Source organism: Paralimibaculum aggregatum (assembly GCF_030270585.1).
Classification (GTDB): Bacteria; Pseudomonadota; Alphaproteobacteria; order Rhodobacterales; family Rhodobacteraceae; genus Thermohalobaculum; species Thermohalobaculum aggregatum.
On the sequence record NZ_BSYI01000045.1, the window covers coordinates 1 to 43,708 of the forward strand.

Sequence of the window (43,708 nt, forward strand, 5' to 3'; positions counted from 1 at the left end):
CGCCCGCCGCCGAGCCGCCGGCCCCGGCGCAGCTCTTTGCCGAGCGGCCGGAGACGGTCGACGACCTGCAGAAGATCAAGGGCATCGGGCCGAAGATGGCGGCGGTGCTCAACGAGCGCGGCGTCTACCAGTATGCCCAGCTTGCCGCCTTCACCGCCGAGGACCTGCGCTGGCTCGATGCCGCCACCGGCAGCTTTCCCGGCCGCGCCGAGCGCGACGACTGGGTGGGCCAGGCCAGGGCGCTTCTCGCGGCGGGCTGATCCGCGCCGCCGCGTCCCCCGGACGCCTCAGTTGCGGGGGATGCGGGCGACGCCTTCGAGCCGCTCCCGGGTGCGGTAGTAGATCTCGAGCCCGCGCAGGAACCACGGATTGCCGCCATAGAGCGGCTGCGCGCGGAACCGGGCCGCATCGAAGCCGGTGCTGCCGCGCACCGCGCCGCCCTGGTCGGGGCCGAGCAGCCGCTCCGCGAGCCGCATCCCGAGATAGGGCGCCATCGCCACGCCCGAGCCGTTGTAGCCGCAGGCATGCCAGACGCCGTCGATCTGGCCGATATGGGGCACCCCGTCGAAGCTGAAGGCGACGTTCCCGGTCCAGCTGTGGGTCAGCCGCAGGTCGCCGAGCTCGGGATAGACGCTCAGCATCTGGTCGCGCAGCCGCGCGGCGGCGACCCGCGGCGGCAGCGGCAGCAGCGAGGCCCGCCCGCCCCAGAGGATGCGCTCGCCCCAGGGGCAGGGGCGGTAGTAGGAATGCGCCGCCCGCGTGTCGACATGGGCATGGCCGCCGGGGAACAGGCTGCGCATGCGGTTCTCGCCGACCGGCTCGGTGGCGATGATGAAGGAGGGCACCGGGATCAGTCGCCGGGCAAAGCGGGCGAAGGCACGCCCGCCGCGCGCCGCGTAGCCATTGCCGGCCCAGACCAGCTCCCGCGCCGTCAGCGGGCCCTTCGCGGTGGCGAGCCGCCAGGCCCCGGGCGCGCCGGCGATCGCCGTCACCGCGGCATGGTCGATGACCTCCGCGCCGGCGTTCCGTGCCGCCTCCAGCAGCCCCTTGTGGAAGAGCGCCGGATGCAGCAGCCCGTGATTGGGAAAATAGAGCCCGCCGCGATAGAGTTCCGAGCCGATATGGGCGGCCTGCTCCGCCGCCGGCACCACCTCGACCTCCATGCCCAGCGCCGGGGCCTCGTCGCGCGCCCAGGCCGCGAGCCGCTCGAAATGCAGCGCCGAGCCGGCGCCGAGGAAGCGCCCGGTCTGCCGGTGCAGGGCATCGACCGGCAGGCGCCCGAGCAGCGCGCGGGTCCAGTTCAGCGAGGTCTGCGCCTCGCGCAGCATCGCCCGCGCCGGGCCCTCGCCATAGCGTTTCGCCAGCGGCGCGAGCCGGGCCTTGTGGCCCCAGCCGATCATGCCGCCGTTGCGCGTCGAGGCGCCGGCGCCCGGCGGGCCGGCCTCCAGCACCACCACCCGCCGCCCGGCCTCGGCGAGATGCAGCGCCGCCGAGAGCCCGGTGAAGCCGGCGCCGACGATCGCCACATCGGCCTCGGCCGGCGGCGCGCGCCCGCTCGGCGGCTCCGGCGGCGCCGCCGCGTGCCAGAACGGGGTCTCGGTCATCTCCGCGGCCCAGGCCGGGCCCGGTCCCGTGGCGGCGGCCCGCGGCGCGGTGCGGGCGGCGGTGGCTGTGGTCATGGCAGTCCTTCGGTGACGTCGTGGCCGTAGAGCCAGTCGAGCTGGGCGGCGGCGAGGCCCGGCGCCAGCCAGGTCAGCGCGGCGATCGGCGCCCAGGAGAACAGCCGGCCGATCTCGGTGCGCTTGTGGAACAGCATGCCGTTGGAGCGGCTCTGCGCCTGCACCCGGGTGACCCGGTCCCAGCGCGCCGCCTCGTAGGCGAGCAGCGCATCCGGCACCCTGGGATGCTCGCTGAGGGCGCGGACCAGCTCGGCGGCATCCTCCAGCGCCATCGCCGCGCCCTGCGCCATGAAGGGCAGCATGGCATGCGCCGCATCGCCGAGCAGCGCCACCGGCCCGTCGCACCAGCGCACCTGCTCGGCGCGCTCGAAGAGCCCCCAGACGAAGGGCCGCTCCACCGCCGCCAGCAGGGTCTGCACATCGTCGTGCCAGCCGGCGAAGCCGGCGCGCAGCCGGTCCGCCTCGCCGGCGCCGCTCCAGTCCTCCTCGACGCGCTCGGCGCGCTCCTCGACGGCGACGAAGTTCACCAGGCTGCGGCCGCGGAGGTAGTAGGTCACGAGATGGCGCCCCGGCCCGGCCCAGACGGTGGCCTCGGGCGCCACCAGCCCCTCGGGCACCCATTCCGCCGGGATCGTGCCGCGCCAGGCGATCTGGCCGGAGAAATGCGCGCTCTCGGGGCCGTTCAGCACCCGGCGCAGCGGCGAGCGCAGCCCGTCGGCGGCGATCAGCACCGCGCCGGTATGGATGCTGCCGTCCTCCAGCTTCAGCCGGGCGCCCTCGGGGCGCGTGCCGTAGCTCGCCACCGGCGCGCCGGTGTGCAGCTCGACCCCGGCCTCGCGCGCGGCATCGAGCAGCGCCGCGTGGAGATCGGCCCGGTGCACATGCAGATAGGGCGCGCCCCAGCGCGCCTCGGCCGCCTCGCCGAGCAGCACCCGGTAGATCGGCGCGCCGGTATGGCCGTCGCGCATGGTCGCCGCCCCCGGCTGCGCGGCGCCTTCGGCGATCCGGTCATAGAGGCCGAGCCAGCGCAGCACCTTGCAGGCATTGGGCGACATCTGCAGCCCCGCGCCGACCTCGCCGAAGCGCTCCGCCTTCTCGAAGAGCGCGACACTCCAGCCGCTGCGCGCAAGGGCCAGCGCGGCGGCCAGCCCGCCGATCCCGCCACCCGCCACCAGCGCCCGCCGTGCCTGGCCCTCGGCTTCCATCGCTGTTCCCCTTCTTCCGGCTTTCCCGGTCCGGTCCGGCCGCGGTCGGACAGCGGCCCGAACCGTTGGCGCGGCCCGGGCCGTTTCCGATGCAGGATGCCCGCGGCGTCCGGCCGGAGCAAGGGGGCTGGCCGGGGCTCAGTGGCGCGGGCGCAAGCGCCGCAGCATGGCGCGGGCAGCGGGTGCGGCAGTGTCGGGGGAGGGGGGGCGCGTCAGCCCTTGCGGCGACCGCCCGGAACCAGCCGGACGACGCGGCCGCGCGGCTCGGCCGGCGCGCCGGCATCGGGATCAGCCGCCGGATCGGCCGCCGGATCGGGCCGGGGCGGCTGCCGGCCGGGCGCCGGCGCCGCATGGGGAACCTGCCCGCCGCCGAGATCGGCCGCCTGCTCGGGCGGCAGCGGCGCGGACTGCGCCGGGTTCGCCTGCAGCGCGCCGGCCTGCCCGGCCTGGACAGCCCCCGCCTGCACGGCGCCTGCCTGGACCGGACCCGCCTGGATCGGCGCCGCGGCGGCGATCTGCACCGCCTCGATGCGGCCGGGCTCGGCGACATGGCGCGCCGGCTCGGGGCGGGCCGCCGCCTCGGCACCCGGCTCGGCCGGCCGGGCCCGCGGCGCGGCACCCTTGAGCAGCGACATCTCGACCACCGGGCTGTCGCCCCTGCGATGGCGCCCGCCGAGCCGCAGCCGGAGCCGCGCGCCGCCGTCGCCATCCACCGCCTGGTTGTCGCTGATCGCCATCTTCTCGTCGATCATGCGGCGCGCCAGCTCGAAGGCGTGGTCGATCATCACCCGCGTCTCGGTCACCGAGGGCCGCGCCATGATCTCGCGCCCGGTGAAGGCGGCCAGCCCGCCGGTGACGATGCCGGAGTTGTAGTCCTCCATCTCGCCGGGGGGGATCACGTGCCAGCGCAACCAGAAGGAGAGTGGCGCGGTGCCCTCCTTGAGCTGTTCCATCGCCGCGCCGAAGGTCCGCATCGGCACCGAGTTGCGCGCCGCCAGCCAGATCGCGCCGACCGGCTCGGAGAGCCGGGCGACCACCGAGGCGGTGGCGGTGACGGCGGCGGCGCGGTCGAAGATCGCGTCCGGGCCTTCCTCGCCCTCGATGCCGGCCTCGTGGACCTTGTAATAGGCGCGGTGATCGGTGAATTCGCCGAGCCCGCGCTCCCACATCACCGGGTTGACGTAGCGGCCCATCTCCAGCCTGTCGGCGAAGGGCTCGCCATGCAGCGAGACCCGCAGGCGCACGCCGTCGAGTTCGAATGCGACGGTCTCGGGAGGGGATCTTCGCAGCGCGCCCAGCAGGCCGGTGCTCGGCGGCGCGGCATGCATCATCCGCGGGTCCATGCGCACCGTCGCCCCGGTCTCCTCGACCAGCAGCCGCAGTTCCGTGATCATGTCGCCCGGATCGATCCGCAGCCTCTTGCGCAAGGGCAGAACGATTGCGAAACTCTGATCCACTGCTCACCTCTCAAAGGCCCGACACCGGAGCGCCGGAACCGCATGGAACCCAGCGCAATCGGGCGAGATCGCCACGGGCGGATATCCGCCGCGCTACCGAGACTACTGGACACGCACATAGCTTCGGCAGGCGCAGTCTTGCCGTAGAGACGCAAAGATCAACTTAAGGATGAAGCGCGCGGGGCGCTGAGTCAAGGCCGTGGCGATACTGTGGCGGCTTCCGGGCAACTGCCGGGCCTTGCCAGTGGCCGCCGCGGGGGCCAAATCTTCGTGAACGGATCGCAGGAGGGCCCGCCGATGCATCGCGCCGCGCATGACATGATCCCGGAAACCGCGCTCGACTGGCACCGGCAGGGGCGGCAGGCGGCGATCGCGACCGTGGTCGAGACCTGGGGCTCGGCGCCCCGCCCGGTGGGGGCGCAGCTCGCGATCTCCGGCGAGGCGGAACTGGCCGGCTCGGTCTCCGGCGGCTGCGTCGAGGGCGCGGTGGCGGCGGAGGCGCTCGAGGCGCTGTCCGACGGCACGGCGCGGCTGATGGAGTTCGGCGTCTCGGATGGCGATGCCTTCGCCGTGGGGCTGGCCTGCGGCGGCACCATCCGGGTGCTGGTGGAGCCGGTGGGCGCGGCGCTGCCGGAGGCGCTGCTGGCCGAGCTGGTGGCGGCCCGGGCGGCGCGCCGGGCGGTGGGGGTCGAGACCCGCCTCGCCGCCGACCCCGCCGGGCCGGTGACGCCGATGCCGGGCCTCGCGCATCGGCTGATCGGCTATGCGGACGCCCCGGCCCGCTTCGATGCCGACCGTTCGGGCTTCGACGCCGAGGCGCCCCGCCGCTTCATCGCGATCCACAATCCGCCGCTCCGCCTCGCCATCATCGGCGGCGCGCATATCGCCCAGCCGCTGGCGCTGATGGCGCGCGAGACCGGCTATGACGTCACGGTGATCGACCCGCGGGAGGCCTTCGCCTCGCCCGCCCGCTTCCCCGGCGAGCGGCTGATGCATGACTGGCCGGATGCCGCGCTGAAGGCGCACGGGCTCGACCTGCGCTGCGCCGTGGTGCTGCTCACCCATGACCCGAAGCTCGACGACCCGGCGCTGATGGTGGCGCTGCCGAGCCCGGCCTTCTATATCGGCGCGCTCGGCTCGACGCGGACCCATGCCAGGCGCCGCGAGCGGCTTGCGGCGGCCGGGCTGGCGCCGGAACTGATCGACCGCATCGACGCGCCGGTGGGGCTCGATATCGGCGCCCGCTCGCCGGCGGAGATCGCGGTGGCCACGCTGGCGCAGATGACCGAGCGGCTGCGCCGGCCGGAGACGCGGCCCGGCCGCACGCCGGTGCCGGGCGCGCCGGTGCCGGCATGAGGTTCGGTCCGGTCCCCCTCGCCGAGGCCGAGGGCGCGGTGCTGGCCCATTCGCTGGCGCTGCCGGGCGGCAAGCTCAAGAAGGGGCGCCGGCTTTCCGCGGCGGATCTTGCGCGGATCGCCGCGGCGGGGATCTCCGAGGTCGTTGCCGCAAGCCTCGATCCGGGGGATCTCGACGAGGACAGCGCCGCTGCCCGCATCGCCGGTGCCATCGCGCCCGATCCGGCGGCGCTGGGGCTCACGGTCTCCGCGCCCTTCACCGGGCGGGTCAATCTCTTCGCGGCGCGGCCGGGGCTGATCTCGGTGGATGCCGCGGCGGTGGACGCGCTCAACGCCATCGACCCCGCGATCACCCTGGCGACGCTGCCGGATGCCGCCCGCGTCACCGCCCGCCAGATGGTCGCGACGGTCAAGATCATCCCCTATGCGGCCCCCGCGGCGGCGGTGACGGCGGCCGAGGCGACGGCACGCGCGGCGCCGGGGCTGCTGCGCTGCGCCGGGCTGGCGCTGGCCAGCGCCGGGCTCGTGCTGACCCGCACGCCGGGCATGGCCGACAAGCTGGTGGAGAAGGGGGCCGAGGCGGTCGGCGACCGCCTCGCGGCGCTCGGCATGACTTTGGCGGGCAGGGCGGTGGTGGCGCACGAGACGGCGGCGGTGGCCGCGGCGCTGGCGGCGGCGCCGGGCGAGATGATCCTGCTGCTCACCGCCTCGGCGACCTCTGATCCGGCCGATGTCGGGCCCGCCGGGCTGGTGGCCGCGGGCGGGCGCCTGCTGCGCTTCGGCATGCCGGTGGATCCGGGGAACCTGCTGTTTCTCGGCAATCTGGGCGACGGGCGGGGTGCGGAGCGCCCGGTGCTCGGCCTGCCCGGCTGCGCGCGCTCGCCGAAGCTCAACGGGGCGGACTGGGTGCTGGAGCGCCTCGCCCATGGCCGCGCGGTGAGGCCGGCGGAAATCGCCCGGATGGGGGTGGGCGGGCTGCTCAAGGAGATCCCGTCGCGGCCGCAGCCGCGCGCCGGCGGCGCGGCGGCGGCCGGGCATCGCCAGAAGGTCTCGGCGCTGATCCTCGCGGCGGGCAGCGCGCGGCGCATGGGCGGGCGCGACAAGCTGCTCGAGCCGGTGGCCGGGCGGCCGCTGCTGGCGCAGGTCGCCGCGGCGGCGCTGGCGAGCGGCGCGGAGGAGACCGTGGCGGTGCTGCGCCCGGGCGACGGGCCGCGCGCGGCGGCGCTTGCCGGCCTCCCGCTGCGCCGGGTCGAGAACCCCCGTGCGGCGGACGGCATGGGCACCTCGCTCGCCGCCGGGCTCGCGGCGCTGGCGCCGGATGCCGATGCCGTGCTCGTGCTGCTCGCCGACATGCCGGAGGTGACCGCGGATGGGATCGACCGGCTGATCGCCGCCTTCGACCCGGAGGAGGGGCGCGAGATCGTCCGCGCCACCGCCGCCGACGGGACGCCGGGGCATCCGGTGCTGTTCGGCCGGCGCTTCTTCGAGGCGCTGGGCGGGCTCGGCGGCGACCGCGGCGCGCGCGAGCTCGTGGCGGAGCATCGCGACTTCGTCGTCGAGGTGGCGCTGCCGGGGCAGGCGGCGCTCACCGATCTCGACACGCCCGAGGCCTGGGCCGCCTGGCGCGCCGGCACCGGCTGAGCGCGGCACGCGCGACCGCAGCACCATGTTCGAATTGCGGGAAAGCCGGCGCTGCGGTACCATCCGGGCATGCGGACCCTTGCGCTCAGCCTCGCCCTCGCGGCGTTCTGCCTCTCGGCGCCGGCCGGCGCCGGCGAAAGGCTGGCGGGCGGCTACGTGCCGCCCAAGCCCAAGGAGGGCTACAGCTATCCCGAATGCTTCTGCACCGATTCGCAGGGCCGGCGGGTGGAGATCGGCCAGATGGCCTGCCTGCATATCGGCTCGCGGCAGGTGATGTCGCGCTGCGAGAAGGCGCGGAACCTGGTGATCTGGCGGCATCAGACCGAGGGCTGCGCGCCCGGCGTCTGAGCCGTCGTCTGAGCCGGCGCCTCAGTTCGCGCCGCGCACCCCGAGCGCCCCGAGCCAGCGCGAGACCCGCGCCGCATTCACCCCCATGTCGGAATAGCCGAAGCGCGCGCGCGACCAGAGCGCCAGCCCGGCGCCGCCGCCCACCGGCACCGCGCGGACCGAGATGTAGTCCGGAAAGCCGAAGACCGCCGAGCGCTGCACATAGGTGACATGGAGCGCCTCCGGGCTGCCCGCCACCACCGTCACCCGCGGCTCGGCCATCGCCACCCGGTGCAGCTGCGCGATCAGCGCCGCCGGGCTCTCCGCCGCCGGCGGGAAGACCGGGGCGAAGACCGCATCCACCGGCGCAGCCGCCAGCCCCTCCGGCGCCACGAGATGGTCGTTTGGCCGGCCGGTGCGCTCGCTGGCCAGCGGATCGGCATGCCAGCGCGCCGGATCGTGATCGACGGACCAGATCGCCATCCCCGCCCCCGCAAACAGGATCAGCGCCAGGCCCAGCGCCCAGCGCAGCCGCGCCGGAATGACCTCCAGCGCCGTCCGTCCCTCGGCATCGCGCCGCCAGGGCCATTTGTCGTGGAACAGCCGTCCCAATGCCGCCTCCTGTCCCGTGCCGCGATGCCGGGCCCAGCGGCGCGGCGCCTCCGGAGGCCGGTGGGGGAGCGTGACGCCGCAGCCCGGCGCAGCGGTTGCCGGGGTGGGTGGGGCCTCCGGAGGCGCCGCGGCGGCCGCCAGGAGGCGCGCCGCCCGGTCACTCCGCCGCGGTCTTCTCCGCGGCGCCCGTTTCCGCCGTCTCGGCCTCGATCTCGGCGGCCTTCTTCTCGACCTGCTCGACGATGTGGTCGACCATCTGCTCGTTGGTCATGGCATGGGACTTCTTGCCCGCGAGATAGACCATGCCGCGCCCGGCGCCGCCGCCGGTGAAGCCGACATCGGTCATCAGCGCCTCGCCGGGGCCGTTGACCACGCAGCCGATGATCGAGAGCGACATCGGCGTCTTGATGTGCTCCAGCCGGTCCTCGAGGATCTTCACCGTCTCGATCACGTCGAAGCCCTGCCGGGCGCAGGACGGGCAGGAGATGATGTTGACCCCGCGATGGCGCAGGCCGAGGGATTTCAGGATCTCGTAGCCCACCTTCACCTCCTCCACCGGATCGGCGGAGAGCGAGACGCGCAGCGTGTCGCCGATGCCCATCCAGAGCAGCTGGCCGAGGCCGATGGCGCTCTTGATGGTGCCGGAGGTCAGCCCGCCGGCCTCGGTGATGCCGAGATGGATCGGGCAGTCGGTCTGCTCGGCGAGCTGCTGGTAGGCGGCCGCGGCGAGGAAGACGTCGGAGGCCTTCACCGAGATCTTGAACTCGTGGAAGTCGTTGTCCTGCAGGATGCGGATATGGTCGAGCCCGCTCTCCACCATCGCATCGGGGCAGGGCTCGCCGTATTTCTCCAGCAGGTGCCGCTCGAGGCTGCCGGCATTGACGCCGATGCGGATCGAGCAGCCGTGGTCGCGCGCCGCCCGGATCACCTCGCGCACGCGGTCCGGGCTGCCGATGTTGCCCGGGTTGATGCGCAGGCAGGCGGCGCCGGCCCGGGCGCTCTCGATCCCGCGCTTGTAGTGGAAATGGATGTCGGCGACGATCGGCACCGGCGAGTGCTTGCAGATCTCCGGCATCGCCGCGCTCGAGTCCTCGTCCGGCACGCTGACGCGGACGATGTCGGCCCCGGCCTCGGCGCAGCGCTCGATCTGGCGCAGCGTCGCGGCGGCGTCGGAGGTCAGCGTGTTGGTCATGGTCTGCACGCTGATCGGGGCATCGCCGCCCACCGGCACGGAGCCCACCATGATCTTCCGGCTCTCGCGGCGGTAGATGTTGCGCCAGGGGCGGATGTGGTTGATCGCCATGAGGGCCCTCCCGGGATTGCGCGCGCGGCGGCTCTGCGCTCGCGCGGAAGGTAAGCTTCGCAGGCGCGAAAGTCGAGGGGGGCACCTGCACGGGAGCGGGCGGCGCGGCGCCCCGGCTGCCGCGCTCAGCCGGCATGCTCCCAGGGCAGCGGCAGCTCGCCCAGCACCCTGGCCACCGCCTCGCGCCCGCCCGGCCCGCCGGCGCGCACCACCAGCCCGCGGGTCTTGTCCTCGACGACCTCGACCGAGGCGTCGACACCGGCATCGGCCAGTGCCCCGGCATAGACCCGGTGGATCGCGCGTTTCCGCAGCGCCGGCTTGAACACCTTGCCGACCGCGGTCTTGGGCAGCTCGTCGACGATCTCGAGATGCTTCGGCACCGCGGCGCGCTCGGGGATGTGCTCGCGGGCATAGTCCAGCAGCTCGGCCTCGGTGATGCTGGCATCGTCGCGCAGCTCGACATAGGCGCAGGGCAGCTCGCCGGCCACCGCATCCGGCTGGCCGATGGCGCCGACGAAGGCGACCGCGCTGTGCCCCATCAGCGCCTCCTCGATCAGGCCGGGGTCGATGTTGTGCCCGCCGCGGATGATCAGGTCCTTCAGCCGCCCGGTGATCCAGAGATAGCCGTCGGCATCGAGCCGGCCCATGTCGCCGGTGCGCAGCAGGTGCCCGGGCCGGGTGAACAGGCCGAAATTGCGCGCTTCCTCGCGATAGCCGGGAAACACCGCCGGGTTGCCGATGCAGATCTCGCCGATCTCGTCGGTGCCGCATTCGCGGTTGACCTCGCCGTCCTGCTGGCAGTCGAGGATGCGGACATGGGTATAGGGGATCGGCAGGCCCACCGAGCCGATCTTGCGCTCGCCCTCCGGCGGGTTGATCGAGACCAGGCAGGTCGCCTCGGTCATGCCGTAGCCCTCGAGGATCTTCACCCCGCAGGTCCGCTCGAAGCGGCGGAACAGCTCGACCGGCAGCGGCGCCGAGCCGCAGATCGCGTATCTGAGGCTGGAGATGTCGTGCTTCACCTCGCGCTGCAGCAGCGCGGTGGCGGCGGTCGGCACCATCACCATGAAGCTGACGCGCCAGCGCTCGACCAGCGCCCAGAAATTGTCGAGCACACCCTCGCCGCGATAGCCCGCCGGCGTCGGCAGCACGAGATGCGCCCCGGCGGCCACGCAGGACATCAGGATCGGATAGGCGCCGAGCACGTGGAACAGCGGCAGCGGGCAGATCAGCACGTCGTCGGGCCGGATCACGTCCATCGTCGCGACCTTGCCGTTGTAGACCATGCCGCGCTGGCGGTGCCGGGCGATCTTCGGCATGCCGGTGGTGCCGCCGGTGTGGAAATTGGCGGCGACGCGGTCGGCCCCGCCGGTCTCGGCAAAGGTGAGCCGGTCGCCCGGCTGCTTCGCCATCTCCTCGTTGAGATTGGCCACCCGCTTGCCGTGGCGGATGTCGAGCCGCGGGCGCATGACGGGGATCAGCCAGGACAGTGGCGGCGACAGGTAGCGCTTGAGATCGACCTCGAGGATGGTCTGCAGCTCGGGCGCGAACATCGCCGCGGCATGGGCCTTCTCGGCGACGTCGCTCTTCGGGAAGGGGGCCAGCGTCACCAGGATCCTGGCCCCGGTCTCGCGCAGGATCGAAGCGATCTGCCCGACCTCGAGCAGCGGGTTGATCGGGCAGACCACCCCCGCCGTCACGCCGCCGAGCAGGGTGTAGACGGTCTCGTTGCTGTTGGGCAGGAGATAGGCGATGCCGTCCTCGGGCCCGGCGCCGAGCGCGCGGAAGAGGTTGGCCGCCCGCGTCACCTGCGCACCGAGCTCGGCCCAGGTGAGCGTCTCGGCGCGGTCCTTCGGCCCGGAGCGGATCTGGAAGCTCAGCGCCCTGGCCTCGCCGCGGGAGGCGGCCGTCTCGGCCAGCATCTCGTAGACGGTCTCGGTCTGCCAGCGCTCGGAGATCGGCACGGCTTCGATGGCGGCCTTCATCTCCCGCGTCGAGCAGGGGATCCGCGCGCTGGTCATGGTCGTTCTCCTCCCGGGTCGCGGCCTCTGCGGGCGCCGCGTTCATAGAGACATAAGGGAAAAGCCGCCCGCAATCACCAATTGCGGAGCGGAACATCGGCCCGATCTCCGGGAGCGGCTACTCCGCCGCCAGCCCCTCGGTGAACTGGAGCCGCGCGAGCCGGGCATAGAGCCCGTCCTCGGCCACCAGCGCGTCATGGGTGCCGGTGGCGACCACGCGGCCGCCCTCGAGCACCACGATGCGGTCAGCGCGCTTCACCGTGGCGAGCCGGTGCGCCACCACCAGCGTCGTGCGGCCGGCGGCGAGGCGCGCCACCGCGGCCTGCACCGCGCGCTCGCTCTCGGCATCGAGCGCCGAGGTCGCCTCGTCGAGCACCAGCACCGGCGCGTCGCGCAGGATCGCGCGGGCTATCGCGATGCGCTGCTTCTGCCCGCCCGAGAGCAGCACGCCGCGCTCGCCGAGCCAGCTGTCGTAGCCCTCCGGCAGGCCGGTGACGAAGTCGTGCGCGGCGGCGGCGCGGGCCGCCTCGATCACCTCCGCCTCGCTGGCCTCGGGCCGGCCGAAGAGGATGTTGGCGCGCACGCTGTCGGCGAAGATCACCGGCTCCTGCGGCACCAGCGCGAGGCGGGCGCGCAGGTCGCGGGTGGTCATCGCGTCGATCGGCACGCCGTCGAGGGTGATGCGCCCGGCCTGCGGGTCGTAGAAGCGCAGCAGGAGCTGGAGGATCGTGGTCTTGCCGGCGCCCGAGGGGCCGACCAGGGCCACCGTCTCGCCGGGCCGGATCTCGAAGCTCACCTCGTGCAGCGCCGGGGCGTCGGGGCGGCTCTGGTAGTGGAAGGAGACGTCCTCGAAGCGGATATGCCCGCGGGTCGGCGCCGCCGGGGGCAGCGGCTCGGCGGGCTCGCGGATCGGGTTCTCCATCTGCAGCAGCTCGACGATGCGCTCGGTGGCGCCGGCGGCGCGCTGCAGCTCGCCCCAGACTTCGGAGAGCGCGCCGACGGCCCCGGCGGTGAACACCGCATAGAGCACGAACTGCGCCATCTCGCCCTCGCTCATGGTGCCGGCCAGCACGTCGCGCGCGCCGATCCAGACCACCCCCACCACCATCGAGAACACGAGGAAGATCACGATCGCGGTCAGCGCCGAGCGCGCGACGATGCGCCCGCGATGGGCGGCGAAGGCCGCCTCGACCCGGCGCGCGAAGCCGGCCTGCGCCGGCGCCTCGTAGGTCATCGCCTGCACCGTGGGCGCGGCCTGCAGATACTCGCCGGCCAGCGCCGCGCTGTCGGCCACCAGATCCTGCGCCCGGCGCGAGAGCCGCCGCACCCGCCGCCCGAGCAGGATGATCGGCAGCACCGCCGCCGGCACGATCAGCAGCGCCATGCCGGTGAGCTTCGCCGAGGTGACCAGCATCATCGTGATGCCGCCCACCAGCAGCAGGATGTTGCGCAGCGCGATCGAGGCGGTGGAGCCGACGACCCCCTGGATCACCGTGGTGTCGGAGGTCAGCCGGGTCAGCACCTCGGCCGTCATCAGCTTCTCGTAGAAGCCGGGCGACATGCCGCTCACATGGTCGAAGAGCGCCCGGCGCAGATCGGCGATCACCCGCTCGCCGAGCAGCGTGACGAGGAAGAAGCGCGCCGCCGTGGCCAGCGCCAGCGCCACCGCGACGCCGATCAGCGCGAGGAAATAGCGGTCGATCAGCGCGGCGTTCTCCACCGAGAAGCCGTCGATCACCCGGCGGAAGGCCACCGGCAGCACCAGCGTGAAGCTCGCCGCCAGCAGCAGCGCGAAGACCACCCCCGCGATCAGCAGGCGATAGGGAGCGAGGAACGGCGCGAGCCCCCGCAGCGCCCCGATGCGCTTCGATTTCGCCCGCTTGTCCGGCGCTACGGCCTCGATCTCCGCCACGGCTTGTCCTTCCCGGTTGTCCCATCGGCGTTAGCAGCGCGGCGGACAGGAGGCAAGGCGACCCGCTGGCCGGCGCCCGGCCCATGCCGGCGCCGCGGGATTGCGGGCCGGTGCACGCACCCGCGCCCCGCCCGCGCCCGCCCGCGCCCGCTGCCCGGGGGACCGAAACCCGACACGGACTGTCGGCTTCACGACAGCATCGCCCGGCCCGGCGGTGCAGGGTGGCCGGCACTCGCGCCCGATTCCCCCCCAAGCCGCCGGCCCCATGCCCGTTCTCATCTCCTTTGCCGCCCTGTTCTTCTCGATCTTCCTGGTGCAGCTCGGCTCCGGCTCGCTCGGCCCGCTCGACGCGCTGGCCGGGGCGGCACGCGGCTTCACCACCGGCGAGATCGGCCTGATGGGCTCGGCCCATTTCGCGGGCTTCTTCGTCGGCTGCTGGCTGGCGCCGCGCCTGATCGGGCAGATCGGGCATTCCCGCGCCTTCGCCGCCGCCGCCGCGGTGGGCGCCATGGGCGCGCTGCTGCATCCGGTGTTCGAGGGGCCCTATTACTGGGCGGCGCTGCGCGTGCTCACCGGCGTCGCGATCGCCAGCGCCTACACGGTGGTCGAGAGCTGGATGCAGGCCAAGGTGGAGAACCGCAACCGCGGCCGGGTCTTCGGGGTCTTTCGCGTCGTCGATCTCGCCGGGCAGATCACCGCGCAGGCGCTGATCGCGGTGCTCGATCCGGCGAGCTACGCCGCCTACAACATCGTCGCCGCGTTCTGCTGCCTCTGCCTGCTGCCGCTGACGCTGACCCGCCGGATGCCGCCGCTCACCCCCAACGCGCCGCGGCTCCGGCCGCTCAAGGCCCTGAAGCTCTCGCCGACGGCCTGCCTCGGCATCGTGGTGGCGGGGCTGACGGGCGCCGCCTTCCGCATGGTCGGCCCGATTTATGCCGTCGAGGCGGGGCTCGACCCGACGGGCATCGCGCTCTTCCTCTCGGCGGCGGTGTTCGGCGGGATCGCGGCGCAGTACCCCGTCGGATGGCTCGCCGACAAGGTCGACCGGCGCGCCGTGCTGCTCGGGATCTCCGGCGTCGCGGTGCTCGCCTGCCTCGGGCTGATGGCCTGGATGGACCCCGGCGACCACAACAGCCTCTATCTCGGCGCCTTCGTCTTCGGGGTCACGGCCTATCCGGTCTATTCCGTCTCGGCGGCCTATGCCAACGACCGGGCACCGGCGGACTTCATCGTCGAGCTCAATGCCGCGCTGGTGTTCTTCTTCTCGGTCGGGGCCATCGTCAGTCCGCTGGCCAGCGCCGAGCTGATCACCGCCTACGGGCCGGCGGCGCTCTTCGGTTTCGCCGCCGCGGCGCATCTGGTGCTCTTCGCCTTCACGCTCTATAGGATGAGCCAGCGCTCGCCGGTCCGGCCCACCGCGCCCTACCGCTACATGCCCCGCACCTCGATGGTCCTCGCGCGGCTGTTCAAGCGCGATGGCGGGGAGAACGGCAATGGCAACGGCCGGCCGCATGCGGGGGCCGGAATGGGCGGCGGCGCCGATCAACAGGCCCCCGCGCCGCGGGTGGCGGATGCGGAGGAAACGCCCCGATGAAACTCTATCACTCCGACACCTCGCCCTATGTGCGCAAGGTGATGGTCGCGCTGCACCTGGCCGGCAAGGCCGAGGCGGTGGACCTGGTGCCCGGCAGCGGCACGCCGCTCGATCCCAACGAGGGGACCTGCTCGGCCAACCCGCTCGGCAAGGTGCCCTGCCTGGTCACCGATGACGGGCTGGCGCTGTTCGACAGCCGGGTGATCACCCGCCATCTCGACGCGACATTCGGCATCGGGCTCTATCCGGAGGGCGATGCGCTCTGGCCGGTGCTGGCGCGCGAGGCGCTGGCCGAGGGCATCCTCGATGCGGCGCTGCTGGTGGTCTACGAGGCGCGGCTCAGGCCGGCGGAGCTGCGCTTCAGCCCGTGGGTGCAGGGGCAGATGTCGAAGATCCACCGCGCGCTCGGGGTGCTCGAGGGCGAGGCCGGGCGCTTCGGCGAGGGCTTCGATGCCGGGCTCGTGGCGGTGGCCTGCGCGCTCGGCTATCTCGACCTGCGCTTCGCCGATCTCGGCTGGCGCGAAGGGCGCCCGGCGCTTGCCGGCTGGTACGAAGGCGTGGCGGAGCACCCCGCGCTGGTCGCGACCCGCCCGGCCTGACGGTGCAGGTGGCCCGGCCCTGACGGGGCCGGGCGGGGGCGCCGCGTCGGGCCCTGTGCCGATGGCGCCGTTCCGCCCGCGGCGCAGGGGCCGATGGCGCGCCGGTGGCCACGGGGCTGGGTTGCAACCGGCGCACCGGCGGCCACACGCGCCGCGGGCGGAACGGCTGCCGGAGGCGGAGCGCTGGCGCGGCGCCTCCTCGACCGGCCCGGCGCGGGCGGCCGCAGGCATCGGAGGACGGCAATGCCCTGGACCGAGATCCTCGCCGCATGGGCGGTCTTCGGCGCCAACATCCTCAGCCCCGGCCCCAATGTCTTCAACACCATCGCCATCTCGCTCGGTGCCGGGCGGCGGGCGGCGCTCGCCATCGTCGCGGCCATTGCCATCGGCGTCGCCTGCTGGGCCGCCGCCGCGCTCCTCGGGGCGGCCGTCGCGTTTCGCCGGCTGCCGCTGCTCGAGCCGCTGCTCGGCTGCCTCGGCGGTGCGCTGCTGCTGCGGTTCGCCTGGCGCTATCTGTGCCGCGCCCGCGCCTGGCAGGCCTCGGTCGGCCCGGCGCGCGAGATCAGCCCGCGCGAGGCCTTCCTCACCACCCTCGCGGTGCTGGCCACCAACCCGAAGGCGCTGACCACCTGGCTCGTGCTGATCTCGATCTTTCCGGCCGGCACGGCGTCGCCCGGCGCGATTGCCGTGATGATCGCCGGCTCGGTGGCGGTGGCGAGCCTCGGGCATCTCGCCTATGCGCTGGCCTTCTCCACCCGTGCCGCGGCCCGCGCCTATGCCCGGATCGGGCACTGGATCCTTGCCGGCGTGGCGCTGTTCTTCGCGAGCCTCGGGACGGGGCTGCTCTGGCGCAACCTGCCGCTGCTGGTCGGAGGCGCGGGGCAGGGGTGATCCAGGGGGCTCGCCCGCGGCCGGACGCGTGCTAGATAGCTGCCGGGAGAGGAGATGCCCGATGCGCCATGCCGACACCGCCTGCCGCCCGACCGACCCTGCACCGGGTGCGGCGGAGATCGGCGCCCGTGCCGCCCGGTTCCGCGTCCTGCTGCTGCCGCTCCTGCTCGCGGCGCTGGCCGCCTGCGCGGGGCCACCGCGCGAGGTGGGCACGCCGCGCGCCGCCATGGGCGATGGCGAGGAGGGCTGGATCGCCTTCGCCTCCACGACGCCCTACGACTTCCCGCAGATGATCGACGGCAGCGCGCCGGACGCGGTGATCCAGGGCCGGCTGCTGCTGCCCGAGGGCACCGGCCCGGTGCGCGGGGCGGTGATCCTCAGCCACGGCTCCGGCGGGCTCGGGCTGCGCCAGCGCCGGGTTGCCCGGCGCCTGCAGGATGCCGGCTACGCGGCCTTCGCGATCGACCATTTCGGCCCGCGCGGCGTGCGCTCGACCGCCCGCGATCAGATCCGCATGACCGCCCAGGCGATGCTCGCCGACGTGATGGCGGCACGGTTGCTGCTGGCCAGCCATCCGCGCATCCCGGCCGAGCGGATCGGCATGATCGGCTGGTCCAAGGGCGCGATCACCGCGGTGCTCGGCGCGGTCGACCGGCTGGCCGGCTATGCCGCGCGCGGCGGGCCGGAGCGCCTTGCCTTCGCCGCCGCCTTCTACCCCTTCTGCGGCTTTGACTTCACCGGTGAACGGCTCTCCGGCCCGCTGCTGATGCTGCTCGGCGAAGCCGACGACTGGACCCCTGCCGCACCCTGCCTGGCGCTGGCCGGGAACCTCGCCGCCGCGGGCGAGCCGGTCGAGGCCGTGGTGTTTCCGGAGGCGCCGCACGGGTTCGACGCCTTCATGCCGGTCACCGTGACGGTCGACAGGGCGATCACCGTGCGCGACGGCTCGGATCGCTGCCGCCTGCTCGCCGGCCCGGAGGGGCGCACCGAGACGCTCGACGGCGGGCACCGGCTCGACAGCCTCGAGGGGCGGCAGGCCTATCTCGCGGCGTGCGGCGAGCGGGGCGTGCGGTTCGGCGGAAACCGGGCGGCCCGGCGGGCGGCCTATGCGCATCTCTTCGATTTCCTGGACCGGGCGCTGCCGATGGTGTCGTCGCCGAGGGAAGGCTCAGGAGGCTGACGGAGCGCATCCGGCAGCGCCGGCCGGGCGCCGCGTCTGCCGCTGCGCCTCTGGAGCCCTCATGCACGCGGCGTGCTGCACGGGGTGCGCCGGTTGCAACCGGTCCCGGTGGCCACCGTCGGGTCGGCAGGAAACGCGCCGCGGGCGGCACGGCTGCCAGAGGCGGTCGGCGAGGCGCGGCGCCCCCTCGTGGCCGGTGGCCGGGTGCGCGTCAGCCGGTCTTCGGGCCGCCGGGGGCCGCGGGTCTCCCGGCGAGCCGGCGGAGCCCGTTGAGGCTGAGCCGCTTGCGCCAGGGGCGGGGGGCAACCGCAGCGTCCGGCGCGGGCGCGGGCGTGGGCGCGGGCCCGGAGGCGGGCGCCTGGGACATGCTCTCGGCCAGCGCCACCCTGGCCCGATTCTCTGCCAGGACGCTCCGGTGCAGCGTCAGGTCGGCGGCGAAGTAGCGCGCGACCAAGGCCCGGCTCTCGGCGTCGTAGAAGCTTGCCGGATCGATGCGCGACGGCTCGGCGATCTCCTCCGGCCAGAGCGTGGCGGCCTCCGGCACCAGCCGGTCCGGCACCGGCCGCGCCCGGTTGTGCGCGCCGATCGTCACCGTTTGCCCGAGCCGCCCGGAGAGATCGGCTGCCAGCAGGTCGAGATGCTCCATGGCATAGAGATGGGTGCAGGCGATCTCGGCGAAGCTGTGGATCTGCGGGCGCCAGTGAGGGTCCAGGCTTTCGGCCGGGCTGGCCAGCACATGCGCGAGAAAGTCGCGGAACCGCACGCCGCGGCCAAGGTCGGCGTCTTCCGGCGCGCAGCCCTGCACCGCCGCGACCACCGGCGCGGTGCTCAGCCCCTTGCGCTCGCGCCGGATGACGAACTTCTCCACATAGGCGCTGACCAGCCGGTCATGCGGGTCGCGCAGCACCGCGAAGCGCATCCAGCCGGGCTCCGCGAGAAAGCCTGCCGCCGCCGCCGCGTCGTGGTCCTTGAGCTGGAGCCCGGTCGCCTCGGTGTCGGTGACGGTGTGGACGTCGTGCAGGATCTCGGCCTTGCGCGCCGCCGGCAGGGGCGAGAGCTCCACCGTCAGCCGTTTCAGCGAGGTGCAGGCATTCTTGGCGATGGGCAGGTAGAGCAGGCGGTGCTGCGGCAGCGGCATGGCCTGCAGGCTCGGCCAGCGGCGGTGGAAGGGCAGGGCGCTCTCGGGCCGGGTGTCGGGCATTGCCGGGATCACCGCGGCGCGACGCCGAATAGGCGCCGGATGCCGTTGAGGCTGAGGCGCTTGCGGAGCTGCGCGAGGAGCGCGTCGTTGCGGTCCTGCGCGGCCCAGCGCGCGGCGATCTCGGCACGGGCCTTCGCGGCCTCGACCGCGGCGGTCTCTGCCGCCGCCTCGGCCCGCACTGCAGCTTCGGCCTCCGCCGCCTGGCGGGCCGCGCGCTCGGCCTCGGCGCGCTGCCGGGCCGCTTCGGCGCGGGCCGCGGCCTCGGCTGCCGCCGCGGCCTGGGCCTTCGCCGCCTCCGCGCCCTTCAGGCGGCGGCGCGCGATGCGCCGGTCCGGGTCCTGCGCCAGCGCCCGGCGATAGGCGGCGATGGCATCGTCCCAGCGGCCCTCGAGCTCGGCGATCTGGCCGGACTGCACGGCAAGGTCGTAGCCGAGCCGGAGCTCGCGCTCGCGCGCCTGGCGCCAGACCTCGACCATCACCTCGAGCGCATCCTCGTAGCCCGGGCTCGGCCGGTCCGCCGTTTCCGGATAGGCGCTGAAATCCTCCGTGAACAGGGTCTCGCGCTCGGGGAACCACGCGCGGCGGACCTCCTCGTTGGCGGCCTCGAAATGGCGGTAGAAGGCCTCCGCCTCGGCGCGCGACGGCTTCGGCCCGCTGCCGGGGAAGCCGTTGCCCACCCAGGCGCCGAGATCGCCGCGCATCGGGTTGCCCTTGAGCCCGATATAGGGCGGGTAATGCGCGTTCAGCCGGCGCAGCACCTCGCCGGCGGCGGGCTGCATCGACTCGTTTGCGTTCTTCACCGGGGTGTAGCCCGAGCCGAGGCCCCAGCGGATCCGGAAATCCTCGATGATCGAGCCCTCGGCCAGCTCCGACCGGTCGAAGATCCGCGGATGCACGTGCTCGCGGCCGAAGGCCTCGGCCCAGCGCGCCAGCATGTGGCCATAGAGCCAGCGGCCGGGCTCGTCGGACGGATCGGGCATGATGGTCTCCCGCGTGCCGCCGAACTTCAGCAGCGTCGAGTAGAGGCTGACCGCCACCTGATCCTGCCGCCGCAGATAGACCACCACCTCGATCTCCTCGAAGAGCGGCGCCAGCAGCCGCTTCAGCCGCGCCACCGAAGGCGGGCCGTTGAGCCGGCTGGAGAGGTGCTCGTTGGACATGATGAAGGTCTTGTCGGGATGCGCCGCCACCTCCTCCGCGGCCTCGCGCTCCATCCGGGCGCGGAAGGCGGCGAGGCCGGCCGCGTCCTCGATGCCGAGATCGATGCGCAGGTCGTCGAATTCCCGGTCCTCCTGGCCATAGGCGGCGAGGCGGATCTGGTTGGTGTTGCCGGCGAAGGCGGGATAGTGGAACCCGTTGGCGTTCAGCCGCTCGCGGTTGAGCTGGAAGAAGATCTGGAGGGTCGAGGTTCCGGTCTTCTCGGTCCCGATATGCAGGATGGCCTTGGGCATTGCGCTCCCCGTGCGTCGCGGTGCTGTCGCCCGGCCACGGGGCGCTTGTCAAGCCGGAGGCCGCGCGGCCCCGGCGATGCGGGCTCAGGCGAGGGCGTTGCAGAGCGCGTCCAGCCCCGCGATCAGCCGCGCATCGGTGGCGTCGCAGGCCGGCTCGTCCTGGTGCGCGCACTTGGCGATGACGACCTCCGCCTCGGGGTCGATCCAGAGCCATTGCCCGTGGATGCCGAGGCAGGCCAGCGCGCCGGAGGGCAGGCCGGTCTGGTACCATTTCGAGCGATAGCGTCCCGCGGGGAAGAGCTCGCGCAGGTCGCCCCTCGCCCAGGCCGCGCGGTCGCCCGCGGTGGCCATGTCGTCGAGCCACCAGCCCGGCAGCACCTGCCGCCCGCCGACCACGCCGCGCCGGCGCACCGCCTCGCCGAGCCGCGCGAGATCCCGCGGCCGGGCGCAGATGCCGCCCGCGGTGCGCGGCGCGCCGAACCGGTCCACCGTGATGTAGGCCGGCGCCTCCGCCCCGATCGGTCCCCAGAGCAGCGCCCCCATCAGGTCGGCGAAGCGCTGGCCCGAGGCGCGCTCGATCACCCAGCCGAGAAGATCGGAATTGGGCGAGACATAGTGGAACGCCGCGCCGTGGGGCTCGGTGCCCGGTTTCAGCGTGGTCAGGAAACCGCGCAGATCGGGCGCGGCGGCCGGGTCCGGCGCGGGGTTCCAGTTGGTCGAGATGCGATAGGCCGCATAGTCGCCATCGGCGTTCAGGTAGCTCTCGTCGAAGGCGGTGCTGACGGTCATGTCGAGGAGATGGCGCAGCGTCGCCCCCTCATAGGCCGAGCCGGCCAGCTCCGGGATCAGCGCGGTGAGCGGGGCCGACGGGTCGAGCAGCCCGCGATCGGCGAGCTGCCCCGCGACCAGCCCGGTGATGGATTTCGAGACCGAGAACAGCAGATGCGGCGCCAGCCCGTCATGGCCCGGCCCATGCCATTCCCAGAGCAGCCGCCCCCCCTGCAGCACGACGCAGGCCGAGCTCTGCGTCGCGGCGAGCAGGCCGGCGAAGGGGATCTCGCCGCCCGCGCCGTCCGGCACCGGCACGCGCGAGAGATCGGTCCAGTCCTCCTCCAGCGGGCGCGGGGTGCCGGCCGGGATCTCGGCGCTCGGCACGATCTCCCGGGTATGGGTGAAGCTCCAGGCGCTGAAGGGGGGCTGGCGCCAGTTGGCCAGCGTTGCCCGGGCCTCGGGCGGCGGCGGAAAGCCGGTCATCACCGATGGCCGGCCGGAGGGCGCGGCTGGGGTTGCAATCGGGGTCTCGGTCATGGCGCGCGCTCCCGGTCTCTGGCGGCCGCCTCCTGCGGGGAGGGCCGGGTCCGTGACCCTGCCCCGGAGGCGGCGGCGGTGGCAAGTGGGCGCGTTGCGGGGCCGTGATCGGTGTCGCGGCGGAACCGTTTGGCGCGGCCGCGGCCGCCGCCCTTCACAGCGCGCGCTTTCCATGTATCCTTTTATCCCTGCGTGGGGTCTGCCTGAGTAGATGAATGGTATGGATTATCGGTGGAGCGAGAACGGTTCAGCCGCCGGGCATGGGCACCGCATGCGCATCGAGAACCGCCGGCAATCGGGCGGAGAATGAGGGAAGAAACCGCATGACATTGTTGTCGAAAATCGGCGCGCTCGGGGTGCTCCTGGCCTGGGGTGGCCTGGCCGCTGCGCAATCAGCCGATGCCCCTGCGAAGGAAGAATTTGCCGACAAGGTAAGGGTTCTGGCCGAGACCGAGCTGCTGAGCTGGGTCGAGGACCCGATCATCATCGACGCGATTCGCGAGCAGAACATCCGCAACGAGGGCATGACCAACGAGGAGGTCGACCGGCTCGACAAGGCCTGGCGCGCCGAGCGCAAGACCTCGCACAAGCCGATGATCTGGGACCTGCTCGACCGGCTGCACTCGATCCTTCTGCGCGACCGGCGCGAGGGCTCGGACGGCGTGGTCACCGAGATCATCGTGATGGACCGCTACGGCCTCAACGCCGCGATCAGCGACGAGACCTCGGATTTCTACCAGGGCGACGAGGCCAAGTATCAGGAGACCTACCTGATCGGCTCCGACGCGGTGCATGTCGGCGATTACGAATACGACGACAGCACGCAGAAATGGCAGACCCAGGTCAGCCTGACGGTGAACGACCCGGAGAACGGCGAGCCGATCGGCGCGGTGACCTTCGGCATCGATCTCAGCGTCCTGAAGTAGCGGGCAGCGGTTCGGAGGCCGGCAGGCGGGGCGGTGCGGCCCGCGCCGCGGCGCCGGATCAGCCGTGCAGCGCGATCTCCGGCCAGGCGGGCGGGGCCTCGGCACCGGTGCGGCGATAGCGGCTGGTCATCACGTAGTCCTTGCGCGGGCCGGCCACCTCCCAGCGGCTGAGCCAGGCATCGCGGTGGAAGCGGTAGGAGACGCGGTAGCGGTCGTCGCCGCACTGGTGCTCGGCGCGGGGATCGTCGAGCACGAAGTCGTGGAAGGGCCGCCCGTCCTCGTATTGCACCTCGATCCGGCCGCGCTCGGGAAAGCGCCAGAGCGCGGTCCGGTCGGCATGGTAATCCTCGCCGCGGAAGCGCAGCACGCCGGATTCCACGCAGCGCAGCCCCGCGCCGTCGGGCGAGAAGACCGCGTCGCCCCAGAACTCTCCGATCACCCCCTCCTCGACATTCTCGATGATGCGGAACATCTGCCAGCGGCCGGCGAAATAGGCCGGTCCGACATCGGAAGCGTGATGGAGGTCGATCTCGCTCATCCGGCCCCTCTGCCACGGCGCCGCCCGGATCGCAAGGTTGCGCCGGCAGGGCGGGGCAAGCCCGCCAGCGCGCGAAACCGCCTGTCCCGGCCCTCTGCCGATCGGCAGGCGGCATGGTGCATCGGGCGGTATCCGCCGGCGACGGCGCGCGCATTTCCGGCCCCTGCCGGTGGCGCCGCAGGGGCAATCCGGTTCACGTTCGCGGCAGACCCGCATGGCGCAGGAGAACGCGAACTGCAGCCATGGCGCCGCACGCTCCGGATCCGCCCGGCGGGAGACGGCCTGCCCGGCGGCATCGCGCGCCGCTCATCCCTTCCGTTCCGCCCCCCCCGGCAACGCCGCTTCGGCAGGGCCGCGGCGCACCGGGCCCGGCGGAGCGTCCGCCTTGCGCAGGCGCCGATTGCGAGCCGGCCGGGCGGTCTCGTGGCAAGGCCCGCCGGCCCGGGGAGCGCGCCCCCGCCGCCTCCCCCACCCCTGCACCGTCGCGGCGGCCCGGAGGGCATCGCGGCCCACCCACGGGAGGCGGCGCGGCCGCGCTCCCCGGGCCGGCGCCGGCGCCCGCAGCGGCTGCCGCCCTTGCGCTCGGAGGTCGGCTCGGCTAACGCCCGGGCGATCCCTGCCGAAGGAGGCCGCCCGATGATCCCCCGCTATTCCCGTCCCGAGATGGCCGCCATCTGGTCGCCTGAGTCGAAATACCGGATCTGGTTCGAGATCGAGGCCCATGCCGCGGATGCGATGGCCGAGCTCGGCACCATCCCGAAGGAGGCGGCTGCCGCGGTCTGGCGCGCCAGGGACCTCGAGTTCGACATCGACCGCATCGACGCCATCGAGCGCGAGGTGAAGCATGACGTCATCGCCTTCCTGACCCATCTCGCCGAGCTGGTCGGCCCGGAGGCCCGCTTCGTGCACCAGGGGATGACCTCCTCGGACGTGCTCGACACCTGCCTCAACGTGCAGCTCACCCGCGCCGCCGACATCCTGATCGCCGACACCGACGCGCTGCTCGCGGCGCTGAAGACCCGCGCGATGGAGCACAGGGACACCCCCTGCATCGGCCGCTCCCACGGCATCCATGCCGAGCCGACCACCTTCGGGCTGAAGCTCGCCCAGGCCTATGCCGAGTTCGACCGGGCCCGGGCCCGCCTGGTGGCCGCCCGGGCCGAGATCGCCACCTGCGCGATCTCCGGCGCCGTCGGCACCTTCGCCAATATCGACCCGGCGGTGGAGGAGCATGTCGCGGCCAAGCTCGGCCTCGCGGTGGAGCCGGTCTCGACCCAGGTGATCCCGCGCGATCGCCACGCCGCCTTCTTCGCGGCGCTCGGCGTCGTGGCCTCCTCGGTGGAGCGGCTGGCGACCGAGATCCGGCACCTGCAGCGCACCGAGGTGCTCGAGGCGGAGGAGTATTTCTCCCCCGGCCAGAAGGGCTCCTCGGCGATGCCGCACAAGCGCAACCCGATCCTCACGGAAAACCTCACCGGGCTCGCGCGCATGGTCCGCGCCTATGCCCTGCCGGCGATGGAGAACGTGGCGCTCTGGCACGAGCGCGACATCTCGCACAGCTCGGTGGAGCGGATGATCGGGCCGGACGCCACGGTGACGCTCGATTTCGCGCTGGCCCGGCTCACCGGGGTCATCGAGAAGCTGGTGATCTATCCAGAGCGGATGCAGGCCAATCTCGACCGCACCCGCGGGCTCGTGCATTCGCAGCGGGTGCTGCTGGCGCTGACCCAGGCCGGGCTCTCGCGCGAGAACGCCTATCGCGCGGTGCAGCGCAACGCCATGAAGGTCTGGGAGCAGGGCGCGGATTTCCTCGCCGAGCTGAAGGCCGACGACGAGGTCGCCAGTGCGCTCGACGATGCCGCGCTCGAGGCGCTGTTCGATCTCGGCTACCACCTCAAGCGGGTGGACGTGATCTTTGCCCGGGTGTTCGGCGCGGGCTGACGGGGGTTGCCCGGTTCAGCCGCGCGGGTCGCGGCTGAGCCGCGCGGCGATGGCCCAGGCCAGCGGCAGCCCGCCGAGGAAGCCGACCGCCGCCGCCACCAGGATCGGCTGCAGCGTGTCGAACCCCGAGACCAGGGCGGCGATCATCAGCACGCCGGCCAGGGTCGGGCCGACGAGCGCGTAGATAATGGCGGCGAGGCGGTACATCCTGGGGTCCTCCGGCTGGGGCTGGGCACGCCGCCTAGCTATCGCCCCGGCTGGGGATTTCCTTGACCGAGCGCAAATGCTCCACATCTGATGAGCAGATGCCATGCTCCGGGAGCCGCCCCATGCCGACACGCCGCCATCTGCTCGCCCTGTCGCTCGCCGTCACCGCCGCCACCGCCGCCGTCGGTATCCTGCCGGCCGGTGCCGGCGGTTTCACCGCCCACGACTTCGCCTTTGCCGGGATCGACGGCGGGCTGCTGCCGCTGAAGCGCTTTGCCGGGCAGCCGGTGCTGGTGGTCAACACCGCCTCGCGCTGCGGCTTCACCTACCAGTATGACGGGCTGCAGGCGCTCTACGACCGCTACCGCGACCGCGGGCTGGTGGTGCTCGGCGTGCCGTCCGACGATTTCGGCGGCCAGGAGCTCGATACCGAGGCGGAGGTCAAGGAGTTCTGCGCGGTGAACTTCGCGATCGACTTCCCGATGACCGGAATCACCCCGGTGAAGGGCAGCGGCGCGCATCCCTTCTATTCCTGGGCGCGCCGCGAACTCGGGCCGGAGCAGGCGCCGCGCTGGAATTTCCACAAGTATCTCGTGGGGGCCGACGGGCGGTTGCTGGCGGCCTTCCCGACCGCCACCGAACCCACCGCCGCGGCGGTGACGGAGGCGGTGGAGACGGCGCTTGCCGGCGCCGGAATGGGGGCCGGAGACGGCACCTGAGCACGGCGCCGCCGCCAGCGCCGTTAACCTTCTGCTAACCCGGATTTGTCATTTTGACAAAAATTCTGGGGAGCCGATCACATGGCTATGGATGGTGCGATGGATGGCGCGATGGCGGGCGCTGGCAGCCCGGCCGCGCCCCTTGCAGGGCCCGCCGGCGCGGCGTTGCACCGCGGCGGGCTCGCCTATCTCGAACGGGTCGCGAAGATCGCCGCGCAGGGCTGTGCGGCGCCGATCGGCGTGGCCACGCTGCGCTCCGCCGACGGGGTGCAGGAGACCGGCACGGTCGGCCTCGGCGCGGAGGATGCCGCGCTGGCGGCGGAGCTGGCGGAGGCGGTGGCGGAGGCGCCCGGGCCCTTCCTGCTCTCCGAGCCCCGCGGCGGCGGCTGGTGGCGGCCCTCGCCGCGGATCGCGGTCGCCCTCGGGGTGCCGCTGCGCGAGGCGGACGGGCGCCCGGTCGGCTCGGTCTGCGTGATGGACCGGCAGCTGCGCCCGGATTTCGGCCTCGCCAAGGTCGATCTGCTGGGCGATCTCGGCATGCTGGCGATGCATGACCGGGCGATGGCCCAGCGGGTGGCAATCGATTCGCTCACCGGCGCCACCACGCGCGAGCACTTCTTCGAGCTGCTCGCCGGGGAGGTCAGGAGCGCCTGGCGCAGCGGTGCCCCGCTGGCGCTGCTGCTCGCCGATCTCGATCATTTCAAGCATGTCAACGACCGGCACGGCCATGCCGCCGGCGATGCCGTGCTGCACGGGCTGGTGGCGTGGATGCGCCGGCACCTGCGCCGCGACGACGCGATCGGCCGGCTCGGCGGCGAGGAGTTCGCGGTGCTGCTGCCGGGGCTCTGTCCGCAACAGGCGCTGGGCGCCGCGGACCGGTTGCGCCGGGCGGTGGCGGCCGAGCCGCTGCTCGCCGGCGAGGTCGCGGTGCCGGTGACGGTGAGCATCGGGCTGACCGCGCATCTGCCGCAGGCCGACGGCATCGAGGCGCTGCAGTCGATGCTGGCGCGGGCCGATCTCGCGCTCTACCGGGCCAAGACGGCGGGGCGAAACCGGGTCGAGGTGGAATATGGCGCGCGCCACCGCCCGCTCGGCCTGCGGCCTCATGCCGGCGCCGCGCGCGCGCTCAGCCGAGGCGCCGATGCAGCGCCATCTCGGCCTTGCGGATCGCCGGAAGCTCATCGGCCTTGCGCTCGAGGTTCCTGAGCTGCATCGCCATGCGCCGGTTGCCGGAGAAGCGCTCACGGTGACGGTCGAGGAAGCTCCAGTAGAGCGTGGTGAAGGGGCAGGCGCGCGCGCCGGTGGCGGCCCGGGGGTCGAACCTGCACTGCCCGCAGGCATCCGACATCCGGTCGATATAGGCACCCGAGGCGCAATAGGGCTTGGTGCCGACGAGCCCGCCATCGGCGTGCTGGCTCATGCCGAGGACATTGGGCAGGCTCACCCAGTCCACCGCGTCGAGATACATCTCCATGTGCCAGTCATGGACCCTGAGCGGATGCGCGCCCCACTGCATCGCGAAGAGGCCGAAGACCATCAGCCGCTGGATGTGATGGGCATAGCCCTGATCGAGGAGCTGCCGCCCGGCATCGGCGAGGCAGGCCATCTCGGTCTCCCCGGTCCAGAAGAAGCCGGGCAGCGCCGCCTCGGCGCCGAGCGCGTTGCGGCGCGCATAGCCCGGCATCTCGGCGCGGTAGATCTCGCGCACGAATTCCCGCCAGCCGAGGACCTGGCGCAGGAAGCCCTCCACCGCGTTGAGCGGTGCGGCGCCGGCTCCGTAGGCCTCCAGCGCCGCCTCGCAGACCTCCCGCGGCGAGATCAGCTTGAGGTTGAGGCTGGTCGAGAGCCGCGCGTGCCAGAGCGTTGCATGGCCGGTCGCGATGGCGTCCTGATGGTCGCCGAAGCGGGGCAGGCGCCGCTCGACGAAGTCCCGGAGATGCGCCAGCGCGGCGCGGCGGGTGACCGGCTCGGCGAAGCCCTGCGTGGAGCCGGGCGCGTCCGGAAATATGCGCTCCACCATGGCCATCACCGCGCGGGTGGTCGCGTCGGGCGCGCTCTCCGGGCGGCCGGGGGTCGTGCCGGGGCCGGCCCTGCCGAAGCTCTTGCGGTTCTCCCGGTCGTAGTTCCAGGCGCCGCCCTCGGGCGCGTCGCCCTGCATCAGCCAGCCGGTGTCGCGGCGCCGGGCACGGTAGAAATCCTCGAGGACGAAGCGCCTGCGGCCTGCGCTGAGCTCCGCGAAGCGGCCGGGGGGCGTGAGGAAATGGCCGTCGTCATGGATCACCAGCCCGGGGAAGCGCGATCGCAGGGCCTCCAGCACGCGGGCATCGCCCGGCTCGGTGACATGGATCTCCCCGGCCTCGTGGCGGGCGGCGCCCGCGGCAAGCGACGCCGCCGGGGCCTCGCCGTCGAGCGCGTGGTAGTGGACGGTGAAGCCGCGCGCCCGCAACGCCTCGGCGAAATGGCGCATGGCGGCGAAGAACAGCACGAGACGCTTCTTGTGCTGGCGCAGATAGGTCGCCTCCTCGCGTGCCTCGATCATCACGATGGCGTCGCGTGCCGGGTCGAGAGTGTCGAGCAGGCCGGCCGAGATGTCGAGCTGGTCTCCGAGGACGAGGGCAAGTCGGCGGGGCATGGCGGCTCCTTCTGCGGCTCAGGGGGACAAGCTAGGGCGGTGGAGTGCCCCGGGTAGCAGGCCTGGGCTCGCACCGGGCCGCGCCCTGCCGGGCGCCCCCCGCCTGCCGAGCGGGGCGCCGCGTCTGGCGTTCCGCCAGTGGCGCCCGGCCGCCCGCGGCGTGGGACATGCCGCACGCGCGTGGCGACGGGGTCCGTTGGCTAGGGGCACACCCTGCGGGTCGTGAAGCGCGAGGGGGATCGGCGGCGATGTGGTGTGAGCCGGTCTGCCCGGGGTAGGTGTCGGGCTCCGGGATGGGCAGACCGCGCTCGATGGAACGTCGATCTCAGGCTTGGGCCAGTATCGTTTTCGGCATGCGCTTGCAGGGGGGGCGGAGGCATTGGCGTTTCGTGTCTTTGGTTGTCCGCCGGGATGCGACGGGGCGTGTGGCGGAGCATCTGGCGCCGGAGACGGGGGGGCGGGGACATGCGCTTCCGGTGCACCGGAACGCATCGAGGGGCGCGGCGACGCGGTGAGCGGGCTTCGCGGAGGCGCGCGGCCGGACCTTGGTGAAGCGGTGCGAGCGGCTGGCCGCGCACGGGATCCGCGCGGCCGCAGAGCTTCCGGCGCCATGGCATCGAGCGGAAAACGGGCCGAGCGGGAGCGGCCGGATGCCTTGGGCGCGCGGCGTGCCTGGTTCACCTCGCGGCCCGGTGCCGGCCAGGCCCGATCCCGGGTAGCTCGGCCCGCCGCCCAGGCCGCGCCGCGATGCCGTCCACGCGGCCTGGGCGGCGAGCGACATGGCGCGCAGCCATGGGCGCTGTCCGCGGCTGCGGGCGGGTTCCCGGTGCAGCCATCGCGAGATCGCCACGCCTGTCGCCTGTCGCCGGTCTGCGGCCGGGCGGCTTGGCAGCGGCGATCTGCGCGTCGATGGTGCCGGACGCTCCGGTCGGCGGCGACCGGTTCGCGGCCGGTCTCCGCCATGTCCCGCGAAGAGTGCCGTCTGCGGGCTGAAGGCGCGGCTCCGCAGGGCGGCCGGGCGAAGGGGTGTCGGCCTCCGGCGCGCCACCTGTCGCAGCGCCGGTCCCGCCACGCCGGGCGACACCGCAAACCTCGCCAACGCCGCCGGCCTTGAAGCGGAGCGGTCGGTAAACGCTCCGGGGAATGTTCCGGCCGGCCTGGCGCGTATCCGGCAACGGTGAAGGGATCTCGACGATCGTACGGGGGACGCCGTCGGAGTGCCGGCGGCGCGGAAACTGCCGGTCAGGTGCCGGGCCATGGGCGCCGCCAACAGGCTGGGATGCCGGGCCGGTCGCCGAGGACGAGCGGCGGAACCTTCGGCGCCCTGGAATGGGCCTGGCCGGGGCAATCGGCCCGGGAACCGGGCGATGGGACATGGGCCCCCGTTGGCGGAGGGGGCGTCGCGTCTCGCGTCCCGCTCCCGGCAACCGCTCGTCCGCGGCGGGGGGCGATATCGCGCCCGTGGCCGCGAAGCCGCGGCGGCCGGCGCTGAAAGGCTGGGGCGGGCGCCGCGGGCCCATCGTGGGACTGCCGGGCCGTTCGTGCTGGGGCGGTCGCGAGGGGAGGAGATACCTCGTGGTCCGGCGCGGGGCGGGCGGATCCCGGGGGGCCGCCTGGGTCGGCCCCGGCAGGCACCGGCCCGGGGACCGCCGTCGATGCCAGGGGCATGCCAGGCGGACCAAGACAGGCGGCGGCGGGTCCGGATGCGGTTGGGACATCCGCAAGCGGGGCCGCAGCGCCTTCATCCCCCGTCCGCACCCGTCCACCATGGCCGTATCGGGGATGTCGGCGCCCGGCTGCGCGAAGCTCTCGTTCCGCCGCTAACGCGGGAAGGGTCGTCGAGCTTCGAGGTCAGGATGCAGGCCGGCAGGCCGGAACCCGCCATGCTGCCCGGGATCGGCCGGTTCGATGCCGGCTCCCGCGCCATCGTCTCGCAGCGGCGGCAGGCCGTCTTCATCCGGGCGATCCCGATCACCATGAGCCGGGCGGCGATCAGGTCGAGGGCTCGCTCATGTCCTGGCCAGTGATGCCCGGGGCGCCGCCGCTATCGGGGCAGGTCTCGCCGGGGTCCAGCCCGCGGCGCTCGCGCGGTGTGCCCTCCGTGACACGGGAACGACGCTGCGGCCTTGTCTGCTCCGGGGCGTCGGAAGCGGTGTGGTGCGCGTCCTCGCTCTCGTCGGTCGGGCTGTCGTCGCCCTCGGCAACCGCCACCTGCAGATCCTCGAGCGCCAGCCCGAGCTGCGCGATCTCGCGCTCGACTGTCTCCGAGTGCGCTCCGAAGGCTTGGCTGCACAGCCTGGCGACCCTCACGCGCAGCGTCGCCGACATCCTCTTGTTGTCCGTCCGCGGGGCGACGGCAACGACCTTCGGAACCGTGCGATCATCGGGCAGTTCGGTGGGTGCGCTTGACTTGTTCTGATCCATTTCGAGCGCCGCTCGCCCGCCACGAAAGCACGCGAGATCAGTGAGATGGGGTAGCCTACCCGGGCCGGCGGTGCTTTTCGGTTCGGGCGGCGCCAGTCGCTCTTCAGCGCGGCTCTCGGATCTGTGGCGGGTCAGCGCCTCAACCCACAGCATGGCGAGCTGCGTCGAGGTCAGCCGGGCCGCTCTGTCGTCTAGTGAGGGCCGGGAAACCGGCCCCGCTCGAGCGCCTTGAAGTAGAGGCAAAGACACTGACCATCACAGTGGAGCGGCTTTCGCCTGACATCGCTGCGGTCCCTGAACGCGAACACCACACCGCTGCTCGGCTGCTGGCGCAGCATGTCCTGAGTCAGCCCGGCCAGCCCGGCGATGCCCTTCCTCATATCCGTCGCGCCGCAGGCGAGATACCTCCGTACCCCGGTGCCTGGCCCGATCCTGCCGCGGCCGCGCTGGATGCGTCCGTCCCTCGACACGATCTCGCCATCCCGCCATCGCAAGCGGGCGACCCGCCCGCGCCAGGTGCCTCCGGCGAAGGAAAGGCCGTGTCTCCAGAACGGGGTCATGGCACCTTGCGGCGAGATTCCCACCGCGGTCGGAAGATGTGCTGGGGTGTCGGATCGTGTCTGCGGGCAATCTCCGCGGCCGCGCCATCCATTCCGATCTCGGTCAGGATCGACAGAAACTGGTCGTCCGACTGACGCTGCCAACGATCATCTCGTGTCACATGTCCGCTCTCCGCCCGATACGATGTCGCTTCCGACGGCAATGACGATGGAGCACAAGTCACGCCTTTGCACAGGGCAGACAGCGCCATTCGGGCGGCTACGCCGCGCCGCCGGCTCGGCCTCGGGCACGCAAGGCGGTCGTCCGCCGAGCCGGGCGGCATCCCTCCCGCGACGCCGGGGCCGGGACGGCTGCTCTCGCAGTCCTCGGGGAAGCCTTCCGTCACCTGCGGGGCCCCTGATCGGCCGTAGCCGGGTCGGGCTCGGCAGGGCGTCATCCGGCTCCGCGGCCGCGTCGCAGCGCTTCGGCGCATTCGCCGCGCCGCGCACGTCATCGTGGCGCTTGGTCTGCGGTTCTGTCAGGTGCTGCGGTTCGCGGCGAGCTACCAGTCGTCGAGGCGGCCAGGAAGCCGCCGCTTCCCATCCCTAACCACTCCGGGAGGGATCCGGCGGTGCCCGCGCGCGCGATGCATCGTCAAGGCCCGCTTCGCGGCCCTCTCGGGCGAACGCCGAACACCGGAACCGCTCACCCGATCTCCAGCAGCTCTCCTGGACATGAAAGCCCCGACAGGCCGGGCGTGGCCGAGCCTGCGCGCGATCGGGCCGGCTCGGCGCACCCGCGAGGCCGGTACGGCCCCGCAGGCCGAACCCCGGTCAGCCGAGCAGCCGTTCCAGCGTCTCCAGCCTGTCTGCCTCGCGCGGCGGCTTGTCCCAGCGCAGCCGATGGATCCGCGGGAAGCGCATGGCGAGGCCCGACTTGTGCCGGCCCGAGCGTTGCAGGCCCTCGAACGCGATCTCCAGCACCAGCCCGGCCTCCGGCTCGGCCCGCACCGCGCGCACCGGACCGAAGCGCTCCACGGTGTTGTCGCGGACGAAACGGTCGATCCGGCGCAGCTCCTCGTCGGTGAAGCCGAAATAGGCCTTGCCGACGGGCACCAGCGTGCCCGCTGCCGTCCAGACGCCGAAGGTGTAGTCGGAATAGAAGGACGACCGCCTGCCGTGGCCGCGCTGGGCATACATCAGCACCGCGTCGATGAGGTGCGGGTCCTTCTTCCACTTGAACCATGGCCCCTTCGGCCGGCCCGGCACATAGGGCGCGTCGCGGCGCTTCAGCATCACCCCCTCGATGGCGTCATGCGGCGGCGCGGCGAGGAGGCGGGCGACCTCGTCCCAGGCCGCGAAGGGCACCGCGGCGGAAAGGTCGAAGCGCGCCGGGTCGAGCCCGGTCACCAGCGCCGCGAGCCGCGCGCGCCGAGCGGTGAAGGGCAGGCGGCGCAGATCCTCCTGGCCTTCGGCAAGCAGGTCATAGGCGCGCAGGAACACCGGGTGCCGCGCCATCAGCGCCGCCGAGACGGTCTTGCGGTTGAGCCGCTGCTGCAGCTCGGCGAAGCTGCCGACCCGCTCGGGGCTGCCGGGCGCGGCCTCGGCGCGCATCACGAGGAGCTCGCCGTCGATCGCGCCCTCGAAATCCATCGCTTCGATGAGGTCGGGGAAGGCGCGGGAGATGTCGTCGCCGCTGCGCGAGTAGAGCCGGCGGGTGCCGCGCTCGGCGGTGACCTGGACGCGGATACCGTCCCATTTCCACTCGGCGGCGTAGTCGGCGGGGGCGAGCCGGTCGAGATCGCCCGGCTCGACCGGATTGGCCAGCATCACCGGGCGGAACAGCGCGGCCGCCTGCGGCTCGGGCCGGGGGGCACGTCCCTCGAGCCAGGCGAAGAGCGCGGCATAGGGCGGTGCGAGCCCGTGCCAGATCTCCTCGATCTCGGTCACCTCGACCCCGCCCCAGCCCGCGAGCGCCTGCTTGGCGAGCCGCGCCGAGACGCCGACGCGGAGCCCGCCGGTCACCAGCTTGATCAGCGCGAAGCGGGCGGGTGCGTCGAGCGCGTCGAGATGGGCGGCGATGCAGGCCGGCGCCTCGGCGCGGGAGAGCCGGGAGAGCCGCGCCACCACCGCGCCGAGGCGGATATCGGGGGGCGGGCCGGCGCCGGGCGCGGGCTCCCAGATCAGCGCCACCGTCTCCGCGAGATCGCCGACATAATCGTAGGAGAGCGCAAACAGCTCGGGATCGGTGCGCTCGGCGACCAGCGCGCGCAGCATCGCGGGCTTCACGCCGGGAAGCTCCAGGTCGCGGGTGATCGCGGCCAGGGCATGGCCCCGGTCCGGGTCCGGCGCATCGGAGAAATAGTCCGCCAGCAGCCGCAGCTTGGCATTGCGCGCAGGGGTCAGCGTCAGCCGGTCGAGCAGGGCGGCGAAACGCTGCATCACTCGGCCTCGTCTTCGTAGCCGACGAGGCTGAGCGGCCGCGCCGGGATGCCGGCGAGCCCGCACCAGCGCACCAGCGCCTCCTCGCGGCCATGGGTGACCCAGACCTCCTGCGGCGCGAGCTGGGCGATGGTGTCGGTGAGCCCCGGCCAGTCGGCATGGTCGGAGAGCACCAGCGGCAGCTCCACCCCGCGCTGCCGGGCCCGGGCGCGGACCTGCATCCAGCCGCTGGCGAAGGCGATCAGCGGGTCGGGGAAGCGCTGCGCCCATTTCGCGGCGAAGGCGGAGGGCGGCCCGAGCACCACGGCGCCGGCGAAGGCGCCCTTGGTCCCGCGGTCCACCGTGGCGCTCTCGAGCGGGCCGAGGGCGATGCCGCGGCTCTCGTAATAGGCGCAGAGCCTGGCCAGCGCGCCGTGGATGTAGATCGGGCGGTCGTAGCCGGCCGCGCGCAGCAGCGCGATCAGCCGCTGCGCCTTGCCGAGGGCATAGACGCCGACGAGATGCGCCCGCTCGGGGAACTGCGCGAGCGAGGCCAGCAGCCGGGCAATCTCCGCCGCCGGATCGGGGTGGCGAAAGACCGGCAGGCCGAAGGTCGCCTCGGTGATCAGCACATCCGCCGGCACCGGCTCCCAGGGCGCGCAGGAGGGGTCCGGTCCGCGCTTGTAGTCGCCCGTCACAAGGATGCGCAGCCCGCCGGCCTCCACCCTGATCTGCGCCGAGCCGAGCACATGGCCCGCCGGGTGGAAGCCGACCGTCACCCCGCCGAGCGCAAGGCTCTCTCCATAGCCTGCGGCCTGGGTGCTGCCGGCATGGTCGGCGCCATGGCGCAGGCCCATGATGTCGAGCGTCTCGCGGGTGGCGAGCACCGCGCCATGGCCCGGGCGGGCATGGTCGGCATGGCCATGGGTGACCAGGGCGCGCGGCACCGGGCGCACCGGATCGATGTGGAAATCCCCGACCGGGCAGTAGAGCCCCGCGGGGGTTGGGCGGAGAAGGTCCTGCGGCTGCATCGGGCAAGAGTAGCGCGCGGCGGCGGCGGCGACAGCCCGGAAGGCGCAGGGGCGGGGCACGAAAGGAAAGGGGCCGCGCGATGGCGGCCCCCTCCGGTCTCCTGCCTGAACCTGCTTCAGGCGAGCAGGCTGTCCTCGATCAGGTCGAGCAGCTCGCCGTTGAAGGAGATGCCGGTGACATTGCCGTCGCCATCGGTGGTGACGTCGACCGCGATGTCGAAGGTATCGTCCGCCGTGCCCATGCCGTCCGGCGTCGCACCGTCCTCGAGATACTCGACGCCGATCCGCGCGAAGTAGTCGGTGGCGCCATCGAGCGGCTCGACGGTGGTGTCCGGCGCGACGTCGAGACCGGCACCGGTAAGATCGATCCCCGGATCGCTGTCGTCGATCAGGATGCCCACCTCGCCGCTGCCGTCGGTGCCGACGATGGCGAAGGAGACGATGTCGAGCAGGTCCGGGTCGTCGACCAGGCCGGAGAGGCCGAAGGGCGCGGTCTCCGCAACCTCGATCTCGTTGCCGGTGATCCCGCTGAGGATCTCGCTGGCCTCGAGATAGAGCTCCGAGTCGATCTCGATGACGCTGAGCGAGCTCGATGTTCCGGTGAACAGCACGTCGAAATGGGTCTCGACCGTGGCGCCGCCATCGGCATCCGAAGCGGTGATGGCATAGGTGGTCTCGCCGCCGCCATCGGTGGTCTCCACCACTTCGGTCACGTTGAGCGTCGCCAGCACCGCGGCCGGGATGTTCACCGTGGCCAGCGCGTTGCTGGCGAAGCCGTCATAGTCGGTGATGTCGACCAGCTGCTCGTTGACCGGATCCCAGTAGAGGTTGGGGTTGATGTCGGAGACCCGGTTGATGGTCGCCGGGTCGTAGCCCGCCGCCAGGATATCGGCATCGGTCTTGGTCTGGTCGAGCAGCCAGACTTCGCTGCCGCCGCCGAAATCGACCCCGCCCGGATCGACCACCAGGATGCCCTGGCCGAGGTCGCTCGTGTCGGTGAAGTCGAAGATCGGTGCCTCGGTGATGCCGAGCTCGGTGGCGACGTAGTTGGTCAGGTCGATCAGACCGGTATCGGCGATATCGACGCCGCCATTGATGGCATAGACCACGCCGACCGAGCTGTAGGGATCGTAGTCGCGGATCTCGAAGGCATCGAAGACGCCGAACTGCGCGGTGAAGAGATCGAAGAGATCCACCTCCGTCACGCCCACCATCGCGGCGAACTCGGCGCGCAGCTCGAGCACCGTGCCATCGGTGACCGTGCCGTTGGTGAACACCACCGAGGCGCCCTTGATCTGCTTGTTGGCGGCAAGGAAGCCGGTGAAGTTGAACTTCTGCCCGCCAAGAGCCGCCCAGGGCGAGCCGTTGACGTTGATCACGCCGAGATTGGTGGTGGTCTCGAAGCCGGTGATCGAGACCGTGTCGGTCTCGCTCGCGCCGGTCAGCGTGCGCAGATAGTCCTCGGTGTCGACCGGGCTGCGGTCGAAGAAGCTCGCGACCACGATCTCGGTACCGTTCTGGAGACCCTCGGTGCGCAGGCCGAACAGGCCCGGATCGATGAGGCCCTCGACCGGATCGATGTCGCCATCGCTGTCGAGATCGCCCAGCTCGCCGAAATACGGGTCCGGATCGAGGCCCGCCTTGCCGGCGATCAGGCTGTCGCCGCCGGTGACGTCGTCGCCGATCAGGTTCGGGTCATCCGCCGGATCGGGCGCGTTGCGCGATTCCGAGAAGCCCGTGCTGGCGGCGAGCAGGATGGTCTGGTTGGTCTCCGCGCCCTCCTCGCCAAGATACTTGGCCGCACGGCTGAGGGCGGTTCCGATATCGACGGTGTCGAATTCCGCCTGCTCCTCGACGGTCAGATCCTCGACGAAGTCGAACAGGCCGGCGAACATCCCGCTGGCGTTGAGGTTCGACGCGGCGACACTGATATCGGTCACACCGATGCCACCCGCCGCCTGCACGATCGCATCCGCGGTGAGCGGCTGCCCGTTGAACTCGGTCAGCGTGGTGTTGATCGGGCTGCCGGCGGCCGGGCCGGAGGCGATGGTGCGCCCGTCGCTGGCACGGGCATTGGTGACGATCGCGATCTCCTGGTCGCCGCGATCCGACCCCGCCAGCTGCGTGGCCAGTTCCCAGACACCCATGATCGCGAAGTCGACCGGGGTGCCCGCACGGCCCGAGGCGTTGGCGTCGCCCGCCGCAGCATACTGGCCGCCGCCGCCGGTGCCGGCCGCCGGGTTGGAGACGTCGACGATCACCGCGATCGCCTGGCTCTGCGCCCGGTCGGTGGTGATGTTGCCGGCGATGGTGATCTCGTCCGACTGGCCGCTGCCGTCATCGATCAGGCCGGCATCGACATCGTTGTTCACCTCGCCGCGGGCCAGCGTGATCGTGCCGGTCTCGCCGGTGATCACGTCGGCGTCGCTGTCGAGCGCATCGTCGCCGGCATCGGCGGCGGTGAAGGTCAGGCCGCCGTCGGGGGCCAGCACGAAGCGGACCTGGTAGTCGCCCTCGGCGAGGCCGGTGAAGCCGTAGACGCCGTCCACCGTGGTGGTGGTGCCGATCACCGCGCCGCCGCTCAGCAGCTCGACGGTGACGCCGTCGACGCCCGCCTCCGAGCCGCCCTGCAGGCCGTCGCCATCGGCATCGAGCCAGACGAAGTCGCCGATTGCGCCGGTCATCGGGTCCGGCTGCTCGACGAGGCCGGCATCGACGTCGTTGTTCACCTCGCCGCGGGCCAGCGTGATGGTGCCGGTGGTGCCGGTGGCGTCGGCATCGCTGTCGAGCGCGTCATCGCCGGCATCGGCGGTGGTGAAGTCGTAGAGCGAGCCGTCCGGATTGGTGAAGCGGACCTGGTAGTCGCCCTCGGCGAGGCCGGTGAAGCCGTAGACGCCGTCCACCGTGGTGGTGGTGCCGATCACCGCGCCGCCGCTCAGCAGCTCGACGGTGACGCCGTCGACGCCCGCCTCCGAGCCGCCCTGCAGGCCGTCGCCATCGGCATCGAGCCAGACGAAGTCGCCGATTGCGCCGGTCATCGGGTCCGGCTGCTCGACGAGGCCGGCATCGACGTCGTTGTTCACCTCGCCGCGGGCCAGCGTGATGGTGCCGGTGGTGCCGGTGGCGTCGGCATCGCTGTCGAGCGCGTCATCGCCGGCATCGGCGGTGGTGAAGTCGTAGAGCGAGCCGTCCGGATTGGTGAAGCGGACCTGGTAGTCGCCCTCGGCGAGGCCGGTGAAGCCGTAGACGCCGTCCACCGTGGTGGTGGTGCCGATCACCGCGCCGCCGCTCAGCAGCTCGACGGTGACGCCGTCGACGCCCGCCTCCGAGCCGCCCTGCAGGCCATCGCCATCGGCATCGAGCCAGACGAAGTCGCCGATCGCGCCGGTCATCGCGTCGATGAAGCCGGCATCGACATTCTCGGTGGTCTCGCCGCTCACCACGGTGACGCCGAGGACCTCGCCGGTGGTCGGGTCGGCATCGCTGTCGGTCTCGTCGGCGCCGACATCCTGCGCGGTGAAGGCGAGGCCGGTCTCGTCCGGGTTGAGGAAGCGCACGGTGTATTCGCCGGCATCGACATCCGAGAAGATGTAGCTGCCGTCGGCCTCGGCGGTGGTGGTGCCGGTCACGCTGCCATCGGCGGCGATGAGCTGCACCTCGACACCGCCCAGCAGATCGTCGGTGCCGATGTCATACTGGCCGTCGGCGCCGGCATCGAAGAAGGCCTGGCCGGTGATCGCGCCGCCCGGCTCCGCCTCGCCGACGACGGTGATGTTGACCGTCGCGGTGTCGGTGATCGGGGCGTCGCCCTCCTCCACGGTGCGCAGGTTGTCGAGCGCGCCGGAGCCGGCGAGCACGATGGTCATCTTGACCACGTTCGCGCTGTCGCCGCCCGCCGCGGCCGCGGCCGCCGCGATGTCGAAGCCCGGGGCGACGCCGCCATCCACGGTGATCGGGCCCGCGAAGGTGATGGTCGAACCGTCCGCCTTCTCGAGGGTGATCTGCGGGGTCGGCTCCTCGGTATCGATGAAGTCGAGGCTCTCGATGCTCCGCGGGGTGGCGAAGGTGAACTCGAGGGTGCCGCCGCCGGCCTGGTCGTCCGGGTCGGACTGGTCCATGTCCTCGGAGATGATCAGCACGCCGCCCTGACCCACGTTGAGGTCCGGGTCGTTGCCGGTGACCACGCCGTCGGAGTTCAGGATCATCGCCCGGTTGGTCGGATCGCTGCCGCGGGTCGCGAGCACCGAGATGCCGTTGCCGAGATCGCTGACCAGCGCGCCGCCGCCATCCGGGGCCGGGCCGGTGAGGATCTCGAAGTCGAGCGTGGTCTCGGTCGAGGTGGTGCCGCCGGGGCGGGAGACCTCGTAGTCGACCGCGAAGGTGATCGTCTCGTCCTGCTCGAGGCTCTCGAAGTCGTCCACCACGAAGGTGAAGTTGCCGTCGGCGTCGATGGTGAGCGTGCCGGTATACGCGTCGCCGTCCGGCGCGGTCACGATGACCCCGGCCGGCTGGCCGACCGCGAGGGTCTCGCCGGGCTGCAGCGCGACGTTGGACGAGCCGAGCGACAGGCCGGTGACGGTGAGATCGGCGAAGTCGGTGCCGTCCTGCACGCCGCCCGCGACCGGGAAGGGCAGGCCGGTGAAGCCGCGATCGTCGCCGTCGACGATATTGGCGCCGCCGACGGTGGCGTCATCCTGCAGCACCGAGCCGTCCTCGGAGAAGGCATAGTGATCGTCCGCCGGCTCGACCACGATCACGTCCGGGCTCTCGCCGTTGACGGTGATCGTGACATTGGCGGTGCTGGTGGCCGGATCGCCCGGCTCCGTGAGTGCGACGTCGAGGTTGTCGACCGCACCGGAGCCGGCGAGGACGATCTTCAGCTGGACGACATCGGTGGCATCCTCGCCCTGCAGCGCCGCCGCCTGGGCGATGTCGAAGCGCGCCGCCTCGCCGTTGCCGGTGACCGTGCCGTTGAGGGTGACGGTCGAGCCGTCCGCCTTGGTCAGCACGATCTGCGGGGTCGGCTCCTCGGTGTCGATCAGGTCGATGGTGTAGAGCGTGGCGGGGGCATCGAAGTCGAAGATGATGGTGCCGCCGCCGGCATTGTCGTCCGGCGCCGTGTCGGAGCCGTTGTTCTCCTGCACGATCAGCACGTTGGAGAGCTGGCCCGTGGTCGAGGCGCGCAGATCGTTGTCCTCGCCGAACTGCGTGGTGTCGTAGATCCGCGCCACGTCCTGCGAGCTGCCCGGCCGGAAGGCCGAGATGGTCATGCCGTCGATCTGGTCGGTGACGTAGTCGCCGCCGGAGAGGTCGTCGAAGGTGACGGTCTCGCGCACCGTGGTCGAATCCCCGGCGACATCCGAGGTGATGGTGTACTGGAAGGTGGTCGAGACGCTGTCGCCGTCGAACAGCGTGTCCTCGGTGCCGGCATCCGGCACGAAGGTCAGATTGCCGTCGGCGTCCACGGTGGCAATGCCGGTGATGGTCTTGCCGCCGCCGGTCAGGGTCAGCGGGAAGCTGTCGCCCGGGGCATAGTCGGTGCCGTCGACGGTGACCGTGGTCAGCGAGAAGCCGTCGCCGTCCTCGTCGCGGTCGACCAGGCCGTCGGCCGGATCGGCATCGAGGATGATGTTGGCCTGCACGGCCTGGCCGGCGCCGATCTCCTCGTCCTCGTTGATGGTGTAGGCGTTGTCCTCGGCGATCGGCGGGTTGTCGCCGCCGCTGTTGTCGCCGGTGGTGCCGATCACCGTGACGGTGATGGTTGCGGTGTCCACCGGAGCCGGGCCATCGGGCGATTCGGTGCCGATGAGTTTCAGCGAATCCTCGCGCGCGCCGCCGTCGGGGCCGACGCTGGTGGTGCGCAGGCCGAACTCCTGGCCCGTCAGCAGATCGAGGCTCAGCGTCTGACTGGAATGGCTGAGGACGAACTGGGTGAACTGGATGTCGTCGCCCGCCTGGCCCTGGGAGCCGATCTCGACGCCGCCATCGAAGCCGCTGGTGGCGCCGTTCATGTTGGCGCCGTTACCGAGGTTCTTGACGCTGTTGGCGAAGAACTGGGTGGTGCCGACATCCGGGCCGGTGGCGACCAGGCCCGAGAGCAGGCTCTCGTCGGCGACATGGAAGAACAGGCCGCGGATATCGCCGATATCGCCGCCGTTCTCCAGCACCTCGACCGTCACCTGCAGGGTGCCGTTGACCTCGATGATGCGCGCCTGCGCCTCGAAGCCGTCGGGGCCGCTGAAGTCATAGACCAGCTGGTCATGGGTCGTGCCGCCGCCGCCGCCGTTCGGATCGGTGATCTCGTAGGTGAAGGTGGTGGTGCGGGTCTCGCCCGCGGCGAGATCGTCGAAGGCGCCGGCCGCGTTGAAGTCGAACTCGCCATTGGCGTCGAGGGTCGCCACGCCGCCGTTCGAGCCGGCGAGCAGGGTGCCCGGGGCGCCGCTGCCGAAGGCCGAGACGACGGCGCCGTCCGGATCGTCGTTGTCGAGCACGTTGAGATCGACATCGCCGGCGGCCTCGCTGGCCGAGACGATCAGGTCATCGTCGACCGCATCCACCTCGGTCGTGGTGCTGTTCGTGGTGGCGGTGCCCGGATCGGTGGGCGTGTTCTCGGAGGCGACGCCGGTGCTGGAGTTCAGCGCCTCGACCGCCACGTTGTCGACCCGCCAGACCTCGGAGGCGGCGGTGCTGTGCGACTTGAAGCGCAGCTGCACGCTGTCGTTGCCAGCCTCGATGTCGTAGCTCAGCGTGGTGTAGCTGTCCTGGATGAAGCTGCGACCGCTGCTGCCGGTGAAGACCTGCTTCCCGTCGATCCAGTCGGTCGCGTAGAAGGTGTCGATCCGCTCCCAGCCGGAGCCGGTGTTGATCTCGACAGCGAACCAGTCCTCATACTGGTGGCCCTGGGCCTCGTGGCCGCCGCCCTCGGCCTGGATCTCGAAGTTGATCCGGCCGGCGGCGCCATCGAGCTGCGCCGCGACGAACTCGCTCACCGCGTTCTTCTTGTTGCCGACGAGCGTGTCGTACTCGGTGTGATAGCCGGTCTCGTAGGCAATCTCGCTGCGGTCGTTGTTGTCGAAATCGGCGAGCAGCACGGTGGTCGCGTCGAGGCCGCTGTCGAGGTCGGAGGCGAGATCCGCCAGGCCCGCGTCGTAGAGATTCTCGTAGTAGCTGACGCCCGCGCTGTCGCCCTCGAGCGCGATGCTCATGCTGGCCAGCAGCGCGCCGGCCTCGAGCGCGAGATAGCCGACCTCCTCGGAGGTGTGGCTGGTCTCGTCGTTCTTCGACTGCTCTTCCTCGACATAGACGGTGGCGCCGGAGCCATCGACATAGGAGGCCCGCACGGTCGCGGTGTCGCCGCCATCGGTCGACTGCATCTGCGCGAAGAACACCACATTGCCCGAGACGCCGTTGTCGAAGGTGATCTCGTGCTCGTTGTGGGTGACGGTGTCGCCGGTGCTGCCGGCATTGGCGCCGGCGCCCGGATCGATCGCGATCACCGAGACGGTCTCGTTGCCGTGCGCGGTGTGCGCCTCCTCGCCCTGCAGCTTGATCTCGAAGCTGTCGCTGTCGATGTTGCGCAGGCGGGTGGTGACGGCGTCCTCGTCATTCGTGGTGACCGTCTGGGCCAGCACGATCGGCGCCGCGGAGAAGCTGTGGCTGCCGTCGAAGCCGCTGTCGAAGCTGATCTCGGTGAAGCTGTCGGAGACGGTGAAATTCTCGGCGACGATGGTGGAGCCGTCCTCGAGCGTGTGGATGCCCTCGGCGACCGCCATCCAGGAGATGCTCTCCACCGGATGCGCGCCGTTCTGGTATTCCCACTCGTCGATCTGGAAATAGAAGCCGTCGTCGTTGATCCCGTCGGCCCGCATCACCACCGGGTGGCTGCTGTTGGTCGTGTTGACCATCAGGACGACCACCGGGTTGCGGATCGACTGATCGAACGCGATGTAATGCCACTCGTTCGAATTGGACTGCGCGACATCAAGCACGCCGGCCTGACCGATCACCTGTCCCGTGCTGCTGGTCGTCATTGGTTGTCTCCCCAATATCACCGGGCCCTCGCCCGTTCACCCGTCGCTCGCGACGTCACCCCCGGTCACTGACGCCGGTGCTCGAAACTCACGCTGCGAATGCAAATCGGGAAAGACTGCTGCCCCTGGTCGCATCTTGCGACCCTGTCTCACCCTCGCATCCCGCAGCGTGAGGCTGCGACACCGACGTCCGAAGCGCAAGGCCCAAACGTCGAATGCGCGGTTTCCCGCGCGGAAGCGCCGGCGCCTGCAAACGCCGGCCCCATCTCCCGATGCCCCACCCATGGACATCCGCACTCCTGCCATGCACGTTCCGGGCCAACCCTCGAAGAGTTCGATTCGATACCGCCCGGGTACACAACGCGCCCGACGAATCCTTCGGACACCTGCAACTTTGCCGACAAGTTTGGCATAAAGATGGCGCGTGCGGCCTTATTGCCGGGCGGGACTGCGGAACCGGGCAGCCGGGATGCGCGACATGCGCGCCGCTTGCCTGCCGCCGCCGGCTCCGGCTAGCTGACGGGAAACGGAAATTCTGCCCGGCAGGTGATCCGGGCGAGCCTA

The 43,708-nt window shown here is 72.2% G+C and carries 30 protein-coding genes; 12 read left to right on the top strand and 18 right to left on the bottom strand.

Features of this window, described 5'->3' with window-relative positions:
- A partial coding sequence (locus QSJ97_RS20280) for a helix-hairpin-helix domain-containing protein (RefSeq protein ID WP_352231127.1) occupies positions 1 to 260 on the top strand: 260 nt, incomplete at its 5' end.
- Positions 261 to 287: 27 nt separating this feature from the next.
- Here QSJ97_RS20280 and QSJ97_RS20285 read toward each other — a convergent pair.
- The 3 genes from QSJ97_RS20285 to QSJ97_RS20295 form a co-directional block, all read right to left on the bottom strand.
- The gene (locus tag QSJ97_RS20285; RefSeq protein ID WP_285674014.1) at positions 288 to 1,679 is read right to left on the bottom strand and encodes an NAD(P)/FAD-dependent oxidoreductase; all 1,392 of its coding nucleotides are present in this window, start codon (positions 1,677 to 1,679) and stop codon (positions 288 to 290) included.
- The gene (locus QSJ97_RS20290) at positions 1,676 to 2,884 is read right to left on the bottom strand and encodes an FAD-dependent monooxygenase (protein WP_285674016.1); all 1,209 of its coding nucleotides are present in this window, start codon (positions 2,882 to 2,884) and stop codon (positions 1,676 to 1,678) included. The genes QSJ97_RS20285 and QSJ97_RS20290 overlap by 4 nt, the downstream gene beginning before the upstream one ends.
- Positions 2,885 to 3,096: 212 nt before the next feature.
- A complete protein-coding gene (locus QSJ97_RS20295; RefSeq protein WP_285674018.1) occupies positions 3,097 to 4,278 on the bottom strand; it encodes a hypothetical protein in 1,182 nt (393 codons plus the stop codon).
- Positions 4,279 to 4,638: 360 nt separating this feature from the next.
- Here QSJ97_RS20295 and QSJ97_RS20300 point away from each other — a divergent pair, with 360 nt between their 5' ends.
- From QSJ97_RS20300 to QSJ97_RS20315, 3 genes are all read left to right on the top strand, one after another.
- Positions 4,639 to 5,697 carry an XdhC family protein gene (locus QSJ97_RS20300; protein WP_285674021.1) on the top strand — a complete coding sequence of 353 codons (1,059 nt, stop codon included), beginning with the start codon at positions 4,639 to 4,641 and terminating at the stop codon, positions 5,695 to 5,697.
- Positions 5,694 to 7,337, top strand: coding sequence for an NTP transferase domain-containing protein (locus tag QSJ97_RS25190; RefSeq protein ID WP_434220944.1), 1,644 nt, complete (start codon positions 5,694 to 5,696; stop codon positions 7,335 to 7,337). The genes QSJ97_RS20300 and QSJ97_RS25190 overlap by 4 nt, the downstream gene beginning before the upstream one ends.
- Before the next feature lie 69 nt (positions 7,338 to 7,406).
- Positions 7,407 to 7,685 (top strand): hypothetical protein, encoded by a 279-nt coding sequence (locus QSJ97_RS20315; protein WP_285674022.1) that lies wholly within the window; start codon positions 7,407 to 7,409, stop codon positions 7,683 to 7,685.
- Positions 7,686 to 7,706: 21 nt separating this feature from the next.
- Here the strand turns inward: QSJ97_RS20315 and QSJ97_RS20320 are convergent, their stop codons facing one another.
- The 4 genes from QSJ97_RS20320 to QSJ97_RS20335 form a co-directional block, all read right to left on the bottom strand.
- Positions 7,707 to 8,276 (bottom strand): DUF1499 domain-containing protein, encoded by a 570-nt coding sequence (locus QSJ97_RS20320; protein ID WP_285674023.1) that lies wholly within the window; start codon positions 8,274 to 8,276, stop codon positions 7,707 to 7,709.
- A 157-nt stretch (positions 8,277 to 8,433) separates the two neighbouring features.
- Positions 8,434 to 9,579 (bottom strand): flavodoxin-dependent (E)-4-hydroxy-3-methylbut-2-enyl-diphosphate synthase, encoded by a 1,146-nt coding sequence (ispG, locus tag QSJ97_RS20325; RefSeq protein WP_285674025.1) that lies wholly within the window; start codon positions 9,577 to 9,579, stop codon positions 8,434 to 8,436.
- Positions 9,580 to 9,704: 125 nt separating this feature from the next.
- On the bottom strand, positions 9,705 to 11,564 hold the full coding sequence (locus tag QSJ97_RS20330; RefSeq protein ID WP_434220945.1) for an acyl-CoA synthetase: 1,860 nt from the start codon (positions 11,562 to 11,564) through the stop codon (positions 9,705 to 9,707).
- Positions 11,565 to 11,718: 154 nt separating this feature from the next.
- Positions 11,719 to 13,512 carry an ABC transporter transmembrane domain-containing protein gene (locus QSJ97_RS20335; RefSeq protein ID WP_285674028.1) on the bottom strand — a complete coding sequence of 598 codons (1,794 nt, stop codon included), beginning with the start codon at positions 13,510 to 13,512 and terminating at the stop codon, positions 11,719 to 11,721.
- A gap of 265 nt (positions 13,513 to 13,777) precedes the next feature.
- Here QSJ97_RS20335 and QSJ97_RS20340 point away from each other — a divergent pair, with 265 nt between their 5' ends.
- From QSJ97_RS20340 to QSJ97_RS20355, 4 genes are all read left to right on the top strand, one after another.
- Positions 13,778 to 15,106: an MFS transporter gene (locus tag QSJ97_RS20340; protein ID WP_285674029.1), complete on the top strand. Its 1,329-nt coding sequence runs from the start codon at positions 13,778 to 13,780 to the stop codon at positions 15,104 to 15,106.
- The gene (locus tag QSJ97_RS20345; RefSeq protein ID WP_285674032.1) at positions 15,103 to 15,705 is read left to right on the top strand and encodes a glutathione S-transferase; all 603 of its coding nucleotides are present in this window, start codon (positions 15,103 to 15,105) and stop codon (positions 15,703 to 15,705) included. The genes QSJ97_RS20340 and QSJ97_RS20345 overlap by 4 nt, the downstream gene beginning before the upstream one ends.
- 243 nt (positions 15,706 to 15,948) lie before the next feature.
- Complete coding sequence (locus QSJ97_RS20350) at positions 15,949 to 16,596, top strand: LysE family transporter (RefSeq protein WP_285674033.1); 648 nt, start codon at positions 15,949 to 15,951, stop codon at positions 16,594 to 16,596.
- A gap of 61 nt (positions 16,597 to 16,657) precedes the next feature.
- Complete coding sequence (locus QSJ97_RS20355; RefSeq protein WP_285674034.1) at positions 16,658 to 17,776, top strand: dienelactone hydrolase family protein; 1,119 nt, start codon at positions 16,658 to 16,660, stop codon at positions 17,774 to 17,776.
- A 211-nt stretch (positions 17,777 to 17,987) separates the two neighbouring features.
- Here the strand turns inward: QSJ97_RS20355 and QSJ97_RS20360 are convergent, their stop codons facing one another.
- The 3 genes from QSJ97_RS20360 to QSJ97_RS20370 all read right to left on the bottom strand — a co-directional run bounded on the left by QSJ97_RS20360 (position 17,988) and on the right by QSJ97_RS20370 (position 21,736).
- The gene (locus QSJ97_RS20360) at positions 17,988 to 18,977 is read right to left on the bottom strand and encodes a sulfotransferase family 2 domain-containing protein (protein WP_285674035.1); all 990 of its coding nucleotides are present in this window, start codon (positions 18,975 to 18,977) and stop codon (positions 17,988 to 17,990) included.
- An 8-nt stretch (positions 18,978 to 18,985) separates the two neighbouring features.
- Entirely contained in the window at positions 18,986 to 20,428 is a 1,443-nt protein-coding gene (locus QSJ97_RS20365) for a tetratricopeptide repeat protein (protein ID WP_285674037.1), read from the bottom strand.
- A gap of 84 nt (positions 20,429 to 20,512) precedes the next feature.
- On the bottom strand, positions 20,513 to 21,736 hold the full coding sequence (locus tag QSJ97_RS20370; RefSeq protein ID WP_285674039.1) for a serine hydrolase domain-containing protein: 1,224 nt from the start codon (positions 21,734 to 21,736) through the stop codon (positions 20,513 to 20,515).
- Between the two features lie 323 nt (positions 21,737 to 22,059).
- Here QSJ97_RS20370 and QSJ97_RS20375 point away from each other — a divergent pair, with 323 nt between their 5' ends.
- On the top strand, positions 22,060 to 22,662 hold the full coding sequence (locus QSJ97_RS20375) for a PDC sensor domain-containing protein (protein WP_285674040.1): 603 nt from the start codon (positions 22,060 to 22,062) through the stop codon (positions 22,660 to 22,662).
- Between the two features lie 58 nt (positions 22,663 to 22,720).
- Here the strand turns inward: QSJ97_RS20375 and QSJ97_RS20380 are convergent, their stop codons facing one another.
- Complete coding sequence (locus tag QSJ97_RS20380; RefSeq protein ID WP_285674042.1) at positions 22,721 to 23,200, bottom strand: DUF6314 family protein; 480 nt, start codon at positions 23,198 to 23,200, stop codon at positions 22,721 to 22,723.
- Positions 23,201 to 23,836: 636 nt separating this feature from the next.
- On the opposite strand from QSJ97_RS20380, the gene purB reads away from it, so the two are divergent.
- Complete coding sequence (gene purB, locus QSJ97_RS20385; RefSeq protein WP_285674046.1) at positions 23,837 to 25,141, top strand: adenylosuccinate lyase; 1,305 nt, start codon at positions 23,837 to 23,839, stop codon at positions 25,139 to 25,141.
- Between the two features lie 15 nt (positions 25,142 to 25,156).
- On the opposite strand, the gene QSJ97_RS20390 is transcribed toward purB, so the two are convergent.
- On the bottom strand, positions 25,157 to 25,348 hold the full coding sequence (locus QSJ97_RS20390; RefSeq protein WP_285674048.1) for a CTP synthetase: 192 nt from the start codon (positions 25,346 to 25,348) through the stop codon (positions 25,157 to 25,159).
- A 122-nt stretch (positions 25,349 to 25,470) separates the two neighbouring features.
- On the opposite strand from QSJ97_RS20390, the gene QSJ97_RS20395 reads away from it, so the two are divergent.
- Together QSJ97_RS20395 and QSJ97_RS20400 are read left to right on the top strand one after the other, a co-directional pair.
- Positions 25,471 to 26,067, top strand: coding sequence for a glutathione peroxidase (locus tag QSJ97_RS20395; RefSeq protein ID WP_285674050.1), 597 nt, complete (start codon positions 25,471 to 25,473; stop codon positions 26,065 to 26,067).
- An 81-nt stretch (positions 26,068 to 26,148) separates the two neighbouring features.
- Complete coding sequence (locus tag QSJ97_RS20400) at positions 26,149 to 27,273, top strand: GGDEF domain-containing protein (RefSeq protein ID WP_285674051.1); 1,125 nt, start codon at positions 26,149 to 26,151, stop codon at positions 27,271 to 27,273.
- Here QSJ97_RS20400 and QSJ97_RS20405 read toward each other — a convergent pair.
- From QSJ97_RS20405 to QSJ97_RS20425, 6 genes are all read right to left on the bottom strand, one after another.
- The gene (locus QSJ97_RS20405; RefSeq protein ID WP_285674052.1) at positions 27,194 to 28,699 is read right to left on the bottom strand and encodes a cryptochrome/photolyase family protein; all 1,506 of its coding nucleotides are present in this window, start codon (positions 28,697 to 28,699) and stop codon (positions 27,194 to 27,196) included. The genes QSJ97_RS20400 and QSJ97_RS20405 overlap by 80 nt on opposite strands.
- 1,992 nt (positions 28,700 to 30,691) lie before the next feature.
- Complete coding sequence (locus tag QSJ97_RS20410; RefSeq protein ID WP_285674053.1) at positions 30,692 to 31,123, bottom strand: transposase; 432 nt, start codon at positions 31,121 to 31,123, stop codon at positions 30,692 to 30,694.
- A gap of 191 nt (positions 31,124 to 31,314) precedes the next feature.
- Entirely contained in the window at positions 31,315 to 31,683 is a 369-nt protein-coding gene (gene tnpB, locus QSJ97_RS25080) for an IS66 family insertion sequence element accessory protein TnpB (protein WP_352231128.1), read from the bottom strand.
- An 813-nt stretch (positions 31,684 to 32,496) separates the two neighbouring features.
- Positions 32,497 to 34,104, bottom strand: coding sequence for a cisplatin damage response ATP-dependent DNA ligase (locus tag QSJ97_RS20415; RefSeq protein WP_285674054.1), 1,608 nt, complete (start codon positions 34,102 to 34,104; stop codon positions 32,497 to 32,499).
- On the bottom strand, positions 34,104 to 35,114 hold the full coding sequence (locus QSJ97_RS20420; protein ID WP_285674055.1) for a ligase-associated DNA damage response exonuclease: 1,011 nt from the start codon (positions 35,112 to 35,114) through the stop codon (positions 34,104 to 34,106). The genes QSJ97_RS20415 and QSJ97_RS20420 overlap by 1 nt, the downstream gene beginning before the upstream one ends.
- Positions 35,115 to 35,230: 116 nt before the next feature.
- Complete coding sequence (locus QSJ97_RS20425) at positions 35,231 to 43,144, bottom strand: SdrD B-like domain-containing protein (protein ID WP_285674056.1); 7,914 nt, start codon at positions 43,142 to 43,144, stop codon at positions 35,231 to 35,233.
- Positions 43,145 to 43,708: the final 564 nt, after the last annotated feature.

Coding starts and splice junctions, on each gene's coding strand:
- QSJ97_RS20390 (WP_285674048.1), bottom strand. CDS start 25,348: ATGTACCGCCTCGCCGCCATTATCTACGCGCTCGTCGGCCCGACCCTG.
- QSJ97_RS20415 (WP_285674054.1), bottom strand. CDS start 34,104: ATGCAGCGTTTCGCCGCCCTGCTCGACCGGCTGACGCTGACCCCTGCG.
- ispG (WP_285674025.1), bottom strand. CDS start 9,579: ATGGCGATCAACCACATCCGCCCCTGGCGCAACATCTACCGCCGCGAG.
- QSJ97_RS20340 (WP_285674029.1), top strand. CDS start 13,778: ATGCCCGTTCTCATCTCCTTTGCCGCCCTGTTCTTCTCGATCTTCCTG.
- QSJ97_RS20360 (WP_285674035.1), bottom strand. CDS start 18,977: ATGCCCGACACCCGGCCCGAGAGCGCCCTGCCCTTCCACCGCCGCTGG.
- QSJ97_RS20290 (WP_285674016.1), bottom strand. CDS start 2,884: ATGGAAGCCGAGGGCCAGGCACGGCGGGCGCTGGTGGCGGGTGGCGGG.
- QSJ97_RS20300 (WP_285674021.1), top strand. CDS start 4,639: ATGCATCGCGCCGCGCATGACATGATCCCGGAAACCGCGCTCGACTGG.
- QSJ97_RS20380 (WP_285674042.1), bottom strand. CDS start 23,200: ATGAGCGAGATCGACCTCCATCACGCTTCCGATGTCGGACCGGCCTAT.
- QSJ97_RS20295 (WP_285674018.1), bottom strand. CDS start 4,278: ATGATCACGGAACTGCGGCTGCTGGTCGAGGAGACCGGGGCGACGGTG.
- QSJ97_RS20425 (WP_285674056.1), bottom strand. CDS start 43,144: ATGACGACCAGCAGCACGGGACAGGTGATCGGTCAGGCCGGCGTGCTT.
- QSJ97_RS20410 (WP_285674053.1), bottom strand. CDS start 31,123: ATGGATCAGAACAAGTCAAGCGCACCCACCGAACTGCCCGATGATCGC.
- QSJ97_RS20355 (WP_285674034.1), top strand. CDS start 16,658: ATGCGCCATGCCGACACCGCCTGCCGCCCGACCGACCCTGCACCGGGT.
- QSJ97_RS20365 (WP_285674037.1), bottom strand. CDS start 20,428: ATGCCCAAGGCCATCCTGCATATCGGGACCGAGAAGACCGGAACCTCG.
- QSJ97_RS20345 (WP_285674032.1), top strand. CDS start 15,103: ATGAAACTCTATCACTCCGACACCTCGCCCTATGTGCGCAAGGTGATG.
- QSJ97_RS20395 (WP_285674050.1), top strand. CDS start 25,471: ATGCCGACACGCCGCCATCTGCTCGCCCTGTCGCTCGCCGTCACCGCC.
- QSJ97_RS25190 (WP_434220944.1), top strand. CDS start 5,694: ATGAGGTTCGGTCCGGTCCCCCTCGCCGAGGCCGAGGGCGCGGTGCTG.
- purB (WP_285674046.1), top strand. CDS start 23,837: ATGATCCCCCGCTATTCCCGTCCCGAGATGGCCGCCATCTGGTCGCCT.
- QSJ97_RS20420 (WP_285674055.1), bottom strand. CDS start 35,114: ATGCAGCCGCAGGACCTTCTCCGCCCAACCCCCGCGGGGCTCTACTGC.
- QSJ97_RS20375 (WP_285674040.1), top strand. CDS start 22,060: ATGACATTGTTGTCGAAAATCGGCGCGCTCGGGGTGCTCCTGGCCTGG.
- QSJ97_RS20350 (WP_285674033.1), top strand. CDS start 15,949: ATGCCCTGGACCGAGATCCTCGCCGCATGGGCGGTCTTCGGCGCCAAC.
- tnpB (WP_352231128.1), bottom strand. CDS start 31,683: ATGACCCCGTTCTGGAGACACGGCCTTTCCTTCGCCGGAGGCACCTGG.
- QSJ97_RS20315 (WP_285674022.1), top strand. CDS start 7,407: ATGCGGACCCTTGCGCTCAGCCTCGCCCTCGCGGCGTTCTGCCTCTCG.
- QSJ97_RS20285 (WP_285674014.1), bottom strand. CDS start 1,679: ATGACCACAGCCACCGCCGCCCGCACCGCGCCGCGGGCCGCCGCCACG.
- QSJ97_RS20405 (WP_285674052.1), bottom strand. CDS start 28,699: ATGCCCCGCCGACTTGCCCTCGTCCTCGGAGACCAGCTCGACATCTCG.
- QSJ97_RS20370 (WP_285674039.1), bottom strand. CDS start 21,736: ATGACCGAGACCCCGATTGCAACCCCAGCCGCGCCCTCCGGCCGGCCA.
- QSJ97_RS20400 (WP_285674051.1), top strand. CDS start 26,149: ATGGCTATGGATGGTGCGATGGATGGCGCGATGGCGGGCGCTGGCAGC.
- QSJ97_RS20330 (WP_434220945.1), bottom strand. CDS start 11,564: ATGAAGGCCGCCATCGAAGCCGTGCCGATCTCCGAGCGCTGGCAGACC.